The organism is Mucilaginibacter sp. Mucisp86, from assembly GCF_047324315.1.
Lineage (GTDB): Bacteria > Bacteroidota > Bacteroidia > Sphingobacteriales > Sphingobacteriaceae > Mucilaginibacter.
The window spans coordinates 2591869-2649539 of the sequence record NZ_CP168503.1; the positions used below are offsets into that span (position 1 = coordinate 2591869).

Annotated in this window: 52 protein-coding genes (1 of these 52 running past the window's edge); 35 read left to right on the forward strand and 17 right to left on the reverse strand. The window is 44.4% G+C overall.

Translation table 11 applies throughout. The features are described 5' to 3' along the window. Positions 1-31, forward strand: the 3' portion of a protein-coding gene (locus tag ACEN9X_RS10955; protein WP_413670405.1) for a glucose-1-phosphate adenylyltransferase. Its footprint begins 1232 nt before the window's first position; only the last 31 of its 1263 coding nucleotides appear in the window; the start codon falls outside the window, past its left edge; its stop codon occupies positions 29-31. 73 nt (positions 32-104) lie between these two features. Beyond that, positions 105-293, forward strand: coding sequence for a hypothetical protein (locus ACEN9X_RS10960; RefSeq protein WP_413670406.1), 189 nt, complete (start codon positions 105-107; stop codon positions 291-293). A gap of 192 nt (positions 294-485) precedes the next feature. Here ACEN9X_RS10960 and ACEN9X_RS10965 read toward each other — a convergent pair whose 3' ends face one another. The 3 genes from ACEN9X_RS10965 to ACEN9X_RS10975 all read right to left on the reverse strand — a co-directional run bounded on the left by ACEN9X_RS10965 (position 486) and on the right by ACEN9X_RS10975 (position 3207). Then, complete coding sequence (locus ACEN9X_RS10965) at positions 486-1163, reverse strand: metal-dependent hydrolase (RefSeq protein WP_110586282.1); 678 nt, start codon at positions 1161-1163, stop codon at positions 486-488. Positions 1164-1512: 349 nt separating this feature from the next. Further along, positions 1513-1827, reverse strand: a complete 315-nt coding sequence (locus ACEN9X_RS10970) for a YbaB/EbfC family nucleoid-associated protein (RefSeq protein ID WP_413670407.1) — start codon at positions 1825-1827, stop codon at positions 1513-1515. 168 nt (positions 1828-1995) lie between these two features. Next, positions 1996-3207: a serine hydrolase domain-containing protein gene (locus ACEN9X_RS10975; protein ID WP_413670408.1), complete on the reverse strand. Its 1212-nt coding sequence runs from the start codon at positions 3205-3207 to the stop codon at positions 1996-1998. A 110-nt stretch (positions 3208-3317) separates the two neighbouring features. Between ACEN9X_RS10975 and ACEN9X_RS10980 the strand changes: the two genes are divergently transcribed. From ACEN9X_RS10980 to ACEN9X_RS11045, 14 genes are all read left to right on the forward strand, one after another. Then, positions 3318-4295 (forward strand): tetratricopeptide repeat protein, encoded by a 978-nt coding sequence (locus ACEN9X_RS10980; protein ID WP_413670409.1) that lies wholly within the window; start codon positions 3318-3320, stop codon positions 4293-4295. A gap of 199 nt (positions 4296-4494) precedes the next feature. Then, positions 4495-4875 carry a glycine cleavage system protein GcvH gene (gene gcvH, locus ACEN9X_RS10985; protein WP_413670410.1) on the forward strand — a complete coding sequence of 127 codons (381 nt, stop codon included), beginning with the start codon at positions 4495-4497 and terminating at the stop codon, positions 4873-4875. Continuing rightward, positions 4876-5274: a VanZ family protein gene (locus ACEN9X_RS10990; protein WP_413670411.1), complete on the forward strand. Its 399-nt coding sequence runs from the start codon at positions 4876-4878 to the stop codon at positions 5272-5274. Beyond that, positions 5261-5404 carry a hypothetical protein gene (locus ACEN9X_RS10995; protein WP_413670412.1) on the forward strand — a complete coding sequence of 48 codons (144 nt, stop codon included), beginning with the start codon at positions 5261-5263 and terminating at the stop codon, positions 5402-5404. The genes ACEN9X_RS10990 and ACEN9X_RS10995 overlap by 14 nt, the downstream gene beginning before the upstream one ends. 532 nt (positions 5405-5936) lie before the next feature. Continuing rightward, positions 5937-6152, forward strand: a complete 216-nt coding sequence (locus ACEN9X_RS11000; protein WP_413671130.1) for a FeoA family protein — start codon at positions 5937-5939, stop codon at positions 6150-6152. A gap of 10 nt (positions 6153-6162) precedes the next feature. After that, complete coding sequence (gene feoB / locus ACEN9X_RS11005; RefSeq protein WP_413670413.1) at positions 6163-8277, forward strand: ferrous iron transport protein B; 2115 nt, start codon at positions 6163-6165, stop codon at positions 8275-8277. A 159-nt stretch (positions 8278-8436) separates the two neighbouring features. Then, on the forward strand, positions 8437-9066 hold the full coding sequence (locus tag ACEN9X_RS11010; RefSeq protein ID WP_413670414.1) for a SprT-like domain-containing protein: 630 nt from the start codon (positions 8437-8439) through the stop codon (positions 9064-9066). A 393-nt stretch (positions 9067-9459) separates the two neighbouring features. Then, the gene (locus ACEN9X_RS11015) at positions 9460-10098 is read left to right on the forward strand and encodes an MBL fold metallo-hydrolase (protein ID WP_413670415.1); all 639 of its coding nucleotides are present in this window, start codon (positions 9460-9462) and stop codon (positions 10096-10098) included. Positions 10099-10162: 64 nt separating this feature from the next. Beyond that, positions 10163-11389, forward strand: a complete 1227-nt coding sequence (locus ACEN9X_RS11020; protein ID WP_413670416.1) for an FtsX-like permease family protein — start codon at positions 10163-10165, stop codon at positions 11387-11389. Positions 11390-11404: 15 nt separating this feature from the next. Continuing rightward, a complete protein-coding gene (locus ACEN9X_RS11025) occupies positions 11405-11770 on the forward strand; it encodes a hypothetical protein (RefSeq protein ID WP_413670417.1) in 366 nt (121 codons plus the stop codon). 100 nt (positions 11771-11870) lie between these two features. Further along, positions 11871-12248 (forward strand): 30S ribosome-binding factor RbfA, encoded by a 378-nt coding sequence (gene rbfA, locus ACEN9X_RS11030; protein ID WP_090532309.1) that lies wholly within the window; start codon positions 11871-11873, stop codon positions 12246-12248. Positions 12249-12258: 10 nt separating this feature from the next. Further along, entirely contained in the window at positions 12259-12960 is a 702-nt protein-coding gene (locus ACEN9X_RS11035; protein WP_413670418.1) for a peptidoglycan DD-metalloendopeptidase family protein, read from the forward strand. Between the two features lie 250 nt (positions 12961-13210). Beyond that, entirely contained in the window at positions 13211-13885 is a 675-nt protein-coding gene (locus ACEN9X_RS11040) for a TonB family protein (protein WP_413670419.1), read from the forward strand. 543 nt (positions 13886-14428) lie between these two features. Continuing rightward, positions 14429-14911: a hypothetical protein gene (locus ACEN9X_RS11045; protein ID WP_413670420.1), complete on the forward strand. Its 483-nt coding sequence runs from the start codon at positions 14429-14431 to the stop codon at positions 14909-14911. 9 nt (positions 14912-14920) lie between these two features. Here ACEN9X_RS11045 and ACEN9X_RS11050 read toward each other — a convergent pair whose 3' ends face one another. After that, entirely contained in the window at positions 14921-15787 is an 867-nt protein-coding gene (locus tag ACEN9X_RS11050) for a hypothetical protein (protein WP_413670421.1), read from the reverse strand. A gap of 330 nt (positions 15788-16117) precedes the next feature. Between ACEN9X_RS11050 and ACEN9X_RS11055 the strand changes: the two genes are divergently transcribed. From ACEN9X_RS11055 to ACEN9X_RS11070, 4 genes are all read left to right on the forward strand, one after another. Then, positions 16118-18436, forward strand: coding sequence for a PSD1 and planctomycete cytochrome C domain-containing protein (locus tag ACEN9X_RS11055; RefSeq protein WP_413670422.1), 2319 nt, complete (start codon positions 16118-16120; stop codon positions 18434-18436). Positions 18437-18440: 4 nt separating this feature from the next. Then, entirely contained in the window at positions 18441-19898 is a 1458-nt protein-coding gene (locus ACEN9X_RS11060) for a DUF1501 domain-containing protein (protein WP_091167486.1), read from the forward strand. A 488-nt stretch (positions 19899-20386) separates the two neighbouring features. Next, complete coding sequence (locus ACEN9X_RS11065; protein ID WP_413670423.1) at positions 20387-21412, forward strand: hypothetical protein; 1026 nt, start codon at positions 20387-20389, stop codon at positions 21410-21412. Positions 21413-21436: 24 nt separating this feature from the next. After that, entirely contained in the window at positions 21437-23593 is a 2157-nt protein-coding gene (locus tag ACEN9X_RS11070; RefSeq protein WP_413670424.1) for a c-type cytochrome domain-containing protein, read from the forward strand. Between the two features lie 389 nt (positions 23594-23982). Here ACEN9X_RS11070 and ACEN9X_RS11075 read toward each other — a convergent pair whose 3' ends face one another. Further along, the gene (locus ACEN9X_RS11075; RefSeq protein ID WP_413670425.1) at positions 23983-24543 is read right to left on the reverse strand and encodes an RNA polymerase sigma-70 factor; all 561 of its coding nucleotides are present in this window, start codon (positions 24541-24543) and stop codon (positions 23983-23985) included. A 232-nt stretch (positions 24544-24775) separates the two neighbouring features. Then, positions 24776-26056 (reverse strand): amidohydrolase family protein, encoded by a 1281-nt coding sequence (locus ACEN9X_RS11080; RefSeq protein ID WP_413670426.1) that lies wholly within the window; start codon positions 26054-26056, stop codon positions 24776-24778. A gap of 126 nt (positions 26057-26182) precedes the next feature. Between ACEN9X_RS11080 and ACEN9X_RS11085 the strand changes: the two genes are divergently transcribed. The 5 genes from ACEN9X_RS11085 to ACEN9X_RS11105 all read left to right on the forward strand — a co-directional run bounded on the left by ACEN9X_RS11085 (position 26183) and on the right by ACEN9X_RS11105 (position 36166). Then, positions 26183-27256: a FecR family protein gene (locus ACEN9X_RS11085; protein ID WP_413670427.1), complete on the forward strand. Its 1074-nt coding sequence runs from the start codon at positions 26183-26185 to the stop codon at positions 27254-27256. Positions 27257-27465: 209 nt separating this feature from the next. Then, positions 27466-30966, forward strand: a complete 3501-nt coding sequence (locus ACEN9X_RS11090; RefSeq protein WP_413670428.1) for a TonB-dependent receptor — start codon at positions 27466-27468, stop codon at positions 30964-30966. Positions 30967-30989: 23 nt separating this feature from the next. Then, positions 30990-32771: a RagB/SusD family nutrient uptake outer membrane protein gene (locus ACEN9X_RS11095; protein WP_413670429.1), complete on the forward strand. Its 1782-nt coding sequence runs from the start codon at positions 30990-30992 to the stop codon at positions 32769-32771. Positions 32772-32885: 114 nt separating this feature from the next. Continuing rightward, positions 32886-34013, forward strand: coding sequence for an acyltransferase family protein (locus ACEN9X_RS11100; protein ID WP_413670430.1), 1128 nt, complete (start codon positions 32886-32888; stop codon positions 34011-34013). A 245-nt stretch (positions 34014-34258) separates the two neighbouring features. Beyond that, positions 34259-36166 (forward strand): beta-N-acetylhexosaminidase, encoded by a 1908-nt coding sequence (locus ACEN9X_RS11105; protein ID WP_413670431.1) that lies wholly within the window; start codon positions 34259-34261, stop codon positions 36164-36166. Between the two features lie 467 nt (positions 36167-36633). On the opposite strand, the gene ACEN9X_RS11110 is transcribed toward ACEN9X_RS11105, so the two are convergent. From ACEN9X_RS11110 to ACEN9X_RS11120, 3 genes are all read right to left on the reverse strand, one after another. Beyond that, on the reverse strand, positions 36634-38250 hold the full coding sequence (locus ACEN9X_RS11110) for an aminopeptidase P N-terminal domain-containing protein (protein ID WP_413670432.1): 1617 nt from the start codon (positions 38248-38250) through the stop codon (positions 36634-36636). Between the two features lie 242 nt (positions 38251-38492). Beyond that, positions 38493-39488, reverse strand: coding sequence for a glycoside hydrolase family 43 protein (locus ACEN9X_RS11115; RefSeq protein WP_413670433.1), 996 nt, complete (start codon positions 39486-39488; stop codon positions 38493-38495). 364 nt (positions 39489-39852) lie between these two features. After that, positions 39853-41082 carry a DEAD/DEAH box helicase gene (locus ACEN9X_RS11120; protein ID WP_413670434.1) on the reverse strand — a complete coding sequence of 410 codons (1230 nt, stop codon included), beginning with the start codon at positions 41080-41082 and terminating at the stop codon, positions 39853-39855. A 378-nt stretch (positions 41083-41460) separates the two neighbouring features. On the opposite strand from ACEN9X_RS11120, the gene ACEN9X_RS11125 reads away from it, so the two are divergent. Then, positions 41461-41991: a GNAT family N-acetyltransferase gene (locus ACEN9X_RS11125; RefSeq protein WP_413670435.1), complete on the forward strand. Its 531-nt coding sequence runs from the start codon at positions 41461-41463 to the stop codon at positions 41989-41991. Between the two features lie 36 nt (positions 41992-42027). On the opposite strand, the gene ACEN9X_RS11130 is transcribed toward ACEN9X_RS11125, so the two are convergent. The 6 genes from ACEN9X_RS11130 to ACEN9X_RS11155 all read right to left on the reverse strand — a co-directional run bounded on the left by ACEN9X_RS11130 (position 42028) and on the right by ACEN9X_RS11155 (position 46888). After that, positions 42028-42468, reverse strand: coding sequence for a low molecular weight protein-tyrosine-phosphatase (locus tag ACEN9X_RS11130; protein ID WP_413670436.1), 441 nt, complete (start codon positions 42466-42468; stop codon positions 42028-42030). A gap of 88 nt (positions 42469-42556) precedes the next feature. Continuing rightward, positions 42557-43351, reverse strand: coding sequence for a S1/P1 nuclease (locus ACEN9X_RS11135; protein WP_413670437.1), 795 nt, complete (start codon positions 43349-43351; stop codon positions 42557-42559). After that, positions 43351-43779, reverse strand: a complete 429-nt coding sequence (locus ACEN9X_RS11140) for a fumarate hydratase (protein WP_413670438.1) — start codon at positions 43777-43779, stop codon at positions 43351-43353. The genes ACEN9X_RS11135 and ACEN9X_RS11140 overlap by 1 nt, the downstream gene beginning before the upstream one ends. Positions 43780-44008: 229 nt before the next feature. Continuing rightward, on the reverse strand, positions 44009-45406 hold the full coding sequence (fumC, locus tag ACEN9X_RS11145) for a class II fumarate hydratase (protein WP_413670439.1): 1398 nt from the start codon (positions 45404-45406) through the stop codon (positions 44009-44011). A gap of 177 nt (positions 45407-45583) precedes the next feature. Then, positions 45584-46243, reverse strand: coding sequence for a DUF6624 domain-containing protein (locus ACEN9X_RS11150; RefSeq protein ID WP_413670440.1), 660 nt, complete (start codon positions 46241-46243; stop codon positions 45584-45586). 39 nt (positions 46244-46282) lie between these two features. Beyond that, positions 46283-46888, reverse strand: coding sequence for a hypothetical protein (locus ACEN9X_RS11155; RefSeq protein WP_413670441.1), 606 nt, complete (start codon positions 46886-46888; stop codon positions 46283-46285). 253 nt (positions 46889-47141) lie between these two features. On the opposite strand from ACEN9X_RS11155, the gene ACEN9X_RS11160 reads away from it, so the two are divergent. From ACEN9X_RS11160 to ACEN9X_RS11180, 5 genes are all read left to right on the forward strand, one after another. Further along, a complete protein-coding gene (locus ACEN9X_RS11160) occupies positions 47142-47747 on the forward strand; it encodes a DUF4142 domain-containing protein (RefSeq protein WP_413670442.1) in 606 nt (201 codons plus the stop codon). A 119-nt stretch (positions 47748-47866) separates the two neighbouring features. Next, positions 47867-48883: a Gfo/Idh/MocA family oxidoreductase gene (locus ACEN9X_RS11165; RefSeq protein ID WP_413670443.1), complete on the forward strand. Its 1017-nt coding sequence runs from the start codon at positions 47867-47869 to the stop codon at positions 48881-48883. Between the two features lie 39 nt (positions 48884-48922). Beyond that, entirely contained in the window at positions 48923-49411 is a 489-nt protein-coding gene (locus tag ACEN9X_RS11170) for a TlpA family protein disulfide reductase (protein WP_091210093.1), read from the forward strand. Positions 49412-49815: 404 nt separating this feature from the next. Then, positions 49816-50901: a glycine cleavage system aminomethyltransferase GcvT gene (gene gcvT / locus ACEN9X_RS11175; protein WP_413670444.1), complete on the forward strand. Its 1086-nt coding sequence runs from the start codon at positions 49816-49818 to the stop codon at positions 50899-50901. A 50-nt stretch (positions 50902-50951) separates the two neighbouring features. After that, positions 50952-51707 (forward strand): 2-phosphosulfolactate phosphatase, encoded by a 756-nt coding sequence (locus tag ACEN9X_RS11180; RefSeq protein ID WP_413670445.1) that lies wholly within the window; start codon positions 50952-50954, stop codon positions 51705-51707. 112 nt (positions 51708-51819) lie between these two features. Here ACEN9X_RS11180 and gltX read toward each other — a convergent pair whose 3' ends face one another. Continuing rightward, entirely contained in the window at positions 51820-53340 is a 1521-nt protein-coding gene (gene gltX / locus ACEN9X_RS11185) for a glutamate--tRNA ligase (protein ID WP_413670446.1), read from the reverse strand. A gap of 221 nt (positions 53341-53561) precedes the next feature. Here gltX and ACEN9X_RS11190 point away from each other — a divergent pair, with 221 nt between their 5' ends. Continuing rightward, positions 53562-54779 (forward strand): sensor histidine kinase, encoded by a 1218-nt coding sequence (locus ACEN9X_RS11190; RefSeq protein ID WP_413670447.1) that lies wholly within the window; start codon positions 53562-53564, stop codon positions 54777-54779. Further along, positions 54754-55269, forward strand: coding sequence for a DinB family protein (locus ACEN9X_RS11195; RefSeq protein WP_413670448.1), 516 nt, complete (start codon positions 54754-54756; stop codon positions 55267-55269). Before ACEN9X_RS11190 ends, ACEN9X_RS11195 begins: the two co-directional genes overlap by 26 nt. A gap of 182 nt (positions 55270-55451) precedes the next feature. Here ACEN9X_RS11195 and ACEN9X_RS11200 read toward each other — a convergent pair whose 3' ends face one another. Further along, a complete protein-coding gene (locus tag ACEN9X_RS11200) occupies positions 55452-55829 on the reverse strand; it encodes a DUF6249 domain-containing protein (RefSeq protein ID WP_413670449.1) in 378 nt (125 codons plus the stop codon). 111 nt (positions 55830-55940) lie between these two features. On the opposite strand from ACEN9X_RS11200, the gene pdeM reads away from it, so the two are divergent. Further along, positions 55941-56657: a ligase-associated DNA damage response endonuclease PdeM gene (gene pdeM, locus ACEN9X_RS11205; protein ID WP_413670450.1), complete on the forward strand. Its 717-nt coding sequence runs from the start codon at positions 55941-55943 to the stop codon at positions 56655-56657. A 182-nt stretch (positions 56658-56839) separates the two neighbouring features. Next, positions 56840-57631, forward strand: coding sequence for a succinate dehydrogenase cytochrome b subunit (locus ACEN9X_RS11210; protein WP_413670451.1), 792 nt, complete (start codon positions 56840-56842; stop codon positions 57629-57631). Positions 57632-57671: the final 40 nt, after the last annotated feature.

The following is a 57671-nucleotide window of genomic DNA, read 5'->3' on the forward strand; positions in this document are numbered from 1 at the left end:
CGCCATAATACCAAGCGGCACAGTTATTTAATTAAAAAATAAAAAAAAACAAACCATAGTTAATTTGTTATAGATAATACTAACCATCTAAAACATAATCAACTATGAAAAAGGCACTATGTATGATCGCTTTAGCAGCGATCTCTTTCAGCAGCGTTTTCGCTCATGGCACATTAGTTCGCCCATCAAAAGGCATTATGCAAACTGATACTACCAAGAAGAAAACCAAGCCTAAAAAAATGAAAAAAGATACCATCATGAAAAAAGACACCATGAAGATGAAGAAGAAATAAGTCTTTTTTCTGAAACCGGGAGTTGATTTCGGTGGTATTAAACGCAAACAGCCCAAGCGAATGCTTGGGCTGTTTGCGTTATCCAAATCGTCATGCTGAACTTGTTTCAGCACCCCACATGCTAAGTTTACGCCTTGCAAATGCGCTCCTGTCAATGGGTTCCCGAAACAAGTTCGGGATGACGTAAAGGTTTTACAACTCTATAGTCTCTCCAATAGCAGGCAACTTCAAATTCAATCCGGCTTTAATAAACTTCTCAGCTACTTCATCCTTATCAATTTCAATAACCGGAAATGAATCATAGTGAACACCGATAATGTTTTTACAGTTGATGAATGCAGCTGCTTTAATGGCATCATCAGCCCCCATGGTGTAGTTATCTCCGATAGGCAGGAATGCCCAATCGAGGTTATCATCTTCCAGCAACTTCATATCATAAGTAAGTGCAGTATCACCGGCAAAGTAAACCGCTTTTCCTTCAGCGTAAATAACGAAGCCGGCAGGGTTACCACCTGGCGAACCATCAGGCAAAGTGCTTGAATGTACAGCATTCACCATTTTAACCCGGCCAAAATCAAAGTTAAAGCCGCCGCCAATATTCATTCCGTGTACATTTTCAATACCTTTGGTACCAAGCCATCCGGCAATTTCGGCAATGCAAATTACTTTAGCACCGCTGCTCTTAGCAATTTCCAACAGATCGGCCACATGGTCGCCATGGCCATGCGATACCAGGATATAATCGGGTTTTAAGCTGTGAATGTCAATATCCTTTGCCAACGGGTTAGGGCTTATAAACGGATCGAAAAGTAATTTTTTTCCGCCAGTTACAATCTCAAGTGCCGATTGGCCATAATAAGTAGTTTTCATAGAATGTTATTTTATGATCTGATCAAAAGTAAAACACTTATACCAGCGATTTGATTTAGTGGCAGAAAAGTTACAAATAGATGTTTGAACAAATTGTTGGGAGGGGGGGGATGGAGCAGAATCTCAGAGTTCCGGTTTAGATTGCGACATTTAGCCTTTCATAAAAAAATGTCATTTCGAACCCTTGGCGGGGAGACCAAATGTAGGTCAAGGGTGAGAAATCTTATACGCCCTGCATGACAAACTATGCAAGTTGGCTTTTTATGACGTATAAGGTTTCTCTTTCGCCCCAATGCGCAACCCGCCCAAGTTCTATCGAAATGACACTTTTTGTGGTAGGAAATATATTTTACTTACCAAACATATTACCAAGCCCGCCCAAGCCGCCAAACATACTTTGGGTCATGGCGGCCATTTCGCTCTGGTTAATGTTTTCGGCTTGTTCAATCGCTTTATTTATAGCTACTACAAGCAGTTCTTCCAGTTCCTCTTTATCGGCATCAGCTAAAAAATCAGGATCAATTACTACCGACTGGACTACTTTATTGGCGTTAGCATTAACAACAATTTTGCCGCCCTCGGCCGAACCTGATACACTGATAGCATCAAGACGTTTTTTCATTTCGCCAGCCTTTTGCTGGGCTTCCATTAATTTATCAAACATGATTTTTTGATTTCAAATTTCAGATGTGCAAATATGCAGATCAGATTTCAAATTATAGATGTGCAAATATGCAGATGCCTTTTAGATCACCGTTTTAGTTAACTACAATTTTCATTCCATCTATTTTAATCTGCACATTTGAAATTTGCACATCTGCACATCAAAAAGTTAATCATCACTGGTATCACCATTTCCGTTATACGCACTTTTACGTACAACCGGCATGCCAACTGTGTTAAACAGGTCATCGAGTTTAAGCAGACTACCATTGGCCAGGTTGGTGAGCAATACCACAGTAATATCATTCTTCATATCGCGCAGGTAAATATGCCTGAAACCATGCCACCAGCCGGTGTGATAGATCACTTCCTGCCCGGGCGCGGTAAATGTGCGCCAGCCATAGCCATAACTAAAGTGCCCGTGAACCATCGGGTTGCGCGGCACATAGGCCGAATCAAGCGTGGCCGGCTTCAGCAACAATCCGGCGCGTAAGGCACGGTCAAATAAGAATAAGTCGCCAACGGTGCTGTAAATACCCTTATCGCCCACGGGGCCGTCCAAAAAGTTCTGCACTACCGAATAGCGCCACTGGCCGCGGTCGTGCCCAACAACATCAACAGGAATTTTATCATATACCGCTTTTGAATAAACATGGGTATGCGCCATACTGGCTGGCTTAAACACATTTTCCTGCATAAACTGGGCATAGCTCATTCCGCTCACTTTTTCAATGATGGAACCCAACACCATAAAGTTGGAGTTATTATACAGGAAGCGCTTATTCGGTTCATTGAAACGTGTCGGCTTATTATCGGCAATCATTTTCATGGCCTCGGCATTGGTAAGGCCTTTGCGCTGGTTAAGGTGATTTTTGCGATAGATATCGTCGATGAAATATACATAATTCATCATCCCCGAACGGTGAGTGAGCAGCAAGCGAATGGTTACGCCATCGTACGGAAAATCAGGAAAAAACTTTTTAACATCATCATCAAGCTTGAGTTTGCCTCGCTCCATCAGCTGCAAAATAGCAGTTGAGGTCATGGTTTTGGTAACCGATGCCAATTCAAACTGCGAGCCTATCTTCAGGCTGTCGCGGTGCAGGTAATCGGCCCAGCCAATGGCTTTTTCGTAAACTATCTTACCTTTTTTTGCCACCAGTACATTGCCGTTAAAGCCACGGGTGCGGTGCAGCTCCTGCATTACGGCATCTATCTTTTTATCGGCGTTTTTAGGATTATAGGCAAGCAGCGTTGCGGTATCAAGCGGCTTCGCCGCAATCTGCGACTGCGATTGGTCTTTATTTTTATTTTTGGATGAACAGGCTAACAGTAACAGGGGGGCAGTAAACACTACCAGGCTTTTGTACACTAATCTCATAAAGCAATTTATCTCACACTAAACGAATGCGAAAATTAGAAATTATACATCAGGTATTAATTAAAGTTTTAAAATTTTCTGTTAGTTAGCACTCTTTAGTATGTTTAAGTATGATTTTGTTGAAAAAAGGCTTGCTCATTGTAGCTTTAGTGCTAACTACGGGACTGGCACACGCTCAAAATGTTGATGTTAGCAGCACTATAAAAGAAGGTATCAGGCTTAACAGTGAAAAAAATTATGCTGCGGCTATTGAAAAATACAAAGAGGCACTGGCTGCCGAGCCCGATAACACACAGGCCAGCTACCAGCTGGCTTTCAGCCTCAATGCTTCGGGCAAGGGAACTGAAGCGATACCCTATCTTAACAAAGTAATTAAAGCAGGCGGCGATCTTACCGGGCCGGCTTATGAACTCATGGGCAGTATTTATGATACCGCACATCAGCCGCAACAAGCTATTGATGCTTATAAAGAAGGCATCAAATTAAAGCCCGATTATCAGCCATTGTATTTTAATCTGGGGATAGCTTATTTCCGTGCACAAAAATATGCAGAGGCTGAGCTGGCGGCCATTGAAGCCATTAAGCTTGATCCGAAACATGCCAACAGCCAGCGGCTTTATGGCCTGGTAACCTTCCACCAAAACAAGAGGGTGCCGGCATTGATGGGCCTGTGCAGCTTCCTGCTGCTCGACCCGGAAGGCCCTCGTGCCGACGAAGCTTACACCAACCTGCAAAGCCTGCTGAAAGGTGGCGATCTGAAAGCGGCTAAAGCAGACCCCGAAACTCTGCTGCTCAATAAAACTTTAGGTACCGCTGTCGCTGCATCAGGCGGTCAGCTGGAAATACAATTGAAAACTATTTTTGCTGCTGTTGGCAAACTTGGCGAAAAAGCAGGCAAGCAATCCTTCTTTTGGAATTATTATGCAGCTTTCTTTTATAAGCTGGCCCAAACACCGCATTTTTCAACCGCGGTTAAAATGATTGGTTTAAGTGCGGATAAAACCGGAGGTGCTGCCTGGCTACAAAGCAATGCAGATAAGCGCCAAGCACTGGATGAGTGGATAGCATCTGCAGAAAGGAAATTTTAACTTCGTTGATGTGCAAATATGCAGATTACAGATGTGCAGATGAATGATCATCTCAGCTTGAAAAGCAATCAGTAAGCTAAAAAACTAATTTGCATATCTGCACATCTGAAATCTGCACATCAATAAATTTATTTGCACATCTGAAATTTGCACATTGAAACATATTTACACTATTTTTGGGCACACAAAATTTAACGACATGAATTTTCCGGCTGAATTAAAATACACCAAAGATCACGAGTGGATTAAGGTTGAAGGCAATGTAGCTACCGTAGGCATCACCGAATTTGCTCAAAGCGAGCTGGGCGATATTGTTTATGTTGATGTTACTTCATTAGGTAAAGAAGTTGCTAAAGACGAAGTTTTTGGCACTGTTGAAGCAGTTAAAACTGTATCTGACCTGTTTATGCCTGTTACTGGCACTGTAACTGAAGTTAACCCGGCCTTAAACAGCGAACCTGAGTTGGTTAACACTGATCCATATGGCGAAGGCTGGATGGTAAAGATCACCGTAGCCAATGCTGCTGATGTTGACTCGCTTTTATCTGCCGACGATTACAAAACGGTTATCGGCGTATAAATGAAGCTGTTTTTAAAATATCACGGGCCCGCTATTTTGTGGGCCTTATTTGTTTTAGTGATTTGCTCCATACACCTTGATGATGTTGATAAATCGCCCCTGTTTTTTGAAGGCTTTGATAAGTTAACCCATTGCGGTTTGTTTTTTACGCTGATTGTGCTGGTTTCTTTTGGCGTTATCAGGCAACAAAAACCCCGGCGGCTTACGTATACAGGCATGTTTATCATATGGGCTGCCAGCATAGTTTTTGGTGGACTGATTGAAATACTACAGATATTTGTTTTCACCTGGCGAACCGGCGACTGGAACGATCTTTTTTGCGATGTGCTTGGGGCTTGTATGGGTGTTTTTAGTGTTATGCTGACTATTGAGGCGATTGGAAAAAATGAAAAAGAATAAACTGGTTATTTTATTGGGTGCGCTACTATTAACCCTGGCCTCGTCATGCGGCATTTTCCATAAAGGCTGCGGCTGCCCGCATTTTGGAAAAATCAAATCTGCAGGGGCAAATGTGCAAATGATGAGTTAGGTGTGCAGATTTCAAATGTGCAGATGATGATAGATGTGCGGATTCCAAATGTGCAGATGTGCAAATGATGGTTTAGCGCGTAAGATTATTTCAGGCAAAGCACAATTTACTAATCAATTTGTGGGTGTTCAACTTTTTAAAGTGTAAACACTTGCAATTTTTTCCAAAATAAACACCATTGATAATCAACTTATTAAGTTTTACAACTATCGGCATTTTATCAAACATGAACAAAACATTATTGATAATCAAAGACTTGCATTTTTCAGAAATTAAAAGTTGAACACCCGTTTTTTAAAAAATTGAACACTGACAGAATCGTGTCAGTAAAAAGCAGGAAAAGCAAAATCAATGGCATCAAAAAATCATCTGCACGTTTGAAATCTGTACATCCGGAATCCCTCATATTTGCCTCTAAACTTCACACTAAAGTCATTTGCACATCTGCACATTTAAAATCTGCATAACATCGCACATCTTATTTGGATTTAATATAAATAAGCTTACATTTGCTACGTTTTATATATAAATGATGAAGCTATCACAACTGGAAGTAGGCGAAATAGGTATCGTAAAGGAATTTACCGACCTTGAAATGTCGGTAAAACTGATGGAGATGGGTTGTTTACCCGGCGAAGAGGTCCGCATTTCTCGTATCGCACCCCTCGGCGATCCTATTGCTATCAGCGTATCCGGCTACCAGCTTAGCTTACGCAGGTTTGAAGCATCTACCATCATTTTGCAGTAGTTTGTAAGCATTGAAAACCAATATAAGAGTTGCACTTGTAGGAAATCCAAATACCGGTAAATCAACTCTCTTTAATATATTAACCGGGCTAAATCAAAAAATCGGAAACTTTCCGGGGGTTACTGTTGATAAAAAAACAGGCTTTTGTGCCCTGCCCGATGGCCGCACGGCCGAAATAATTGACCTTCCGGGCACTTATAGCATCTACCCAAAAAGTAAAGACGAATCTATTGTATTTTCGGTACTGGCCGATAAATCAAAAGGCATGGTGCCTGATCTGGTTGTGGTGATTCTTGATGCATCCAACTTAAAACGCAACCTGCTGCTCTACACCCAAATTGCCGACCTAAAGATCCCCGTGGTGGTTGCGCTCAACATGATAGATGTGTCGGAAAAAGCGGGTATCAAAATCAATATCGATCTCTTCGCCAAAAAGCTGGGCGTGCCGGTGATGCCTATCTCCGCCAGGAAAAATACGGGTATTGATAAGCTTAAAAGCACCATTGCCTTTGCCAACAGCATACCGCTGCAGCAGGATACCATTGATATTGAAAGCATAGCCCCGGGCATCATAGCCCGGATAAAAGAGGAAATGCAGGTTGAAAATCCGTATGTGGCCCTGCAACTCGCCCATCAGCACGAAACGCTCAGTTATCTTTCATCAACCGAAAGCGACCGTATTGAGCAGTTAGAACAGGAATATTCCTTCCATTCGCAAAAAGTACAGGCTACAGAAACTGTTGCCCGCTATAACTTTATCAACGATCTCCTTTACGATACCGTTACCAAGCCCGAAATGGCACATGACGAAACCGTAAGCAACAAGATAGATAAGATCCTTACCCACAAAGTATTTGGCTTCGTAATCTTCTTCGCTATTTTATTGTTCATATTCCAGGCCATTTTTTCATGGTCGGCATACCCGATGTCGCTCATCGAAGACCTGTTTATCTGGCTGCAGGCTGGCGCTGCTAAAGTATTGCCTGCCGGTCCGCTGAGTAGTTTGATCATTGATGGTGTACTCGCCGGCCTGAGCGGGGTGTTGGTATTTATACCTCAGATAGCTATTCTTTTTGCGCTCATCTCCATCCTGGAAGATACAGGCTACATGTCGCGCGTTACATTTATGATGGATAAGGTGATGCGTAAAGTAGGGCTCAACGGTAAATCGGTAGTGCCGCTTATAGGCGGTTTTGCATGCGCAGTGCCGTCTATCATGAGTACCCGCACTATCGAAAACTGGAAAGACAGGATGATCACCATTATGGTAACACCACTGGTAGCCTGCTCGGCCCGTTTACCCGTTTATACTTTATTGATTGCATTGGTTGTTCCTAACCGAAACGTGTGGTGGGTCTTTAACTTGCAAGGCCTCGCGCTTACGGCCATGTATGTGCTTAGCATTTTTTCGGCCATTATTGTGGCATTTGTGATGAAGTTTATCCTCAAAGCCCGCGAACGTGGTTACTTTATCATGGAGCTACCCGTTTACCGAATGCCAAGGTGGAAGAACGTGATCTTTACCATGTATGACCGTTCAAAAACCTTCGTGCTGCAGGCCGGCAAGGTAATCATCGCGGTATCGGTAATATTATGGGTATTGAAATCATACGGTCCGGGCGACAGGTTTGCACAAATAGATAAACAATACGCCCAGCCGCAATACACCAAAACCATGACACCGGATAGCCTGACCAAAGTTATCGCTTCCGAAAAATTGGAAAACTCTTATGCCGGCGTATTCGGCCATGTTATTGAGCCCGTTATTAAACCGCTTGGCTTCGACTGGAAGATAGGCATAGCGCTCATCAGTTCATTTGCTGCCCGCGAAGTATTTGTGGGCACCATGGCCACCATTTACAGCGTGGAGGGCGATGCCGACAAGCTGCAATCGGTACAGGAAAAAATGCATGAAGCTAAAAATCCAGAAACCGGCCAGCCGGTGTTTACCCTTGCGGTGGCTTTCTCGCTCATGATGTTTTATGCCTTCGCCATGCAATGCGCCAGTACAGTAGCGGTTGTTTACCGCGAAACCAAAGACTGGCGATGGCCTGCTGCCCAGTTTGCTTATATGACTATGCTGGCGTATACGGCATCATTTATTGTATATCACTGGCTGAAGTAGCTTTTGGTTCATGGATCATAGTTGATGGTTCATGGTAAAAGCTTTTTGGTATCCCCACTTAATTTTTTGCTTAAGTCATAGAACAATAACAAAAAAGCTATGAACCATGATCTATGAACTATGCGCCACAAAAACCTTATATTTGTATTGAGGTAAAAATTGGATAAAGTAAAAGTTTTAGAGAAATATTTACCGGCAGAAGCAGCCCCGCTTATTGCCCGGTGGATCGACTACTTCAAATGCGAATTGAAAATTTCGCGCAACCGCAACAGCAAATTTGGAGATTATCGTTCGCCCTACGGCGGCAAAGGCCACCGGATCTCGGTTAATTATGATCTTAACCCCTATGCTTTTTTGGTAACCACAGTACATGAGTTTGCGCACCTGCATACCTGGAACGAGCATAAACAAAAAGCCAAACCCCACGGCACAGAGTGGAAAAACAATTTCAAAAAAATGATGCAGCCATTTTTTGAAAAAGAAATTTTTCCGGATGATGTTAAAAAGGCTATCGTAAACTATCTGGATAATCCGGCAGCCTCAAGCTGCTCTGATCTGAACTTATACCGCTCATTACGCAAGTATGATCCGCCAAAAGCATCGGAAGCAATTTTGACGGTGGAAAAGATCCCCCTTAAGGCATTATTCAAGCTGAAGGATGGCCGGGTATTCCGCAAGGATGAAAAACTGCGTAAGCGGTTTAAATGTACCGAGGTGGCAACCCGGAGGATCTACCTGTTTAGTCCGGTGGCCGAGGTGGAATTGATTGAGGGCGCTACGGCAGCGTAGTTAGCTTTATTGGAGCATAAACAAAAAACGTCATTGCGAGGAACGAAGCAATCGCGAACTATACAGGGCGGGCATGCTTATAGGGGATTGCCGCGCTACGCTTATAATGACGTGATTGTATGTTATTGATTATTAAGCGTGTTTTTTATCAGTTTTGTGAATATGGGCGTTGCCTGCAGCCCGTGCTATCTGCTCATACTGCACAGGCATTAGCCACATGGCCGGTATCCGCTACTATCACTAACGCGGCCCCCGCACAGTATCGCTGGAATATATTTTTTACGTCATCACGATTTTTTCAGGATTTCCCTGATGGTTCCTCGCAATGACGCTCGTTTAATCTTCAATTCTCGATCCCCAACACCCAATCAATTTATTCCGTACTTTTACCGCATGGCAAAAGTTATATCATTTGTAAATAACCCTTACCAGGAAAATACCTATATTTTGTACGATGAAACCGGCGAATGCGTGATCATTGACCCGGGTATGTATACCGCGCCCGAGCAAAACACGGTTGTTAGCTTTATCAAAAACAATAACCTGAAGCCTGTTATGCTGCTTAACACTCATTGCCATATCGATCATGTGCTGGGCAATAAATTTGTGTTTGATCAATACGGCCTTAAGCCCCGTTTCCACATAGGTGAGTCGGAAGTATTGGCTGCAGTTGTAGCCTACGCGCCATCTATGGGTTTCCGTTACGATGTATCGCCGATGCCCGATGAATTTTTGCCCGAAACAGGTACCATCCATTTTGGCAACACCACCCTGCATTTGATCTTTGCGCCGGGACATTCGCCTGCACATTTGTGTTTTTATGATAAAGAGGCAAAAATCCTGATAGGGGGAGATGTACTGTTCAGAAATAGTATCGGTCGTACGGATTTACCGGGTGGTAACTTTACCCAGCTGATCGATAATATCGAAACCAAACTGTTTACCCTGCCCGATGATGTTACCGTTTATCCCGGCCACGGCCCCGAAACAACCATCGGTTACGAAAAACAAAACAATCCGTTTTTAACTTAGTTAAAGCCTTAGCAACGTTTTATCAAAGCATAAATAAAACCTGAACGCATAACCCCCAACACAATTGAACACGTCCATTTACATAGCAAAGCGTTACCTGTTTTCGGGTAAAAAAATGCATGCTATCAATATCATTTCGGGCATTTCTATGCTGGGGGTGCTTATTGGCAGCGCGGCTTTACTAATCATATTGTCGGTGTTCAATGGCTTTGAAAAGGTTATCCTGTCGTTATACAGCAATTTTACGCCCGAAATAAAGATAGAAGCCAAACTGGGCAAAACTTTTAATCCCAACACACCTTACTTTGCTTCCCTGCATAAAGATGCCCGTGTGTTTTCTTTTACCGAGGTACTTCAGGAAAAAGCCCTAATCAAATATGGCGACAATCCCTTTTTAGGCACGGTAATGGGTGTGAGCGATGATTTTTTGAAAAACAGCCAGCTTGATAGTACTATAGCCATAGGCTCGTTCACGCTTAAAAGCGGCGATCAAAATTTTGCGGTGATTGGCTCTACAATACAACGCACTTTGGGCATTAACGTACATGATCAGCTTTCGCCAATACAGGTTTTTTCGCCGCGGCGCGATGCGGAAAACTCGGCCAACCCCTTAAACGAATTTGTTGTTCGTAGTATCAATCCGTCGGGGGTGTTTGCCATACAGCAGGAGTTTGATGATATAACTGTAACCCCAATTGAGTTTGCCCGCGATCTGCTTGATCAGCCGGTGAATGTATCTTCGCTTCAGCTCAATTTTAAACGCGGCACCAATCTCGATGCCGCACAAAAAGATATTCAGGATAAAATAGGGAAAGATTTTACCGTAAAAAACCGCAAGGAACAAAACAGTGAGCTGTATAAAACGCTCAATTACGAAAGTTGGGCGGTTTATATGATCCTTACCTTTGTGCTTATTATTGCAATATTTAATATCATTGGCTCGTTAACCATGCTGGTTATCGACAAACGTAAGGATATAGCCATTTTAAGCGGATTGGGTGCCAACAAAAACATGATTCAGGGGATCTTCTTTTTTGAGGGAATGATGATCACTGCCGTTGGCTGTATTATCGGTATGGTGCTCGGCACCATTTTTTGCCTGCTGCAGCAACATTACGGCTGGATAAAAATGGGGGCTAAAATGACGGTACTGGATGCTTACCCTATCGATCTTAAATTTAAGGATTTTGGCCTGGTGCTGTTAACTGTTGGAGGTATTTCGGTAATTGCGGCCGGCATCAGTGCCCGTTTAAGTATTAAAGGATTGGATGAAATCAAACAGGATTTGTAAATTTGTTAAATGGGTATGAGGTATATCAGAGTTTTTATTTTGCTGCTTGTTGTTACTGCTGTTTACGCATGTAATAATGATACCCATAAAAAGGATGAGGTGACGCTTTACAAAGGCTTGTATAGTGCGGGCCCCGAAATAAAATCATTTAAAGATTGCGATAGCGGCCAGGAGTTTTGGGCGGTAGATAGTTCGGCCCAGCTTGAGTTGCAGTACTCGCAGCTCAACTTCGAAAAACCTTACGAGCCCGTTTATGTAGAGGTTGAAGGCATCAAATCAAAATCGGGCAAGGCGGGGATGGGGTCGGAATATGACAGCACCCTTGTTGTAAAAAAAGTAGTAAAAATAACCAAAGAGATCCCGCAGGACGTATGTAATTAACACCCTGCCGTGATTGTTAATAAAAGCCTAAAACAATAACTTAGGCTTTTGCATTAAGCATTAAATACTCATCTGCCTTATCGGCGTTAACTAATAACCAATGGAATCAAAACGTCAGCAAAAATTTGCCGGAGTAATACAGGAAGACCTTGCAGCCATTTTTCAGCGCGAGGGCATGAATTATTTACCTAATACCCTGGTAACCATAACCAAGGTACGCGTAACACCCGATTTGGCCATAGCCCGTATATTTTTAAGCTTTTTAGGCAATCCTAACGTGCAAACCGCTTTGCATACCATCAAATCGCACGCTTCAGAGATCAGGTATAAATTGGGCGCGCGCATTAAAGACCAGGTAAGGATCATCCCGCAACTGGAGTTTTTTGTTGACGATACCAGCGAATACGTTGAACGCATGGACAAGATCTTCGATAAGATCAGCAAAGAAGAGCGCCAACCGGATACCGAAGAAAACTAACAGCTTTTTAATGGACCGGCACACGCTGATTGCTGATTACATCAACAATCACCCTGAAGCCATTGGCAAAGTGGTTGATTTTGATGCAGATCATGACCGCCTTTATCATTTTGACCTTACTGCCGCCAACAAAGAGCTGACGGCAGAGGTTATTAACAAACCCTGGCTGTTTAGTCAGCTGGTTAGCGATAAACTGCATGATAATAATTGCCGTTACGGTATTGGCGGCTATATGGAGCACCGCACCATCTATGCCTTCAGCAGCCATTTTGATACTGATGACGAGCCCCGCCGCTTACACCTGGGTGTTGATATCTGGAGCGATGCCGGAACGCCTGTATACGCTCCGCTCGATGGCATTGTACACAGCTTCCAGGATAACAACAACATTGGCGACTACGGCCCGACGATTGTTTTACAGCATGACCTTGATGGGCTACCCCTTTACAGCCTGTACGGGCATTTAAGCCGTAAAAGCCTGGAGGGCTTATCAGCCGGCATGCCGGTTTCTAAGAACCAGCAAATAGCAACTTTTGGCAATGCCGATGAAAACGGCCAATGGCCGCCGCACCTGCATTTCCAGCTGATGTTTGATATGGAAGGCAGGCAAGGCGACTATCCCGGCGTAAGTAAGTTTTCTGAAAAAGAAACCTGGCAAAAGAATATCCCCGATCCGGGATTGATATTGAAATTTCCGGATGCGGTGAATTAGTTGCTCTAAGCCGTTATTGGACAATTTTATAATTCCCTCCCTTGGGAGGGGTGAGGTGGGGATGTGCATTGGCAGGGAGGGGTTTATGCGTCATTAAAGCAGATAAGTCTGCAGGCGAAACCCCTCCCTACACCCTCCCAGGGGAGGGAATCGCACAATCCCACACTTTTAATTTCTTCCGAACGCCTATAGGATGTCCCCCAATAAAATTCCCAAACATAATCCCCAATTTATTATCGATATTTATACTATGCTTAAAGCGTTGTACATCCATATCGCATTGATAATTATCACGACAGGACATTCATTTGCCCAGCAGCCTGCATTTAAAGGTGGCACACAAGCGTTAAATGATTTCCTGAAGGCTAAGATCATCTATCCTGAATACTCGCGGCAAAACTGTATTTCGGGCATCATCAATGTTTCGTTTATGATAGCTAAAGATGGCACTGTACACGATGCCAAAGTGCAGGATGGCCCTGGCATTGACCTTGACGACGAGGCGTTGCGGGTTATTAAACTTACCTCGGGCCAATGGACGGTCCCGGCAGGGTATAACCTTAAAACCAACATTGTTCAGCCTATCCGCTTTGATCCTGATCCGGCGCGTTGCGGCCCTGCCAATATCCGCGATATGCAAAGCGCCATAGCCAGTTACAAAGCCCAGCAGGAACTGGAGAATGCAGTTACCAACTATTACAGCAACAAATACCAAGGCAAGGCTGATACCACCAAAGAGGCCATCATCATCAACCTCAAAAAACAACTTGGCTATGATGACGATTTTATAAACGATGTACTAAGCCAGGCCAGTGAAAAATTTAAGCAGGGCGATAAAGAAGGCGCCTGCCGCGATTGGACTTTTATCCGCAACATAGGTAGTGATAAAGCCGATAATTTTATCAGGAAATATTGTGCCCCCTAACCCCCTAAAGGGGGAATAATTTAACTCGTTTGCAATGAACGCGAGTTTTTTAAGCATGGGTTGTGCGATTCCCCTCTTGAGAGGGGCGGAGGGGTGTGTTCTGCTTCAATCCAATCGCATAACACACCCCTGCTACCGCTCTTTCCCACCGCGCGCCCTCTTGAGAGCAGGGCTGTTGCGTTCTTAATCAATGTGCTTTAAAAATCGCACGGTAGGGCGTCCACGCTCGCGTAACAACATCAAAAAGGTAAGCGTGGACGCTTACCGGAGCCATAATTCAAGCGAAAGACGCTTGAACTTGCGACTAAACATTAGAATGCAACAGCCCTGCTCTCAAGAGGGGAATTTAGCGCCTTTTAACCTTGCGCTCGTTTGCAACGAGCGCTTAATATGGATTGGCGATTGCATCGCCTTTGCGTTACAAACGCAAACCCAGGTTACATGCTCCTTGCAAACGAGCGCGAGTCAAAAATGCAATTTCTTTGCGTCTTAACACCTTTGCGAGACACTCACAACCCATAAATTCCTTACCTTGCCACAGTTATGAAAACCGAACCTGAACTTCGCAAAAAAATAAAAACCTGGGTAATTGTATTTATCATAGGGCTGGTATTAAGTGGTGTAACCGCATTTCCTATTGAAACCGAATTGGCCTGGCTTGCCGACCACACGTCTGTATTTCCGGGCTTTATGCAGGACTGGATAACCAATGTTTATCACGCCGTAAAAATTACCAATCAAAACTATCCTTACCTGGCCTACGGAACCGACTGGCTGGCTTTCGGTCACCTGGTTATCGCAATGGCATTTGTTGGCCCGCTGAAAGACCCGGTTAAAAACATTTGGATAATTGAGTTTGGTATGATTGCTTGTGTAATGGTATTTCCGCTGGCCTTTATAGCTGGGCCCATCCGCGGCATCCCTGTTTATTGGAGACTTATTGATTGCTGCTTCGGCATTTTCGGGATCATGCCGCTATATATCGTTTACCGGGATATCAAAAAGCTGGAAAAGATAGCTGCTTAACCCTAATGTTCAAGCCCTTTTAGTTTTCTTTGCGCGTTCCGTTTCAACCATATTGGTATTAGGTTGCTGCTTTTCGGTTGCCTTTTCTTTATTAAGATTATACTTATTGAGAATATACTCTGCAATTAAACGTCCCAGCTTTTGCTTTCCCAAGGTTGAAAGGTGGCCGGAATTACGGTACAATATTTTATGCTTTTGGTAATCGTCACACACAAGGTTAAAAGGTACTACAATAGCCGAATCTTTCAGACGTGTATCTTTCAGCATTTCATTGGCCTGTTTACGGTATTCATCAAGGCTATGGGTGCTGCCATTATCAATAAGCAATGACGCAAGTTCATTACGCATCTTTTTTAAAATACCAAGGCTGTCGGTCTCTTCTTTAAAACCAAACTCAGGCATGGTCACAAAAACGGGCTCGATATGGCTTCGGGCCAGATCGCTGATGATGAGCGAACAATAGTAAGCGTAAAACTTAGCCCCCATCGCGCCCTCGGCATCGCTGGTACCGGCCAAAATAATACAGTAATCCAGGTTATGGTGTAATATATTGTAACTGGAATAAGGCTGATCCAGGTTGGCGTATAAATTATCGTAGATCTGTTTGGTTTTTGCTTCGGGCTGACCGAACGACGTAACCTCGGCCCTGATGCCATGTTTCAAAAACTCATTTTTAATAATCGTATCAATGGTCATACCCATAGCCCAGCTATCCCCAATAATACCAATTCTCAGAACTTCATCCTTATATCTTTTTTCTGGCACAAGGATATGCCGCTCTTTTAGTGCATAACGCTGATGAAAATAAAAACCCAAACCAGTTGCACCTATCAAAATCAATAGCAGTGCAAGCTTTAATTTTAATTTAAGTTTCATATAGATTTCGGTTTGGTTGGGTTTTTTGCCTGTTAGTTACCAAAAGTAAAGCAAACCGACATGCCCGTTAGAGCTTTTACGAATATTCCAACTAAAGGTTAAGTTTTTTTGAACATCCGCTGCGCTATTTTTTTTGAGGATTTTGTGCGCAGAATCATCATGAAGAAAAGCGCCGAAGTCAGCATGTTAAAACATTTGTACAAAATGTATGAACATATCATTTTTCATGCTATATTGCCCCCGCTAAATCAATTTGGAGCACAAATATGTATTTGCAAATTGTAATGTAAATTATCTAACTTTAATCTCTGTTTAACCAATTATAAACCCATGTTACGGAAGTTGTATTATGTGTGGCTCACTATAGCCGTCTGCATGATGTACACATTGTATTCCTGCCATTCATCCGGCGGGAATACCAATGAGCAAATGCCCGATACTATTAGTTACAACTTTAATATCCGGCCTATACTTTCAGACAAATGTTTTAAATGTCATGGCCCCGATGCCTCCCATCGCGAAGCAGACTTACGACTGGATATTGCCGAAAGCGCCTATAAAGCCTTAAAGGATAATCCATCGTCACATGCCCTTGTTCCCGGCGAACCGATGCAATCTGAGGTTTATCGACGCATCTCCACTAAAGATACTACCGAGCAGATGCCACCTGCGTCATCCAATCTGAAAAGGTTATCGCCTTATGAGGTTGAGCTCATTCACAAATGGATAAAACAGGGGGCCAAATATGAGAAGCACTGGGCTTTTGTTGCCCCGCGCAATTACCCGGTTCCGCAGGTTAAAAACACGGCATGGCCTAAAAACGCTATCGATAATTTTGTGCTGCAAAAAATGGAGCAGGCAAACCTGGAGCCAAATCCTGAAGCCGATAAAGAACGCCTGTTAAAACGCATTTCGCTCGATTTGACCGGACTGCCGCCATCCATAGCATTAATGGACGAGTTTTCGGCCGATAAAAGCGCCAACGCCTACGAAAAAATGGTAGATAAGCTGATGGCAACCCCTCAATACGGCGAAAAAATGGCGCTGCACTGGCTGGATGTTGCCCGCTATGCAGATTCGCACGGTTATCAGGATGATAACTACCGCACGCAGTGGCCATGGCGCGACTGGGTAATCCATGCCTATAATGAAAACTTGCCTTACGATAAATTCATCACCTGGCAATTAGCCGGCGACCAGCTACCCAATGCCACTAAAGAGCAACTGCTTGCAACCGGCTTTAATCGCAATCATAAAATAACCGAAGAAGGCGGTGTAATTGACGAGGAATACCGCGTAAGCTATGTAACCGACCGTACCAATACCTTCGGCAAGGCCATGTTGGGTGTCACATTGGAATGTGCCCATTGCCATGATCATAAATACGATCCTTTTTCGCAGAAGGAATACTACCAGGTTTATGCCTTTTTTAACAATGTGAAGGAAGTAGGGCTTCAATCAACCGTTGGCGGGCCCGAAACCTATGCCAAAAACCCTATGATGCAGATCAGCAATGAGGATGTTAAAAAGATTTTAACGTTTGTAAACAAGCGCGATACCGACAAGCTCATCGTATCCATCATGACCGATAGTGACAAGGTGCGGCCTACTTATATCCTAAAACGCGGCAATTATGATGCTCATGGCGATGAAGTGCAGGCCGGTACGCCAAAATCGATATTACCATTCACTAATAACTATCCTAAAAATCGTTTAGGTTTGGCCGAATGGCTGTTCAACAAAAACAACCCGCTCACCGCGCGCGTATTTGTAAACCAGATGTGGCAGGAGTTTTTTGGCAAGGGCATCGTAAAAAGCTCCGGCGATTTCGGTATGCAGGGCGATCTGCCATCGCACCCCGAACTGCTGGATTGGCTTGCCGTCGATTTTCGTGATCATGGTTGGAACATTAAACGGCTGGTGAAGCAGATAGTAATGACCGCTACGTACAGACAATCTGCCGCAGTAACACCCGAAAAACTAAAAGAAGATCCTGATAATACCTTATTAGCCCGCGGGCCGCGCGGACGTTTACCTGCAGAGTTTGTACGTGACCTGGTACTGGCCAGCAGCGGATTGCTTAACCCAACCATCGGCGGTCCAAGTGTTAACCCTTACCAGCCGCCGGGCCTTTGGGAAAATGCGACATCAGGACGAGGTATTTTAGCCAATTATAAACAGGTGCACGGCCCTAATTTATACCGCAGGGGCATGTATACACTGATCAAACGCACGGTTCCACCGGCATCACTAGGCATTTTTGACGCCAGCAACCGTGACCAGTGCGAGGTAAAACGCCTGCGCACCAATACGCCATTGCAGGCCTTAGTAATGCTCAACGACCCGACCGTATTGGAAAGTGCAAGGGTTTTGGCAGCAAAACTATTACAGGATAAAAGCACATCGACAGAAAAGATCACCAAAGCATTCCGGCTGATCCTGTGCCGGCATCCGCAGCAAAAAGAACTGGCTATTTTAACTTCATACTATGCTGATGAGTTAAAAAGCATGAAAAAGGCCGATGCCGAAAAACTGCTAACTGTAGGTGAATACCCGGTACCCACCAATTTGGATAAAGTAACACTGGCAGCCATGATGAAAGTGGTTGATACCATGTATAATTTGGAAGAAGCAATAACAAAAACCTGAGCACATGGAAAAAGATTTTTTAGAAAACAGGCTTAACATCAACCGGCGCAGGTTTCTTTCAAGGCTCAGCTTGGGCATTGGCAGCGTAGCGTTGGGTTCACTGCTCATTCCCGATCTTTTTAGTGGCAAGGGCGATGAGGCCGAGGCGGATTTTATTCCCGGCATACCTAACTTTGCGCCTAAAGCCAAACGGGTGATCTACCTGTTTCAGGATGGGGCACCCTCACAACTGGAATCGTTTGATTACAAACCCAAGCTGCGTGAAATGATGGGGCAGGAGCTGCCGGCATCTGTCCGCGGCAACCAGATCCTTACCGGTATGACGGCCAAGCAGGCTTCGTTTCCGCTGGTGGGTTCGTTTTATGATTTTAAGCAATATGGCGAGTCGCGCGCCTGGATCAGCGACATGTTCCCGCACATTGGCAAAATAGCCGATGATATCTGCATTATTAAATCGCTCAACACCGATGCCATTAACCACGATCCCGCACTTACCTTTTTTCAAACCGGGGCACAGCAGGGCAACCGCCCAAGCATGGGTTCGTGGGTAAGCTATGGCCTCGGAAGCGAGAACAAGAACCTGCCTGCCTTTACCGTATTGCTCTCTAAAGGTAAAGGAAACGGACAGGGTGTTTATTCCAAACTATGGAGCAATGGTTTCCTGGATTCCATTCACCAGGGTGTACAGTTCAGCAGCGGAGAAGACCCGATCCTGTACTTAAATGATCCCGAAGGCCTGAACCGCCACGAGCGCCGCAAGATGCTGGATAAACTCGCCGAGCTCAATGACATGAACTATAAAGAGTTCGGCGACCCGGAAATAAACACCAAAGTGCAGCAGTATGAAATGGCTTACCGCATGCAAACCGCCGTACCCGAAATTATGGACGTAAGCAAAGAGTCGGACGATATTGTGAAAATGTACGGGCCGGAGTGCCTTATTCCCGGTACGTATGCGGCTAATTGTTTACTGGCCCGAAAGCTTTCGGAAAACGGGGTACGTTTTGTACAGCTCTATCACCAGGGCTGGGACCAGCACAGCAACCTGCCCCAGGAAATGGCCGGCCAGGCCAAAGATGTCGACCAGGCATCGGCAGCATTGGTTACCGACCTCAAACAACGCGGCCTGCTGGATGAAACGCTGGTGATCTGGGGTGGGGAGTTCGGTCGCACCAATTACAGCCAGGGTAAATTGGAAAAAGCCAATTACGGCCGCGATCATCATCCGCGCTGTTTCAGTATCTGGATGGCCGGCGGCGGCATCAAACCCGGCATAGTTTACGGCGAAACCGATGAATTTGGCTATAACATTGTAAAAGATCCGGTACATGTGCATGATTTTCATGCAACCATTTTAAATCAATTAGGCATCGACCATAAAAAACTAACTTATAAAAGTCAGGGCCGCAGGTACAGGTTAACGGATGTTGCCGGCAATGTGGTGAAGGGGATAATAGCGTAAGCCCCACCCAAACCCTCCCCTAAAGGGAGAGGGCTTAAAAAAATAAAACTCTCGTCATTGCGAGGAACCACCAGGGACATCCCGGAAGAGATCATAATGACGTGTATATACAGCGGCTTGCGTGGGGGGCCGCGTTAGGGATAGCAGCGGAAAGCCCACAGCGCGCGTAGGACTGTGTGCAGGCAAAGCGAGGACTTGCAGCGGATAGCCCGGGCCGCAGGCAACGCACAAATTATTAAATTAATGAAAAGCATATTTGACAATCAATAACTTACAATCAAGTCATTATTAAGACACGAAGCAGCCCCCAAGAGAAAGAGCGGCTAAATAGATCCGCCCTGTAAAGTTCGCGGTCGCTTCGTGCCTCGCAATGACGGGATGGACAAGGAATCAAAAAAAATCCGTGTAATCGGTGTAATCACTCAGCAATCGGTGTAATCAAAATAAATAATATCAGCGAAATCAACGCAATCATAAAAATCAACGGTATGGAAAGAAGAGAATTTATCAAGCACACTTCAGTTTTATCAGCAGGCTTTTTCATAGCCAAAGACATGTTAGCGAAAGATAACGGGCCAATTTACGGCCATGGTAATATGCGCTATCGCATGGATAAAAACTGGAGCAAGGCCGATTCGCAGAAAAACCCGGTGAACGATTGCCACGAAATGGTACAGGATTCAAAAGGCCGGATTTTGCTGCTTACTAACGAAACCAAAAACAATGTGCTTATCTATAATAAATCGGGCAAGCTGCTAAGCACCTGGGGACATGAATTCCCTGGCGCACATGGCCTAACCCTGTTTAATGAAAACGGTACAGAAGTATTGTTCATAACCGATACTGTAAAACACCAGGTGTACAAAACCACATTAGATGGCCGCATTTTAATGACCATTGATGTGCCGCTGGAAACCGGCGTTTACAAAAAAGCTGAAGAGTTTGTCCCTACCGAAACTACCATCGACAGCAATGGCGATATTTTTATTGCTGATGGCTACGGTGCGCAATATGTTACTCATTATGATAAGGATGGCAAACTGAAAGGTTTCTTCGGCGGCAAGGGCGAGGGCGACGAACATCTGGATAATGCCCATGGCATCGTGATCGACAGAAGATACGACACACCTAACTTACTGGTTACCGACCGTACCCGCAACTGTTTCAAACGCTTCAGCATGGATGGCAAATTGCAGGAGGTGATCAAGCTGCCCGGCGCATGTGTTTGCCGCCCGGTAATAAAAGGCGATCATTTGTATGCCGCCGTACTTCGCTCTCCAGATTTAAGCAAAGAAAACACCGGCTTCACCACCATATTGGATAAGAACAATAAAGTAGTATCAAACCTCGGTGGCACCGAGCCTGTATACACCGATGGCGTACTGCAACCTATGGCCCAGGCCGAAAAGATTTTCCTGAACCCGCATGATGTGTGTGTGGATAACGATGAGAATTTGTACGTAGCGCAATGGGCATCGGGCAAAGTATATCCTTATAAATTCACAAGGGTTTAATTAATAACTCACAGCCCGGCGTATATGAAAAGCAGCCACAAAGGTTTTGCGGAAGGGACATTATTTGCCCTTAATATTTTTATTGTAGTGCTGTTGATAGCTGGCAACAGCCTGGTTGTGCCCCGCTGGCTGCAGCCTGTTGGCCGTATGCACCCGCTCATCCTGCATTTCCCCATCGTGATACTGATGCTGGCCATGGTGATGGAATTTTTTCGTTACCGGGAGGAATTTGTTAACGAAAAGCTGTATCAAACTTTCACAAGCTACCTGCTGCTGCTGGGTGCTTTGCTCTCGTCAATAACGGTGATTATGGGCTTGTTCCTGTCGAGGGAACCAGGTTATGAAGGCGATACTTTACAATGGCACAAATGGTTTGGCGTAAGCGTGGCCTTTACTGGCTACGGCGTATATCTCATCCGTCATACCTCAAAGTATACCGTAAGGCTGGCTAAAGCAGGAGCTGTGATAACCGTTTTCTGTTTGATTGTAGCCGGGCATCTGGGCGGCAACCTCACCCATGGGCAGGATTTTGTTTTAGGCCCGGTGATGGATCAAAGCAAAAATGCTGTGCCCATAGACCAGGCGCTGGTCTATAATGATGTGATCCGGCCTATATTTGAGGTAAAATGCCAGAGCTGTCACAATGCCGATAAAATGAAGGGAGGCCTCATGCTTACTGATTCGGCAGCAATAATGAAAGGCGGCAAAAACGGCAAGCTATTCGTAGCCGGTGACCCGGCCATGAGCCTGTTGCTGCAACGCGTACACTTGCCCGAAACCGAAAAGAAGCACATGCCCCCAACCGGTAAAACCCAACTTACCGATGATGAAAAAATGCTGCTTTACCTGTGGATAAAAAGCAAAGCCGGTTTCAACAAAAAAGTGACAGACCTGCCTGCCAACGATTCATTACGGATGATAGCCGCCACCCATCTAAAACCAGCAGAAAGTGCGGAAGAGGTTTATGATTTTTCGGCTGCTAATGAAAAGGATATCCAAAAGCTAAATAATAATTACCGTGCGGTGTATCCGCTGGCTAATGAGTCGCCGGCGCTCGCGGTTAATATCTACAATAAAAGCACCTATAATGTTAAGGTACTTGACGAATTAAGCGCTATCAGGAAACAAGTCGTTTCATTGGATCTGAACAAGATGCCTGTAAAGGATGCCGACCTAAAAACCATTGCCAAATTTGAAAACCTGCGCAGGCTAAACCTCAACTTCAGCGATGTTACCGGGAAAGGATTAAAAGAATTAGCAGGTTTAAAATATCTTAAAAGTATTTCGCTGGCGGGGGTCAAACTAACTACAGCGGATGTAAAGCAACTCATTGCCATAAAAAGTATTAATGAACTTGCGGTATGGGACAGTGGACTGAACCCTGCCGATCTTCAATCGCTTCAAAAACAAAATCCTAAGCTAAGTCTGTTAACCGGCTTTAAAGATGATGGTAAAGTAATGAAGCTTACCAGTCCGCAGTTAAAGAACACTTCGGTTATATTTAATCAGAGCTATGCCTTGCAACTTAGCAATCCTATCAAAGGGGCTGATATCCGATATACCACCGATGGTTCGGCCCCCGACAGCATTAAAGCAACTTCGTTTAAACCGGGTATTGTATTTACCCAAAGTACTGTGATTAAAGCAAGGGCATTTAAAGCCGGCTGGCTGGGCAGCGATACCGTACAGTTTAATGTTTACAAATGCGCCTACACGCCCGACAGCATCAGCTTTATTACATATCCGGATAATAAATACAAAGGCGACGGTGCAAAAACAATCATCGATAAAGAATTAGGTGGCGGCAATTTCGGTAACGGCAAATGGATCGCATCACAAAAAGATCTGTCGGTTATCATGTGGTTCAATAAACCAATTGATCTGCATTCGGTTAGCCTTAATGTGATGCGCAATATAGGCTCGCAAATCTTTTTACCCGCCGGGGTTGAGATTTGGGGAGGGGCTGATCAAAATCATCTGAAGCTGCTGAGCACCGTCAAAACAGGCACACCAAACCAGGCCGATCCGTTTGCACTGATGCCGCTGGAATGTAAGTTAAGATCTGCACAACAGGTGTCCTGTATAAAATTGGTTGCCCAGCCGCTTAAAAGTGTCCCGGCATGGCATCCGGCCAAAGGCAAACCGGGTTGGGTGTTTTTGGATGAGGTGTTTTTGAATTAAGTGATTACTGGTTGAAGTTTAGCGATAGCTTTCTTCTTTTATGTCATTGCGAGGCACGAAGCAATCGCACGGAAGCATGGCGGTCCTGTATAGCATGCTATTGCCACGTCGCCCCTTGGCTTATTCCCAGTCCCGCTCCTCGCAATGACATGGTTTTATAAAATCGCAACTTACACTTATTGAAACATCTTGCGCTCATCTGTGATGAGTGCTTAACATGGGCTTACGTTTGTAACGTTAGCGCCGGGAAATGGCGTTACAAACGCCAAACCATGTTAAGCACTCGTTAAAAACGAGCGCAAGTCAAGCGGCTATGCAGTTCTCTCTGTACTATTCGCGGTTGCTTCGTTCCTCGCAATGACGCGTAAGGGGGGACGTTAACCACTACTCTAAAAAAACATATACGTCACGTGCTTCAACACCTGGCGTAGTTTTTCAAGGGCGATGCCCATCTGGCGCTCCACGGTTTTGGGGGAGATATTTAACTGCACGGCAATTTCGCGATATTTCATATCGCTGAAACGGCTTAGTACAAAAATCTCGCGGCATTTTTCCGGGAGGGTGGCAATGGCTACTTCTATCTGCAGGGCAAGTTCCTTTTCTTCAAGACCATTTTCAAGCGTATTACGCAGCTCATCAAACAGGTTGTTCTTTTCGAGATAATTAACGTAAAGGTTTTCTATTTTCTGGCGCTTGAGGTAATTGAGGCTCCGGTTCTGCACCATTTTAAAAAGATAGGAACTTACCGACGCACAAAAGTTAACTTCATGCCCGCGCTCCCACAGGTGGGTAAACACATCAGCTGTAATTTCTTCGGCAATGGTTAAATCATTTACAAATCGGTTGGAAAACAAAGTTAAACGGGTATAGTATAGCCTGAACAGGGTTTCGAACGCTTTCGCATCACCCTGTATAAATGAGGTTATAGGTAGTTTGTTTTCCTGGATCATTAATCCTGCCTTTAATTAATCCGAATACTTTTTAAAAAACTTTAACAAGTTACAAAATTTTTAGCTCCGTATCAAATTTAATATGGAAATAATAAAAAGCTAACCCCAAACATTCTGTAAAAAAAAGGTTACGCGTAATATGAAGGGAGCATTTCAAAGAAAAGCCGAATAAATCGCACCGTTAAAACAATCACTTAAGCTGCAATAAAACCTGGAAAAGAATATAAAGCTGTTACTTTTTGAATAAAAGGCCACCCTTAAAAACCATATATACAGACGTAAGGTTACCAATATCCTCGAGGGGGTTTTTGTTCAGTACCAAAAGGTCGGCTGCTTTACCGGGCAATATAGTCCCCTTTGTGCTGTCGATGTGCAATGCCTTTGCGCCATTTAATGTAGCTGATATAATGGCATCTATCGGGGTGAAACCGGCATCGCTTACCAGTAATTTTATTTCATTCTGCACAAATTCCTCCTGGTCATCATCGGTACCGGCACATATCTCCACTCCGGCTTTATAAGCATTGGCTGTTATTCGTTTTCCTATTTCATAATTGTACCGCATGGCAGTGTCTGTTTCAGCCCATTTTTTATAGGTAAGCAACGTTGCATCCAGCATAGTGCCATTCTGTTTCATCAGGTTAAACAAATCGGTCATCTGAGGTACAGCATCATCCCAAAATTCCTCGGTGTGTCGTTGTTTTTTCCACAGGTCCGGAATTTTATCAAATTTTTCATGTATCAGTAAGGGCGCATGCGAAATTGAGCCTATGCCTGCCTTCACCAGATCGGAGGGTTTGGCCATCTGCAGCCAGGCATGCCCCCATACAATCATTCCCTGCCTGGTTGCTTCACTTATGATCTTAGCAGCCAGTCCCGGAGATAAATCAGCGTACAATTTTATTCCGGCGGCACCGGTGCCTTTTGCTGCGGCAACGGCCAAAGGCATATTTGTACTATCTGTAACAGCCAGCATATAAGGCATTTTACCGGCAATAGCCCCTTTGGTAGAGGTTCCCGTCCTCGGGTCGCTAAAAAAAGTTGGCCCGGCCATCAATGCAGAATAATATATATAAGGCGACACAATATCCCCGGTAAGTGCATCACGCGATAAGCCGGCAAGCGTGCGTGCATCGCCGGCCATATCTCTTACGGTTGTAATACCACTATACAACATCTGCTGCAGCACACTGAGTGTATGCGCCCGGTTATCGGTTCCTGACGGATCTGTAGCAAAGTGTACATGGGTATCAATCAAACCAGGGAGCAGGTATTTTCCCTTTAACGAAAGGATGTGATAAGAAGCCGGAATAGGCTGGGTTCCGTCCTTAAAAACTTCCCGGATAACAGTGCTGTCGATAATTACCGTTTGCCCAGCGAGGGACATCCGGTGATTGGCATCAATAATTGTAAGCCCGGTCAAAGCCACACGAGCAAGCGAAACCTGCGCATGTGAAAAATTACAAAGCAGCAGGGAAGGAACAAATAAAAGGAGCAGCCGGATCCATCTCATAACCATAAAGATAATTAATGGAATATAACGGAGCGCGATAATTTACGGTAAATATAAAATTGAAAAATATTTCACACGGCTTTGAGGGTATCCGTTTTTTCGATTGTCTTAACGATAATATTACAAATGGATAACGAAGAAGTAAAACTACTGTTGGTAAAATATATAACAGGCGAAGCTACCGCACAGGAGCTTGAGCAGGTTAAACAGTGGATAAGTGCGCACCCCGAAAACGAGCAGTATTTTGCACAATTGTATGAAACCTGGCATAATATGCTTTACCTGCAGCCAGCGGTTGTAAATAAAGAGAATGCCTATAATAAGCTTTCGGCTGAGATAGAGCCAAAACAACCGTTACGCTATGCAAGGCTGATCACCTGGGGCAAAGCGGCTGCCGCTATTGCTTTGCTGGCGGCAGTTACTGTTACCTTATATAACAGGTACTCAAAAAATGTAGAAAGTGTAAGGCAGATTGCCGCTAACCCCGGTGCCATTAAAAAAATTGTTTTGAGCGATGGTACGCAAGTTTGGCTTAACGCGGGAAGCAAGCTTAATTATACCGCCGATTTTGGCAAAACAACCCGCACCGTTTACCTGGAAGGCGAAGCCTTTTTTGATATCGCCCCCGGCAAAAAGGAGGTCCCTTTTATTGTTAATACAAAAAACTATACTATCAGGGATATCGGCACAAAGTTTAACCTGAAAGCATATGCTTCCGACCCGTTCTTTGAAACTACTGTGGTAAAAGGGGAGGTATCGGTTGAAGGGAATGTAGATAACAATGCGCATGAAATGAGCCGTATTTATGTAAAGCCACGGCAGGTGCTCCGGATCTACTACCATCCCAAAAAAGAAAACTATAGCTACACCACACCCGACCCTAAAAGCCTGAACGAGATCCAGGTATCGGAGATCGACTCGGCCAAGCTCGACCGTTATGACGGCTGGAAAGAAAACCTGCTGGTATTTGATGGCACTACCCTCAGTGAAATAGCAAAAGTATTGCAGCGCAGATATAACGTAATCATCATAATTACCGACAACGAGATTGGTAACATCCGTTATTCAGGAAGCTTCAAAAATGTATCTGATATTGAGAAGGTGCTGGCAATTATAAAAGGGAATACCCCCATAAGTTACCTTAAAAACGGAAATGTAATCAACATAACTAAAACCAACAATAATGAATCATCTAACTAAAACAAAAAGGAAACTATGATTAAAAACTAACATTCTCTTTTACATAAAAAACCCGGATGTGCTACCAACACGCCCGGGCTAAAGCAATCAAAGCTAATACCCTACGCTTGGGGAAGCATCGTATTAACTGATTAACAAACAAATTTATGATTAATTTTTACAGAAAGTCCGCTCTGGCCGCCGGCCCGTGGCAAAAAACGATCAAAATTATGAAGCTGGTAACCGTTCTGCTCTTAACGGGCATTATGCAAATACACGCTGCCGCTTATTCACAAAACGTTTACAACTTTAGTGTAAACAATATTTCTGTTAAGCAAATGTTTAAGCAAATTGAAAAAAGCAGTAAATACACTGTTTTTTACAGGCTTGACCAGGTTGACGTTGACAAGAAAATAAATGTGGACGTGCAGGACGCGCCTATTGAAACCGTAATGCAGAAGGTGCTGCAAAAACAGCCTTTAACCTTCCAGGTGGTTGATGATATCATCATTATAAAACCCGCAGATGAAAAACCAATTGTTACTTTAACCGTAACGGGGGTGGTTAAAGATGTTAGCGGTCAGCCCTTACCAGGGGTAAGCGTAAAGCTGAGGGGCAGTAATTTAGGCACAGTTACCGACATCAACGGTAAATATACCCTCACTATGCCCGACGGCAAAGGGACGCTTGAATTCGGCTTTTTAGGTTTTACCGCACAAGCCGTGCCGGTAAACGGACAAACAACCATCAACGTAACCTTGCTTGAAGAGTCAAAAGCGCTGAACGAGGTTGTTGTGGTTGGTTATACCACCCAAAAAAAGAAGGACCTTACCGGCGCTGTTGCTGTAGTTAACGTTAAAGATCTTAACAAACAGGCTTCGTCGTCCGTAAACTCGCAATTGCAAGGCCAGGCATCGGGCGTTACCGTTACCGGATCGGGCCAGCCCGGCGAAGAGCCACAGGTACACATCAGGGGTTTTAATACTTTCGGGAATAATACTCCCCTATACGTAGTTGACGGCGTGGAAACATATGATGTAAGCACGCTGAACCCTAACGATGTTGAGACCTTCCAGGTGTTAAAGGATGCGAGTTCGGCATCAATATATGGTGCAAGGGCTGCAAACGGCGTTATCATCATCACTACAAAAAGGGGTAAAGGCAAGGTAAACATCCAATACGACGCCTACTACGGTACGCAAAGACCCAAAGGCGGCAATGTCTGGAATACCATAACGCCGCAACAAATGGCCGATCTGAAACTTACCGCCAAGAAAAATTCGGGCGATAACAGTATTAAAGATGCCTTGTACAACCCAACCGGTACAGGCTCGACTTTTACACTGCCCGATTACATTACCCCGGCAGGTGCTAAAGAAGGCGACCCATCTGTCGATCCATCAAAATACTATGTAAACCCCAATTATACCTCAGCGACAGACCTTGGCAATTTTTACAGGATAACAAGGGCCAACAAAGCCGGTACCGACTGGTATCATGAGTTGTTTAAATCGGCCCCGATGAACAGCCACAATATATCATTGAGCGGCAGTACCGATAACGCCAGCTATTTATTCTCGTTAAATTATTTTAACCAGCAAGGTACACTAATTGATACTTATCTTAAACGATACACGCTTCGCTCAAACACCACCTACAATGTAACTAAACACATCAGAGTGGGCGAAAACCTGGCTTATTCTATAACCAGGCAGCCCCAGGTAAATGATGGAACATCACATTCGCAGGTTAGCACCAATGACCCGGATGGCGTTATTGCACATGCCCTGCGCGAGCAACCAATCATTCCGGTTTACGACATTAAAGGTAACTATGCAGGCAGTTACGGTACGGGCCTCGGTGATGCCAATAACCCGGTTGCCATACAGGAGCGTACAAAAAACAACCAGTCAACAAGCTATCGTTTGCTTGGTAACGTATTTGCCGAAGCCGACATTATTCCCGGCCTTACTTTACGCACCAGCTTTGGCGGCGATATCATTAACAGCAACAACCATTCGTTTTCGTTCCCTACATATGAAAACGTTGAAAACTCTTCAACAAATACTTATAGCGAAGGATCGGACAACAGCTATACTTATAACTGGACCAACACCCTTAGCTATCAAAAAGCATTTGGCAAACACAATGTTAACATAGTGGTAGGTACAGAGGCGGTTGAAGATCATGACCGGTATGTAGGTGGCAGCATCCAGGGATTTTACACTTTTGATCCCAATTATGTAAACCTGTCTACCGGTACCACCAATAAAAACACCTACAGCGGAAAATCTAACAACTCGTTATTTTCGGAGTTTGCCCGTTTAGATTATACTTATAACGACCGCTACCTGTTTAACGCCACTATCCGTCGCGATGGTTCATCAAAATTCCCGGTTGACCAACGTTACGGTTATTTCCCTGCATTCAGCGCAGGCTGGCGTATCTCGCAGGAAAACTTCATGAAAAATATCACCTGGCTTACCGACCTGAAGCTAAGAGGCGGCTGGGGCATTATGGGTAACCAGATCAATATGGGCAGTAAAGACGCTTACGTTACGTTCAGCAATGATATTGGCCAGTCGTATTATCCTATCGATGGTTCACTTAACCTAACACCTGGCTTCTACCAGGATCAAACTGCCAACCCTCATGCGCTTTGGGAAAAGGATATTAACTCCAACTTTGGCTTTGATGCAACCTTATTTGGCGGCAAAATAGCCGTAACTGCCGATTACTATCGCAAAGACATTAAGGACCTGTTATTTAACGCTACCCAGTTAGGTACTGCAGGTAACGGTGCTTTCCCGGCGCAAAACGTTGGTAAAATGAAAACCGATGGTCTTGACCTTTCTGTTACCGGCAACTTCAGGGCCAGCAGCGACCTGAGCTTTAATGCAACCGGTACTTTAACCACTTATAATAACAAAGTATTAAAAGTATCTGATGACAGGGATTACTTCCCCGGCTCAGCAACAAGCAGGTTTGATAACCCGATCACCCGCAGCCAGGTAGGTCATTCTTTAGGCGAGTTTTATGGCTACCAGATCGTAGGTTTCTGGAACTCACAAGCCGAAATTGATGCAGCCGACAAAGCTGTACAAACCCGCACCGGCGACCCGAATGCTTACTACCAATCGGATGTAAAGGTTGGCCGTTTCAGGTATAAAGACGTGAACGGTGATGGTGTCATTACCGATGCCGACCGTACTTTTATCGGCAATCCAAACCCGAAAGTTACTGCCGGTTTAAACCTGGGTGTAAACTATAAAAACTTTGATGCCAGCGTATTCCTTTACGGCTCATTCGGCAATAAACTATGGAACAGCGTTAAATACTGGCGGGATTTCTATGCTTCATTCGGTACAGCAAAAAGCTATACCGCGCTTAATGATTCATGGACGCCAACTCATCAAAATGCGAAGGCCCCTATCCAGGAACTTGACGCATCAACCAGCAGCGGCGCTACACCAAACTCATATTTTGTTGAAAACGGCACCTATGTACGTATGCGTAACGCGCAGGTTGGCTACACTTTTAACCTTGCAGGCCTTAAAAAGGCAGGGATCCAAAAGTTAAGGATCTATGTATCGGCAACCAACCTGTTTACATTAACTGGTTACAGCGGTGTTGATCCCGAACTAAGCGGCAACACCAAAGATTTTGGTATTGACGAGGGTAGCTACGCCAGCCCCCGCACCTTCATATTCGGAGTTAATTTTTCATTATAACAGCAATATTTAAACGGATTACAATGAAAGCTAAAAAACTTATTTCCATAGCGCTTTTAAGCATCCTATCGCTTGGCGCATGTAAAAAATCATATCTCGATAAGCCTATTAACGGCGCCCTCGAACCTCAATTTCTCGAAACAGAATCAGGAGCTAATGAACTGCTTGTAGGTGCTTATGCAGTGTTGGATGGCCAGCAGGGCGGCGACGCCTCGGTAGGCGGCGGCGGCGCATGGGAAGCCTCGCCGGATAACTGGGTATACGGCGGTGTAGTAGGCGGTGATGCATCTAAGGGCAGTATCGCCGGCGATCAGCAACCGATAGAACCGATGATGAAATACAACGCCGATGCCAGCAATGGCTTTTTTGACAGTAAATGGCGGGCCGATTATGAGGGTGTATCGCGCACAAACAACACCATCAAAATAACCAATAAGGTTACTTCCATATCAGCCTCAAACAAAACCAATATACTGGCACAGGCCCGGTTTTTAAGGGCGCATTATTACTTCGATCTAAAAAAGATGTTCAATAATGTACCTTATCTGGATGAAACAACTACCGATGTCAATCAGCCTAACAATACGGATATCTGGCCAAAAATTGAGGCCGATTTTAAATATGCTTACGACAATCTGCCTAATACCCAACCCGAAGTTGGCCGTGCCAATAAATGGGCCGCAGGTGCATACTTGGGTAAAACTTACCTGTACGAGCATAAATATGCTGAAGCAAAGGTTGTATTTGATGCCGTTATTGCGCAGGGTGTAACTTCAGATGGTAAAAAGTACGCCCTTAACGCTAAATTCAACGACAATTTCAGAACGGCTACCAATAACAGCGCCGAATCTGTTTTCGCGGTACAGGCGGCAGCCAATACAGACCCCAACGGCCCTTCACAGGCAAATAACGGCGATATGCTTAACTTTCCGTATGGCAATAGCAGTCCGTTTAGTTGCTGCGGCTTTTACCAGCCCTCAATTGACCTCGTAAATCATTTCCGCACCAATCCAACTACGGGCTTACCATATCTTGACGATTATAACAGCCATGCTATAAAAACAGATATGGGCCTGGCATCGGCAGACGATTATACTCCGGATGCAGGTACTATTGATCCACGCCTTGACTGGACTGCCGGTCGCCGCGGGATCCCTTATCTTGACTGGGGCTTACACCCCGGAGCCGACTGGATCCGCGATCAGCAGTATGGTGGCCCTTATTCGCCTATCAAAAATGTTTATGGCCAGGCCGAACAGGATGTAAACGGCGATAACACCTCATGGGCCCCGGGTTCAGGCATCAATTACAACATTATTCGTTATGCCGATGTACTGTTAATGGCCGCTGAGGTTGAAGCACAGGTTGGGAGCCTGGATAAAGCCGAAAGTTATGTAAACATGGTGCGTAACCGCGCAGCTAATCCCGAAGGTTTTGTACATAAATACAAAGACAATGATGACCCAACGGCTGGGTTCACCACTCAGGCTGCTGCTAACTACAAAGTGAGCCCATATCCCGGCGGTGCATTTGCCAGCAAGGATTTTGCGCTTAAAGCCATCTATTTTGAGCGTAAAATTGAGCTCGCAATGGAAGGGCACCGCTTTTTTGACCTTGTACGCTGGGGCATTGCCGATACCGAGCTTAATGCTTACATAGCATATCAAAGTACGTTAACCAATGATGTAAAAGGCGGTAAATTCATTAAAGGGAAAAGCGAATATTTCCCGATACCGCTGGTAGAGATTGACCTAAGCGCCAAAGGCGGCACACCGCAATTGAAACAAAATCCGGGTTATCATTAATTAAAATCCACCTTAATAAACTTACCGGGATTGTACAATTCCCGGTAAGTTTATATCTTGCCCTATCCCCCTGCCTTTTTGTAAAGCTGATTATAAACATTTTTAAACCCATTTATGGACAAATCATCATCGCGGTTTTTATCGCTGGATGTATTTCGTGGCATGACTTTATGCTTCATGATCATTGTAAATACGCCGGGCAGCGGAGCAGCCCCATTTTCACCGCTTGAGCATGCTGCATGGCATGGCTTCACCCCAACCGATCTTGTATTCCCTTCCTTTTTGTTTGCCGTAGGCAATGCTATGAGCTTTTCAATGAAACGCTACCAGGAGATGGGCAACGCGGCCGTACTTAGCAAAATTTTCAGGCGTACGCTGCTTATATTTTTAATAGGTTACCTTATGTACTGGTTCCCTTTCTTTTCAACCAACGGCGGATTTCACTTAAAGCCTATTACACATACCCGCATTATGGGGGTTTTGCAGCGTATTGCCCTGTGCTATTGCTTTGCTTCGCTGATGATCCATTTCCTGTCCAAACAAACGGTTTTTATTTTGTCAGGCTTATTTTTAGTGATGTACTGGATCATCCTGCTGGTGTACGGCAATCCTGCCGATCCGCTGAGCATGACCGGTAATGCGGGCATTTATCTTGATAAGTTTTTGTTTGGTGTCGATCACCTGTATCACGGCGAAGGTATCCCGTTCGAACCCGAAGGTGTATTAAGCACGTTACCTGCTATTGTTAATGTGGTAGTGGGTTATTACGCAGGTAAGTTCATTCAGCAAAAAGGAAAGGGATACGATACCACTACCAAACTACTGTTAACCGGCTGCCTGTTCATCTTTTTGGCCCTGTGCTGGAACATGGTTTTCCCGATCAATAAAAAGCTGTGGACAAGCTCTTTTGTGCTGGTTACCACCGGGCTCGATCTGGTGATCCTGTCGGCATTAATCTATACGCTGGAGATCAATAACTGGAACAAGGGCAACTGGGCTCGTTTTTTCACCACCATGGGTAAAAATCCGCTGCCAATTTACGTGCTTTCCGAAATATTGCTGATCCCGGTAAGCATGATCATTATAGGCGGCGCAAATGCTGTAGACTGGATAAATACGGCTTTTTACCAGGCCATAGCGCCCGGGCCAATAGGCTCGTTGCTTTTTGCCATCAGCTTTATGCTGATCTGTTGGCTGGTGGCTTACATCCTTGACAAGCGGAATATTTATATCAGGGTGTAATTTGGAATGTCGGACTTCGAATATTCGATTTCGGATTTAGGTTTTCTTTATCGCCCGGCGGCTGATGTTTTGTCTGAACCCGAATTTATAGAATTAAGTAATTACCAGAATGCTCAGCAAATTCAAAAAATTCCAATAATTCCTTAAAATTCGAGTTCAGACAAAAAAACCATGGTTCAGAAAACACTTCTTAATATTATTTAAAAAGTTTAATTTGCGTACATCCAATTAAATAACAATTCTTTATGAAGAGATTATCCTTATTGCTTTGCGGCTGTATGGCACACCTGCTTTCTGCAGCCCAAACAAGCAAACCGGCACTCGCGCTTATCCCGCAGCCGGTAAAAGTTACCCAAACAACAGGCGAGTTTGTGCTGCCCAAAACAGTCGTTGTTGAGGCCGGTTCATCTGCCGATGTGGCAAATGTAACTGCCTACCTTAAACGAAAACTATCTACATCCACAGGAGCATTCATTACTGTAAAAAGTACCGCCCCCACAGCACCCATCAGGCTAATCTTAAATAAAACTGCTGATACAGTGCTCAAAACCGAGGGATATAAATTATCTGTAACGCCTAAAAAAGTAGTGATCCGTGCCAATGATGCTGCCGGGCTATTTTATGGTGTACAAACGTTTTTCCAGCTGCTGCCTAAAGAGGTTGAGGGTTGGGAAATAGCCAAAGGTGTAAAGTGGACTGCACCCGCAGTTGAAATTACCGACTATCCAAGGTTTGCCTGGAGAGGATTGATGTTTGATGTAGCCCGTCACTTTTTTACCAAAGCCGAGGTTAAGCAATACATCGACGCTATGGTTAAGTACAAATTCAACCTGCTGCATTTACACCTTACCGATGATGAAGGTTGGCGCGTGGAGATCAAAAGCCTGCCAAGGTTAACCGAAGTAGGAGCTCACAATGTTAAAAAAGTTGGTCAGTTTGGAACATTCACCCCGCCAACAGCTGATGAACCACGCACCTACGGCGGTTTTTACACCCAGGAAGATATCAAAGAGCTGGTACAATACGCGAAAGACCGGTTTGTTGATATCCTGCCCGAAATTGATGTTCCCGGCCATAGTCTTGCCGCAGTAGTTGCCTATCCAGAGCTTTCATGCACTCCCGGTGCCGATAAATACGTGGTAAACTCCGGCGAGCCTTTTATGGACTGGAGCGGCCCGCATAACCGCGCTATTGTTGACAACACCCTTTGCCCGGCCAACGAGAACGTTTATACTTTTATGGATAAAGTAGTTACTGAAATCGCCCAGCTGTTCCCCTTCGGTTATATCCATTTAGGGGGTGACGAGTGCGCCAAAAATTTCTGGGAACAAAGCGATGCCATAAAAGCATTAATGGCTAAAGAAAACCTGAAGACCATGAGCGAAGTACAGGCTTATTTTGAAAAGCGCCTTGAAAAGATCGTTGAATCAAAAGGCAAAAAATTCATGGGCTGGGATGAGATCATTGAAGGCGGCCTGGGGCCCAATGCAGCTGTTATGAGCTGGCGCGGTATCCAGGGTGGCATTACCGCTGCCAAAGCCGGCCACGAAGTGGTAATGAGCCCAACTACGTTCGCGTATCTTGATTATATGCAAAGCGACCGTGTAAACGAAACCAAAATCTACGCCACACTTCGTTTAAACAAAACCTATTCATGGGAGCCTGTACCCGATAGCGTTGATGCACGCCTCATTAAAGGCGGACAGGCCAACTTGTGGACAGAGCAGGTGTACAACATCCGCCAGGCCGAATATATGACCTGGCCACGCGGAATGGCTATTGCCGAGGATGTATGGTCGCCAAAAGGCACTAAAAACTGGGATGGTTTTTTCAGCAGGGTAGAGAAACACTTCCCACGCTTTGATGAAGCTGAAACCAAGATAGCCCCAAGCGCTTATGATCCGTCATTTGACGCTACCTTGAATGCCGACAGCACGTTAAAAATCACGCTGACTAACGAGGTTAACGGACTGGATACTTATTACAGTTTTGACAACTCGTTCCCCGACAGGTTTTATCCTAAATATACAACACCGATAGATGCTCCTAAGGATGCAACTACGCTCCGGGTGATCACCTATCGCGGTAAAAAGCCAATAGGCCGTATGGTTACCATGCCATTGGCTGAGCTGAAAAGCAGGATTAAGAAGTAATGATTACATTAAAGACGAAAGCCCTTCGGAATTTAATCCGAAGGGCTTTTTGTTTTACTACCCCTATGTCATTGCGAGCGATAGCGCGGCAATCTCGTAACTATACAGGGCCGCTATGCACCGTGGCGATGCAAAGCTACGAGATTGCCACGTCGCCCAATTGCACAGCCCCCGCTGCTCCTCGCAATGACATAAAGTGCATTTTTTACTTCAGCTCCGGGAATTTAGCGGCTTCAAAAATGCTTTTTTTCTTGCGCTCGTTTGCAACGAGCGCTTAAACTGGGATAGCGTTTGTAACGCGATACCGGCGATGAAATCGCCAAACCATATTAAGCGCTCGTTGCAAACGAGCGCAAGTTCGGTTACAAACGGGCACAGGTATTTTCGCTTCGGCGGCCAGAGGCCGCTTGATAGCTGCCACTCGGCGGGAGCCGAGCGGTGGCTTTTTATCTTATCTTACTTTAATTTTACTTCAGCTCCGGGAATTTAGCGGCTTCAAAAATACTTTTCTCGGTTGCTGCTTTTTCAACGTCCTGCCATTTGCGCGGCGCATCTATTGAAAGGATCATGCCCTTGTCTTTTCCTATCTGTACATCATCTTCAATACGTACACCAATGTTCCACCATTTTTTATCACATGGACTACCCGCTGGGATATAAATTCCCGGCTCAACAGTGATCACCCAATTCTCTTCCAAATTACCGCGACCGCCTTTGTCATGCACATCAAGCCCTAAATGGTGCGAGCAACCATGCGGATAGTACTTACGCACTTCCGAAGCATTTTTAATAATACCCAGTTTGATCAACCCCGCTGCTAAAACTTCCGCCGATTTCTGCTCGAGGCTTGCATACGGAACGCCTGCTTTGCATAACTTAAAAATCTCTTCCTGGGCATCATACACCAATTGGTAAATAGCCTTTTGCTCTTCGGTAAATTTGCCATTGGCTGGTACGGTACGGGTAACATCGGCAGAGTAGCCATGATACTCGGCACCAACATCCATCAGCAGCAATTGGTTGCTAAGTTTTGTAGCCGAATTTTCTTCATAGTGCAGGATACAGCCATTTGCCCCGGCACCTACAATTGGCGGGTAACCCTCGTCTTCTGCTCCATATCTTTTGTGCACATAGGTCATGATCCCTTCCACCTCGCGCTCGCTCATAGTTGGTTTTACCGATTTCATTACTTCCAGATGGGCGAGGCTTGATATTTCAACAGCTTTTTTCAATACAGCTATTTCTTCCGGAGTTTTTATACCGCGAAGTTTGGAAGTAAATTCAGCATATCCGGTGTTACCGCCGTAAGTTGCGGCAATCTTTGCCTTAACATCGGCAAGTGTTGCAGAATCGGGCTTGGCCAACAATTGTTGTATAAGCGGATTATTCTTGTGATCATCATCTGCAAACTTATCTTTAAAATAAGTCATGAAACGGTCCAAATTTTGAGGGGTAACCATTCTTGCTATCAAATTAAGGTCACTCATAACCTGCCTGTTTGTTTCCGTTATGCCAGCCTTACTTTTAAAAGCAGCTATCAGCTTCTTTAACTCGCCTGTCGAGCCATCGCCCGTAACGTCCTCTGGCAGCGCGTCATAATATACATTGGCAAACTTTTTAAAATCAACAGGGAATTTCGCAAAATCCTCACTGTTATAAGCCCGCTTAAAGCCCAGCCGCGATTTAGCACCTTCAACGCCCAAACGCCTGCCTGTCCACTGCTCGCGACCGGCATCGCGGTGGCGTACAAACAGCACCTCATTATAGCTACTGTCGCCATCGGCCTGCAGATCTTTAAATACTAACAATACTGAGTTGGGTTCTTTATATCCCGAAAAATAATACAGGTCGGGGTTAGGATGATAAACGTAGTTAACGTCATTCGAAAACACCTGCTCGGGGTACGAGAAGATCACCGTTACCGAATTGGCGGGCATCAGCTCACGCAGCGCCTGGCGTCTTCCGGCGTGAAATTCTTTGCTTAAATAATCGGTAGGTAAGTTTTCGGCGGCTTGCCCGAAACAGCGGTTGCTGCCAATAAGGGCAAGTAAAACTACTAATGCCCGAAAAAATGATCGCGTCATAATGATAAAGGAATAATGTCAGTCAAAAAAACGGTTTAAGATACTAAATATCAGGGATTATCAACTTCACCCTTTTAGGGGGAAAGATTGATTTGCAAATGATGAAATTTCAGATGTGCAAATTAAAGGGCATATTACCTCAATGCCTCAAATGGTTAAGGAAACTTACGAAGTTTTAAAAACTTCGTAAGTTTTGCAACGTGCTATGTTCTCCGCAAGCTCCCCTTTCAGAGGCCAGGGGGCTATTTAATCTTCCTTGCCGTTACACCTTCATTGGTGATCTTAACCGGCAGGATCTTGCCATCCTTATCAAAATACATTTTATCAATGCAGGTAACACGATGATTGCCATCTGTTTCGGTTAACGGGCGGCGGTGATAAACTATATACCATTCATCTTTACCCGGCACCTGGATCACCGAATGGTGACCTGCACCTGTAGCTATGCTGGCATCCTGCTTTAATATGGTTCCGATACGGTTAAACGGACCGAAAGGCGAATCGCCAATAGCGTAAGCAACGCGGTAATCCGGACCAGTCCAACCGCCTTCGCTCCACATAAAGTAGTATTTGCCTTTGCGTTTAAACATCACAGGGCCTTCAACATAATCTTTTGGGGTGATCAGTTTATAGGTTTCACCATTATCAAATGGTTCAACGCCTGTAAAATCGTTTTTTAGTTTTACAATGTTACACTGGCCCCAGCCACCATAGATCATGTAGTACTGGCCATTATCGTCTTTAAAAACAAACTGGTCGATAGGTTGCGCTTTATTGATGATCTGCCCGATGAGTGGTTTACCCAAAAGGTCTTTGAACGGACCTTCGGGTTTATCGCCAACAGCAACGCCAATGCCACCAATTTCGTTATTGTTCTGGATATCATTAGCGCCAAAAAAGATATAATATTTCCCATCCTTCTCGGTCACCGCAGGTGCCCACATAGCGCGCTTTGCCCATTTTACAGCAGCGGTATCTATGATATGCGGATACTTTGTCCAGTTAACCAGGTCGGGCGATGAAAAGGCATCCATAAACACCTGGTCGTTATATTTAGCCGAGTAGGTAGGGTACACCCAGTATTGCTTGTTAAAGATCTTAGCCTCCGGATCGGCATACCAACCTTCAACAATAGGGTTACCTGATGTTTTTTTCTCCTGTGCTAATGCTTTGTCTGCAGATATGATAATTGCTGCACCAAACGTTGCCAGCAAAACCAATTTTTTAGGAATGATCATTGGGAAATAGATTTTGGGTCTAAGATATCAAAATAGATAAAACGTTTTAGTAACGATGCACTAATTTATTCGAATTGAAGCGAATTACACGAATTTAAGATTATCGGGATTAAACAGAGAGAACTCTTATCAAATTCATTGCCGTTGACTAAAGTCAAAGGGATGCGATTGCAAACTCCCAGGCTTTAGCCAAATTCCGCTCGAACAGTTTGGGCTAAAGCCTGGGAGTTCGTTTCTTTTTTAACCGTTGACTAAAGTCAACGGCAATGAAATAATGCTTGTAGATCCTGAGCTTCTATTAACCTATTTAATTCGTGTAATTCGTGTAAATTGTGTTCAACTTAAAAGTATTCGTGAAAATTTTTTAATTACCGGTGTTCTGTTGTTTCGGTTTCTTTTTTCCCCAGCGGCGGTTAGGTTTCCTTTTGGCGTCACCTTGCGCAGGTTCAGGCTTAAGGGGTTGTATTGAGGCTAACTCATCAGGCAGCGCCATTAGCTTGATAGGCTTTTCTATCAGTTTTTCAATGTTTTTTAACTTTCGCTCATCGCGGTGGTTTACGAAGGTAATAGCAGTACCGGTGGTAGCAGCGCGGGCCGTACGACCGATACGGTGAATATAATCTTCCGGGTCGCCGGGAACATCGTAATTGATCACGAGGTCGATACCTTCCACATCAATACCACGCGAAAGCGCATCGGTACCAATGATAACCGGAAGTAATTTGTTTTTGAACTTAAGCAGGATCTCCTCACGTTCCTTCTGCTCCAGATCGGAGTGGAACGACATGGCGTTGATCTTGATCGCCTTCAATTCTTTGTACAATGCTTTAACAATTTCTTTGCGCGAAGCAAAGATGATAATACTTGTAAACGCCGAATCTTTGAGGATGTGCTGCACCAGCGGCGTTTTTTGCTGATCGTGCACCCGGTAAACCTGCTGATCGATACCCACAGCCGGCTGCGAAATGGCTATGTTAATTTGCTCGGGATCTTTCAAAATAGCTTTCGCCAATGATCGGATACGGCCCGGCATGGTGGCCGAAAAAAGCAGCGTTTGCCGTTCTTTAGGCAGGTAGCTGATGATCTTCATGATATCATCCGAAAAACCCATGTCCAGCATACGGTCGGCCTCATCAAGTACCAGGTGGGTAAGATGATTGAGCTTCAGCACACCCGATGTAAGGTGGGCGATAAGCCTGCCCGGAGTAGCCACAATGATGTTTACATTATTTTGGATGCCGCGGCGCTGCTGTTCATAAACCACACCATCGCCGCCACCAAAAACGGCAATAGAGCTGATGCCTGTAAAATAAGCAAGGCCTTCAACCTGCTGATCTATTTGCTGGGCAAGCTCGCGGGTTGGGGCAAGTATAAGGGCACTGGTATGGTGTTTATTTGTTTTACTGATGCTGTTTAAAACAGGCAGCAGGTAGGCGCCGGTTTTACCGGTACCGGTTTGAGCGCATGCAATCAGGTCGCGCCCCTCCATAATGGTTGGGATAGCCATGGCCTGTATGGGCGTAGGGTTCAGGAAACCCATACTCTCTACACCTTCAAATAATTGCTCGTTAAAATTAAAATCCTGGAAAGTCACTATATCTTATAAGTAAATTATGCAAGGTATAAAAAATTTAACGGGAAATGAGGGTTTTAGCATAATTGAGCTACCGTTAAGGATCAGAATAATTACATCGGTTCACTATCATGTAAATACAGGAGGCTCCTCCGGAGCCAAAAGGTTTGTTTCATTTTCTATAAACATGGTACTCCTACGGAGTTCTATGCATGCGTGCCTTTTAAATTCTATAGGAGTACCATGTTTATAGTTAAAAAACAAGACAGATATCAAGGCTACGGAGGTGCCTCCTATTGCATTTCAAGGCACGTATCCTGCAAAATTTGCCTATAGCAACTCTATAATGACACTCATCTTACCTTCACAATCAATTCAAAAATTTATTTTTGAAAACCTATGAATATTATCACCCAAACACCCCGCCTGCTGATCCGCGAATTTACGGCCGAAGACGAAGTACTTTCAACTGTGATTGATGCAGATGACCGTCTTACCCAGTATGTAAAGAAACGCACTCCACAGGAGAGTAAACAGGTTTTTAAGGATACCTTGAAAGAATACCAAAATGGATCGGGCCTGGGCAGATGGGGCGTCTTTAATATCGCCGATAACGATTTTATAGGCGTTTGCGCACTAAAACCAAGTGATTATGACAAGAGCCGAATTGAGTTGGGCTACCGCCTGCACCTCAAATACTGGGGGCAAGGCGTTGCAACCGAATTGGCAGAGGCATTAGTTAGCTATGGATTAAATAAAATTGGCCTGAAAGAAATTTGTGCCGTTACCCATCCGCAAAACGCGGCATCACAAAGGGTACTGATCAAAGCCGGGTTTGCAAGGGAAGGGATTGTGTTTTGGTATGGTGAAGATGTGCCGTTTTTTAGGGTGGAAACCCCTCCCAAACCCTCCCCGGAAGGGAGGGCTTAAAAATATTTATTAAAAGTCTCCCCAACCGGGGGAGATTTAGAGGGGGTGTAACCCTTTAATAATATCCTTACAACCGTTTTCAATCAATTCAAAAACCGGTTCAAATTGGTTGTCATCATAGTACGGATCGGGCACAACTTTATCGCCCAAAAGAAGTTTTACTTTGGCGGCTTGTTCTTCGTTGCGGGCCATATCAAGCACATCGCTCAAATTATTGCGGTCCATTACAAAGATGTGGTCAAAATCGTCAAAGTCGCTTCGTTTAAACTGGCGGCAAACCTGTTTGCTGATATCAATTCCATGGTTGCGTGCGGCGCGGATCGAACGCCTGTCGGGAGCTTCGCCTATATGCCATCTACCCGTACCTGCCGAATCAACATCCCAGCCCAGACCATTTTCATCTGCCAGGTGCTGCATGATCCCTTCGGCCAGTGGCGAACGGCAGATATTGCCGAGGCATACCATTAGTATTTTCATTTTGTTGGAGGTAAAAGGAGAAAGGTTAAAGGCGAAAGGTTAAAGCAGAGAGGCAACCTTTCAGCTTTAACCTTTCGCCTTAAAAAAATCAGCCAAAAATCTGATTCAAAACACCGGCCAAACGAACGCCGGCTTTTACCATTTGGTCGTTTAGTAAACCAATGTATTTAAAGTTGTATTTGTAGCTCAGGTTTTCACCGGGTTTAACATCTACATACAGTTTTTCGGCAAGCTGGTTGCTTTCATACAACCACTGGCTTATCGGGGCTTTTTGCAGCCTGGTGCGCTGGGCAGCTGTAGTATGGTTAATCATGGTTGCATACTCGGTATAACTTAACTGCTGAAAATCAATTAACTGGCTATCCCAAACCGAGTGCAGGTTGCTGTCTTTTCCAAACCACTGCACTTTTACATCGTTACCACCTTTATCACTGGTGTGGCCGGTGTGCAGCGGCTGGTGTACATCCTCAACAATATGGATCAGCATGCGCAGATAAAGCAGCTTGTTGGCTTTTGTTGTAGCTGGCTTTTTAAGCTCCGCAATCAAAAAGTTCATTTTAGTGTAGGCGTCAACGGCTGTATCCGCTTTTAAGTAGCCTTGTAGTTCGGGATAAGTATAGGCTTTATCCAGATCGATAAAATGCCAGTTATACAGGTAACCATAAGCCGGGTCGGATTTAATGAAATCGGCCCAGTTACTGGTAATTGCTATTGATTCATTGCCTAAAATGGCTTCTATGGCTTTACGGGCTTTAGGTGTAAGGTAGCTATCGGCAACCTGGCCACAAATACGGTGACCGTTAGTGCCCCAGGCCATACTTTGCAGTGGGATATAAAATATAGCCACCAGCAGTAAAAGTTTCTTTAAAATTTGTGTTTTCATTACAATGGTTTTGGAATACAGCTTGTTCTTTTTATCAAGTGCACGTTAATAGGTATTACGTTTGATGTGCTTATAAACCTGATGAGCGAATCGCCGGTGCGGTGAACCTTAAAGTATTCTTCATAATCGCCAAACCTGAAACAACCCTGCTCGTTTTTATATGAGCCATCGGCATTACAAAACTGGCCTTTAATATGCAGCGTATCCTGCCTTTGCGAGTACGTTCCGCGCACATATTCGGCCCAATGTCCTTTACTCATGCAAGTATCGGCACCATAATTTACCTTGCTAACGGTACTAATCTTCAAAAGAAATGAATCACAGCTGAATTTAATGTCGTATAGCGAATATGTTACCAGGCTTTTTTGAGCGGGTACCGAGTCCTGCCGCCACTCACCCTGTAGCTTGCTATCTCCCGGCTCCTGCATGTCGGGGTTCCTGCTACAAGAAGCTACGATTAGGCAAAAGGCGATCCCTGTTAGGTGAAAGGCGAAAGGTAAAAGGCGAAAGGCTTTCTTTGAGCGGAAAGCGGGAAGCGGAAGGCTTAAAGCGAAAAGCCGAAAGCTGAAGGAAAAAAAGAGAAAGCTATAGCGTTTTTGCATAAGCGAAAATTAAAAAGCCCCTCTCTTTTGGAGAGGGGTTGGGGTGAGGTGGCTCTTATTTTAAGCTGCCTATCATATTTTCCGGGCGTACCCACTCGTCAAACTGCTCGTTGGTTAGTAAGCCTAAGCCAATAGCTGCTTCGCGTAATGAACTCCCGTTTTTAAGTGCTGTTTTAGCAATTTTTGCTGCGTTTTCGTAACCGATGTGCGGGTTAAGTGCAGTTACCAGCATTAACGAGTTTTCAAGGTGTTTTTTGATGCCTTCGTAGTTCGGCTCAATACCTATAGCGCAATGGTCATTGAATGATACACAAGCATCGCCAATTAACCTTGCCGATTGAAGAAAGTTAGCAGCCATAACCGGTTTAAATACGTTCAGTTCGTAATGGCCGTTTGAACCACCGATAGAGATAGCCACATCATTACCCATAACTTGTGCAGCTACCATAGTAACGGCCTCATTTTGGGTTGGGTTAACTTTACCTGGCATAATTGATGAACCAGGCTCGTTATCCGGAATATGGATTTCGCCAATACCCGAACGCGGACCAGAAGCCAGCATCCTGATATCGTTAGCAATTTTCATTAATGAAACTGCAATTTGTTTCAATGCGCCATGGCTTTCCACAATAGCATCATGAGCTGCAAGTGCTTCAAATTTATTCTCGGCAGTGATGAACGGCAAACCGGTGAATTGGGCGATGTACTCAGCAACTTTTACGTCATAACCTTTAGGGGTGTTGATACCTGTACCTACGGCAGTACCACCAAGGGCAAGTTCTGAAAGGTGATCAAGCGTGTTACGCAGTGCTTTTAAACCATGGTTTAACTGAGAAACATAACCTGAAAACTCCTGGCCTAAGGTAAGCGGGGTTGCATCCATCAAATGGGTACGACCAATTTTAACTACCGATTTAAAGGCTTCTGATTTAGCCTGTAAAGTATCACGAAGTTTTTCAACACCCGGAATAGTCACGTCGATCAGCATTTTGTATGCCGCAATATGCATGGCAGTAGGGTAAGTATCATTTGATGATTGTGATTTGTTTACGTCATCATTCGGGTGGATAAAGGTTTTGCCTTCGCCCAGTTTATTGCCTTGTAATACGTGCGCGCGGTTGGCAACCACTTCGTTCACGTTCATGTTTGATTGCGTGCCCGAACCTGTTTGCCAGATCACCAGCGGAAACTCTGAAGCCAGCTGGCCGGCAAGGATCTCATCGCAAACCTGTGCTATCAGATCGCGTTTTTCTGCTGATAATACACCTAAATCGGTATTAGTAAAAGCTGCAGCCTTCTTCAGGTAAGCGAAAGCGTCGATAATTTCCTTTGGCATTGACGCCTCCGGACCAATTTTAAAATTATTGCGTGAGCGTTCGGTTTGCGCTCCCCAGTATTTGTCGGCAGGTACCTGTACCTCGCCCATGGTATCGTGTTCGGTTCTGAAACTCATGGTATTAAATTTTGCAGGGGCAAAGTTATGTTTTTATATGATGCGGGGGAACGCAGGGTGTAAACTTTTTGATGGGGAATTAGATTGTTCTGAATAGCGATTTATCTCTATTGTTCTCGCCGTTGTTGGTGTTGTCACCAACAACGGCAGAGACCTTTTTATTCGTATGTCTCCATACTACCACTTCACATCTTCTATTTTGACAACTTTATAATCAATCCCCAACCGTTTTGCATTTTGTTCAACAGTTTGGTCAAAGCCGGCTTGTTTACGGCGCTCATTCACCGTAGCGGCTTCTTTAATAGGCCAAATGTAATAACCAATGTTTTGACCGTTGCGCAATGGCTTTGATGTAGCCTGCGAGCCATAGATCTGTTCCTTGCCATCATACATCAGCTGCCTGTCGAGCATCATGGCGTACAGCCTGAAGGGCAGCTCCTTATTTTCGGCCGCGGTTTTAATTGCAGGAAGATATTTATCAATTTTGGGAGAATGCTGCACCACCGACCAGGCAGCCTCGTTGGTTGGTTCACCAACGAGCGATTTGCCGGGGTAACCATATTTTGCAAATATGTTTTCAATGAAAATCAAATTACTTGAGTCCGCCCGGGTTTGCAATTTCCAGTAATAGCCCGTTGCTTGTTCCGGCTTAACAGGCAAGGTCTTTAGTACCGAATCCTTTTTGTTCGGGTCCATCAGATAAGTTAATATTTCGCGGTATTTTTGATCAAGCGCTAATACGCTGTCAAGCTGCTTCTTTAAAACAGGATCAAACTTTTGCTGTGCAGAGGCGTTGCCTGCCGCTATTATTAACAAAGCGACGATCAGGTTCTTCATGATAAATAAGGTTTAGGCAAATAAACGCAAAAACCTGTGTTACAAGTATAAACTATCTGCCTTTTCAAACAATTTCCTGTTGCATTCGGTAGCCCTTAACGAATAATTAAACCTCGATAGTGCATACAACAGCGGCAATTTGGCCGGCGCTATTTCGTTTTGTCGCAGATCGGTAAGCCAGTTGGCACCATCAAACTCGGTGCGGTATTTTTTTTCGAGACGTTCGTAGATTTTATAGGCATCATCATGATCAAGCCACTCGGGTTTGATATAAAGGCCGGTAAGGTCGCCCATTTTTTTGCGTTCTTCAGCTTCTGCGGTATCGGCGCTGCCAAAAACAAAGTAAAAATAAAGCCACAGCAACAAACCTGCTCCGCCTATTACAGAAGCAGTTGAATCGCGTTCAATAAAAAATAATATAAAGGCTATAAAAGCAATAATAAGCGAAAACATGCGTGCATAACCCGCAATAATGCTTTGATAATTCAGCGGGATATTAAACCCGTTGCGGCTTCGCCAGGCGGCACGGGTTACCAGCATGGAGCTGGTAGGAAACAGCGGAATGCCAATAACCACAAATTTGGTCTCTATCCACTGCCCGTTAACCTCATGCACCTTGCCCAAAAACAATGATCCTATTAACATATCAGGTATAATTTAGTCGTATTATTATAATACACAACTTATAAAAGTCCTTTTAAACAAATGTTAAATATTTATTAAAATGTGAATAAGTGTATTTAATATTTTCGGCACCCGAAGGCAATCAAAAGGGCGGGAAAGAATTAATACCTATTAAGCTTGCTCCCGGCACAGACCATTAAATTTTACAAATAAGAAAATCAAACTTAATTAACTATAAAATGTTAACTGTAAAACAAATACATAAAACACTACTATGAAAAAGTTAAGTTTAATTGCAATGATGGCCCTGGCGGCATTATCATTCCAGGCCTGTAACGGCGGCGCTAAAAGCGGAGCCACCGATAGTTCGGCAGCTGTAAAAGATACTGCCGACAGCGCCAACAAAGTAAAAGACACCACCACTACAGGTGCAACAGGCATTGCTGTTACTGCCGATGATGCCAAATTTGCCACAGGCGCAGCCAACGCCGGCTTAGCCGAAGTTGCTATCGGTCAACTGGCCAGCGAAAAAGCTACCAATGCCAAAGTGAAAGACTTTGCCAAAATGATGGTTACCGACCATACCAAAGCCAATGATGAGCTGATGGCGCTTGCTAAAACTAAAAACATCAGCTTACCAACCGAACCGGATGCCGATCATCAGAAAAAGAAAACCGAACTGGCAGCAAAATCAGGGGCCGACTTTGATAAAGCTTATGTTGACGCCATGGTTGACGGCCATAAAAAAGTAGCTTCGATGTTTGAAGATGCTTCAAAAAATTGCAAGGACGCTGATCTTAAAGCGTGGGCAGCCAAAACATTGCCCACAATTCAACACCACTTAGCCGAAATTGAGGCTATCCAAAAGGGCATGAAATAATCAACTATTGATTACTTCAGAAAGAAAAAGGGAGATGTAACAATCTCCCTTTTTCTTTTATATAACTTGTGTGGGTGTAGCTAAAACGATACTTTTAACACAGCAAAATCTACTTTAATATGTCGAAACCAATAGTAACCGGCCTCATGGCCTACGGAATGTCGGGCAGGATTTTTCATGCCCCGTTTTTAACTACCAATCCGGGCTTTACCTTTAAAGCAGTGGTTGAACGCCATGAAAAAAAAGCCGGTAAAAAATATCCTGATGTTATTAGCTACGATACCATCGATGAGCTGCTTAACGACAATGAAATAGAGTTAATCATCGTTAACACGCCCAACAACACCCATTTTGATTATGCTGTACAAGCCCTTAATGCCGGCAAGCACGTGTTGATAGAAAAGCCCGCAGCTGTAACTTCTCATGAGGTAAAAGCTCTGTACGATTTGGGCAAAAAGCTTGATTTGAAAGTGATGATCTACCAAAACCGCCGTTATGACAGTGGCTTCCTTTCGGTAAAGGAAGTAATTGAAAGCGGCAGGTTAGGGGAACTGATCGAGGTTCACTTCAGGCTCGACAGGTACCGCATGGCTATCGGCGTTAAAAAATTCAAGGAAACAGCCGGTGTTCCTGGTGGCGGCCTTACTTATGATCTTGGGGCGCATTTGGTTGATAATGCCATCAGCATCTTCGGCAGGCCGTTGAGCTATGAAAAAACTACCGCTGCATTCAGACCAGATTCGCAGGTTGATGATTATTTCAATATCCACCTTAAATACCCTAACCAGTTGAATGTTTACCTAACCTCGGGATTACTCATTGCCGAACACACCTACGGCTTTGTGGTACATGGCACATTAGGCAGCTTTGTTAAAATGCGTACCGACGTACAGGAAGCACAGCTTGATGCCGATATGATGCCCACCGATGAAGGTTTTGGCATTGAACCCGAAGGCAGCGACGGCAAACTGGTGCTGATGGGAGCCGACGGGCAAAAAACTGTAGAGTGGATACCGTCACCCAAAGGTAATTATAACGGGATATTTGAGGCCGTATATCATACGGTACGTGAAAATGCGTTATTCCCCGTAACTGAAGAGCATGTTGCCTGGCAAATTGAATTGCTTGAAAGCTAAAAATGTTGTAACTATGCTTATTAAACGCTAATTAAAATAATGAAGAAACTGTATTTACTGCTTTGTCTGATTATTGCCGCCGGGTGCAGCCAGGCACAAACGCCACCTGCTAATTCCGGTTTGCCGCCATATCACATCCTCACTACAGACAGTGTTTACGTTACTCCTGCCAACCTGAAAAAAAACAAGCCGGTAATGGTGATCTATTTTTCGCCTGATTGCAGCCATTGCCAGCACCTGATGTACGATCTGAAACCCGAGCTGCCCAAGTTAAAAGATGTGCAGATTGTGATGATCACCTTTATGCCTATGCTTAAAGGCATCCAAACTTTTCAGCGCGATTTTGACCTGGCCAAATACCATAACATCACCATTGGTACCGAGGGTTATACCTACGTTGTGCAAAAGTTTTACAGCGTACAAACCACCCCATACATAGCCATTTATGATAAGTATGGTAAATTATTCCAGTCGTACCCAAAAGTGCCCAAAATTCCGGTGCTGATGGAAACGCTAAAAAAGGTATAAAGTATTTTAGTGCTGATATAAATCCGGTTAAACTTCACAAAGTTTAACCAGATTTATCGTTTAACGTCCCATCGGAGTTCCTCAGACATTTAAGTTTTGCCCCTCTGGGGCAAAGGAACATTACCGAAAATATAAACTACAAACCTTTTGCACCTCTGGTGCAGCTGTCCTCAAGCACATCTCAGTTAATACTGTTTATTAAAATTGTAAAAATCCCCCAGAGGGGGAAAAGGTTTGTAGAAAATAATGTCCCACCCCTTATCCGAACCACAGAGGGGTTCAACTTACTTAAACCCGCAGAGGCCGGTGAGAAAATCATAAAGCAATCAACATAATCAAAACCAATGAGGGGTACTGATTACGATTTGTAATAGTTACCTTTGCGGCCAATATTTAAGTTGACGATGAAGAATACCGCATTAACCGATATCCACGTAAAAACCGGCGCTAAAATGGTTCCATTTGCCGGTTACAACATGCCCGTTCAATACGCAGGAATCAACGCCGAGCACGAAACCGTGCGCAAAGCTGTTGGCGTTTTTGACGTGAGCCACATGGGCGAATTCATTTTAAAAGGCGAGAACGCGCTTGATTTAATTCAGCGTATAACCAGCAACGATGCCTCAAAATTATACGATGGCAAGGTGCAGTACTCATGCCTGCCAAATGAAAATGGCGGCATTGTTGATGATCTGCTGGTTTACCGTATCGACGAAAAGACCTATATGCTGGTGGTTAATGCCTCAAACATTGAAAAAGACTGGGACTGGATCTCCAAATACAACACCAACGGCGTAGATATGAAAAATATCTCCGACCGTACTTCACTGCTGGCTATCCAGGGCCCCAAAGCTGCTGAAGCTTTGCAAAGCCTTACCGAGGTGGATTTGGTATCGATGGAATACTACACCTTTAAAAAAGGAACGTTTGCCGGCGTTGATAACGTGGTGATATCTGCTACAGGTTACACCGGAGCCGGCGGGTTTGAAATCTATTTTGAAAACCAATACGCGGAGCAGATCTGGGATGCCATATTCAAAGCAGGCGAACCCTTCGGCATTAAGCCAATTGGTTTAGGCGCGCGTGATACTTTACGTTTGGAAATGGGTTTCTGCCTTTACGGCAATGATATCGATGATAACACCTCGCCTCTTGAAGCCGGCCTGGGCTGGGTAACCAAATTCAATAAAGAGTTTACCAATGCCGAAGCCCTGCAAGCCCAAAAACAAGCTGGTGTAAGCCGCAAGCTGGTAGGCTTTGAAATGATTGACCGCGGCATTCCGCGCCATGACTATGTTATTGTTGATGTGGATGGCAATACCATTGGCAAAGTAACTTCAGGCACACAATCGCCATCGTTACAAAAAGCTATTGGTATGGGTTATGTAGATACCGCTTTCGCCAAAGAAGGCACCGAAATCTATATCAGCATCAGGGATAATAAAATCAAGGCACAGATTGTAAAACCGCCGTTTTATAAAGCCCCCTAACCCCCTGAAGGGGGAACTACCTGTAAAGCTTTAAATAAACTACACAACAAATGTCCGAAACTACAACTACCCAAACTCCCCCTTCAGGGGGCCGGGGGGCACACGTTTGCCTAACCCCTGCATTACTGCCGCTTTTTAATGTGGAAGATTATATTGTAGTGGTTATTGATATTTTCAGGGCAACATCATCTATATGTTATGGTATTGAAAACGGTGCTGAGGCTATTATACCGGTATCACAAGTTGAGGAGTGTGCCGCGTATAGAGAGAAAGGGCTGGATTACCTTCTTGCCGCCGAACGCGACGGATCGGTAGTGGAGGGTTTTGATTTTGGCAATTCGCCATTTTCTTACACAAAAGAAAAAGTAGCGGGCAAAACCGTAGTATTAACCACTACAAACGGCACACACGCTCTGCATTTATCGCGCAGCGCTAAAAAAATTGTAATTGGTTCGTTCCTGAACCTTACCGCACTAAGCAACTGGCTTAACACGCAAAATGAAAATATTCTGCTGGTTTGTGCCGGATGGAAAAACAATTTCAACCTGGAAGATACCCTGTTTGCAGGAGCTGTGGTTGACCAGTTAAAAGACAAAGGATTTGTATTGGATGATGCCGCTATAGCCGCCAATGATCTTTTCCAGGTTGGTAAAAGCGATATCAATACTTACCTCAAAAAAACATCACACGGCGAACGCCTGAAGAAATTAGGTATCGAAAAAGATATTGAATTTTGCTTACAGATTGACCTGACTACCGCTATTCCGATTCTGGAAGGGGAGAAGTTGGTGAAATTGGTGGTGTAAAATAAGTTATGTCATTGCGAGCGCAGCGTGGCAATCTCGTCGCCATGCATATTCGATGTGCATAGCTACGGGATTGCTTCGTCGTTCCTCCTCGCAATGACATATTTATATATCAGGCGGTAAACTCTACCAAAGCCTTTTCAATCCTGCTGATGGTTTCTTCTTTACCAAGCAGCGCAACAATATCAAATACATGCGGGCCAAACTTACCACCAACCAGCATAATGCGGAATGGTAGCATCACATCACCAACTTTTAAACCTTTTTCTTCGGCAAGGGCTTTAAATTTAGCTTCCAGGCCATGCGCTTCAATAGCAGCCTCATTATTTAGCAAAGCGATGAATGCATGATAAAACTCCGTTTTGGTATCATTCCATTTAGGCTTTACCGCGTTAAGGTCATACTCTTTAGGCTGTTCAAAAAAGAAGCCTGCCTGCTGGTAAAAATCTGGCAACAGCACGCAACGGTCTTTGATCAAACCAATAACTTTAGCCAAATAATCGTCATCGTTAACAGTAACGCCCTTATCAGCAAATACTTTTATAACATCCGGCTTCAGACTTTCGGCTTCAGACTTCTTAATCCACTCGGCATTGAACCATTTGGCTTTTTCAAAATCAAACTTAGCGCCTGATTTACTAACACGCTCTATCGAGAATTTTTCAATCAGTTCATCCAGGGTAAAAATCTCCTGCTCGGTACCATCGTTCCACCCTAAAGTAGCCAACAGGTTCAAAAATGCCTCTGGTAAAAAACCAAGCTCACGGAAACCCTGTGTTAATTCGCCCGATTTTGCATCGAACCAATTCATAGCATAAACCGGGAAACCCAAACGGGCACCATCGCGCTTACTCAGCTTACCATGGCCATCCGGTTTCAATATCAACGGCAAGTGTGCCCATTGTGGCATATCGGCTTTCCAGCCCAGGTATTCCCAAAGCAGTAAATGCACAGGGGCCGATGGCAGCCACTCTTCTCCGCGGAAAGCGTGGGTAATTTTCATCAGGTAATCATCAACTACCACAGCCAAATGGTACGTAGGCATACCATCAGCCTTTAACAATACCTTATCATCAACCTGGCTGGTTTCAAAGCTCACATACCCGCGGATCATGTCGTTAAAAGTAACGGTTTCACCTTCGGGCATTTTGATACGGATAACGTGCGGCGTACCGGCAGCAAGCAATGCGTCAACCTCATGCTGTGGCAACGAAAGCGAGTTTCTTAATGTATGGCGATAAGCTAATCCGTATTGAAAATTAGGGATCTCTTTACGATTTTTATCTAATTCTTCGGCAGTATCAAAGGCATAATAAGCATGGCCTTCCATCACCAGGCGTTCGGCATACTCACGATAAAGCGGTTTACGTTCGCTTTGGCGATAAGGGGCATAATGCCCTCCTGCAACCGGGCTTTCATCAGGGTGAAGGCCGCACCATTTCAGGCAATCTAAAATATATTCTTCGGCACCTTCCACATAACGGGTTTGATCGGTATCCTCAATTCGCAAAACAAAATCGCCGCCATGTTTTTTGGCGTATAAATAGTTGAACAACACGGTGCGCACGCCACCAAGGTGTAAACCACCGGTAGGGCTTGGCGCAAAACGGACTCTTACTTTTTTATCGGTCATGATGGGGCAAAGATAGGTTTTAAGTCGGAAAGTCCGGAAGTCCGCTGTCCGAAAGTCGAAAGGACGGTACAGGTCGAAAAGCCTGTAATCTGAAAGTTTGACCACGTACAAATTCGAACTTTTCAACTTACGGACTTGCGGACTCTCCGACTTACGGACTTCCTCCCCAACAAAAATTATATTTTACAAAGCAATTTTACGTTATTTGGACTGTGCCTAGCATGAACCCATATCAACAGAAAAAACGTTGGAAATATTTACTCCTTGCATTTGCCGTGGTAATTGCAATTGGCTCATTACTTTATACCCGTTACCTGGTAAAAAACATTGAGCGTTCGGAACGTACCCGCGCCCAGGTTTGGGCCATAAGTATGCGCCAGATCCTTGCCTCAGATGATAATGATTTTTTAAACTACGTAATAGCTGTGCGCGATAGCCTCACCGTGCCCGCTATTGTAACTGATGGGAAAGGTGAAATAGTTTTACAGCGTGGCTTAGACACAACAAAAACCTTCATTAAGCTGGAAGCAGAAAGCAACAAAAAGAAAAAATACGATCCAGTTTATTTTAAAGAAGAGCTTGAATATATGAAGGGGCAGCATGCTCCTATTAAACTCCAGGTTTTGGGCGAAGAAAATTTTGTTTATTATAAAGACTCACCGCTGCTTACACAATTGCGCTTATTCCCTTATATCCAACTTACCGTAATTGCTATATTTTTATTGATGGCCTATACCGCCTTCAGCTCGTCCCGAAAATCGGAGCAGGACCAGGTTTGGGTTGGTTTAGCTAAAGAAACAGCACATCAGCTGGGCACGCCTATATCGTCGCTCATTGCCTGGATTGAGCTAATGAAAGAGAAGTTTAATGCCGAAGACGATGTGCTGATTGCCGAAATGGAAAACGATGTAAAGCGCCTGGAAATAGTAGCCGATCGTTTTTCGAAAATCGGCTCCAAATCCGTGTTGGAAGAACATGGCGTGTATGCCGTAGTGAAGGATTTTGTTGATTACTTTAAAGTCCGTGTAAGCAAAAACATCAGTTTTGAGCTTACCGGCAACCCTCATCTAAAGGCCGGCCTTAACATTCCGCTGTTTGATTGGGTGATAGAGAACATATTAAAAAATGCTGTTAATGCCATTGAGGGCAAAGGCAGTATTAAAGTTGAAATCAGCGGCAACAAGGTAAAAAACCAAATTTTTATCGATATTACCGATACCGGCAAAGGCATCCCCCGCTCTAAATTTGATACTGTCTTTCAACCCGGTTATACTACGCGCAAGCGGGGCTGGGGGCTGGGCCTGTCGCTCACCAAACGTATTGTGGAAAATTACCACAACGGGCAGATCTTTGTAAAAGACTCGGAAATAGGCAAGGGAACAACATTCAGGATAATACTAAAAAACACGCGCAATGATAACAAAACCAAAACCAGGTGATTATTCGCCGTTTGCTGCGGGATATGTAGGGCTTGTTGGCGACAATGATGTAATTAACATGCTTGAACAGCAAATGAATATCAGCTACCAGCTGCTCAGCAATTTAACCGACGAAGAAGCTTTGCACGCCTATGCCCCCGGTAAATGGACAGTTAAGCAGGCTTTGGGACACATGATTGATACCGAACGTACTTTTGCTTACCGGGCGCTCGTATTTTCGCGCAACCACATTGAGCTACCCGGTTTTGACCAGGATGTTTACGTTAACAATACCGATTTTAACAGTCAAAATATAAAAGATCTGGCCGAAGAGTTCAGGGCTTTACGCCAGGGCAATCTTTATATGGTTAAAGCTTTCAGCGATGAGCAATTAGCCCGTACTGGCATAGCCAGCAGCCATTTGTTTACTGTAGCGGCATTTGTATTTATGCTCGCCGGGCATGAGCGCCATCATTTAAACTTATTTAAAGAGCGGTATGGTATAGGGTAAGCCTGCCGCTTATTTTAACCGATTAGCCTCCTGCAGATTATCGGATGCAAAAGGTCAAATCAAACAGAATATCATACACCAAAACAATCTCTCCGACATACCCGGCTTTTTGTACAACCGGCTTGGCTGCAAAAAAAGCCCCGCCAAAATGCCGGAGCTTTAAATGATATTGAATAAATCGCTTATAATTTTTCGATATGCTGATCTTCCTTATCCAGCACTTCCCTTTTTTCGATGCGGTATGATAAAAACAAACCCGCTCCTCCAAAAATAGCGATCAATGCTACGTACAAAAAGAAAACATCGTCGTCAAAACTATTGAATATGCCACGATTTAAAACATAGGCTAAAAACAACCCGATACCTGAACCAATGAGCAGCAAGCCCCATTTTAAATTTTGGTAAGGAGCCGATTGTGGTTTGTAACTCCTTGGATCCATGTTTCTTTCGATCATAGCTAATTTCTCCCGTTTGTTTAAGTAAACGATCCCGAAGATCATTGCGAATAAGCTGAGGGGTATTATAATTCCTGCTAATACACCCAATTCACCTGCGCCCATAATATTTGTTTTTTTAATTAAGTTAATATTGTTTTTTCTCTCTCTGTAATACGCCGTTGCGGTGTATTTGTAAGCTATGACCACATGTTTTTTAAACAGGTTACACCCTGATTGAAAAAATATTTTCACACCCCCTTTAGGGGGCCGGGGGGCTTGTGTACCTTTGCCTTAATGATAAGTGCGGCTACTCCATTTAACCTGCTGGGGCAGGATCTTTTATTATTACCACAAAAAGCCATTTACTGGCAGCAACAAAAGGCGCTGATAGTTGCCGATGTGCATTTGGGTAAGGTTGGGCATTTCCGTAAAGCGGGGATAGCCATACCTCGCGATATGGAACAAAGCGACCTGGCTGTACTTTCTGATCTTATTTATGAACATAAGCCAGAGAAAGTAATTTTTTTAGGCGATCTGTTCCATAGCGATATGAATAACGACTGGGATTGGTTCATCCTTTGGCGTAGCCAGTTCCCAGCATTGCAGGTCATCCTCGTCCGCGGCAACCATGATGTAATCGATGATAAACATTATCACAACCTAAATATCGAGTTGCATGACGATTTATTGATAGGCCCATTTCTGATGATGCACCATCCGCTTGCTGATGATAAACCGGCGGTAGGCTATGTTTTTTGCGGGCACATCCACCCCGGCGTAAATCTGAGCGGCAGAGGGCGGCAAAGCATCACGCTGCCATGCTTTGCTTTCGGAAGCCGGCAGGTTATACTGCCGTCGTTTGGTAAATTTACGGGCCGGGTTGCTATCCGCAGCCTTCAAAACGACAGGATCTTTGCTGTATTGAAAGATAAAGTAGTTGCTATCGCCTGATTTTTCATACTGCACCAACCTTTATTACAGCGCATTAACTGTCATAGCAGTGTATTTACACCTTAACAGCCAGCCCATTGCTTTAGATTGATTCTAAATAGATTTTTGATCTTCAATAAGCCAAAACCTCTTCTATGTTTTGTTATTTAATAAATACTTTTGCCTAACAAATCCAATTCATAATGAGCGAATTCAAACAAACCTTAAACTCGTCGCTGGGCAAAAAGCTGATCATGGCTTTAACAGGCTTGTTTCTGTGTACCTTTTTAATTGTACACGTAGGCGGCAACCTGCTGTTGTTTAAACACGATGACGGTTTCAGTTTTAACGTGTATGCCAACTTCCTTACGCATTTTCCGCCTATCGAAGTAATTGCATACCTGTTGTACCTTTCCATTTTAGTGCATGCACTATACGGTTTGATCCTGACTGTCAAAAACCGTAAAGCCCGTCCTGTACGTTATGCAGTAGCGGCAAAATCTGATGCCTCATGGTCATCAAAAAACATGGGCCTTTTAGGTTCAATCATGTTCCTGTTCATCGTTATCCACATGGGCGATTTCTGGTTCCGTTACCACAACGACCAAACCATGGGCTTTAAAGAGTACCGTACCGATCTGGCTACCGGTGTTACCACTGCTGCCGAATACAAACCGGTTAACGCTGATTTCAGCCACTCTGTATCAACCGAAAACAATGTAGAGGTTGTAAGGGTAAAAGACCTGCATGCACGCGTTGTTTATAGCTTCAGCAACCTTATTTACGTTATATTTTACGTAATAGCCATGGGCGCTGTAGCATTTCACTTGCTGCATGGTTTCCAGAGCGCATTTCGTACGCTGGGCTGGGTACACCGCAAATACACCCCGGTAGTTTACTTTATTGGCACATGGCTGTTTGCGGTTATTATTCCGCTGCTTTTTGCCGCCATGCCGGTTTATTATTACTATTTATCAACCCAGGGAGCTCACTAAGTTAGCTGGCCAAAAGCCACAAACATAAACATATAGAAGA

Coding starts and splice junctions, on each gene's coding strand:
- ACEN9X_RS10960 (WP_413670406.1), top strand. CDS start 105: ATGAAAAAGGCACTATGTATGATCGCTTTAGCAGCGATCTCTTTCAGC.
- ACEN9X_RS10965 (WP_110586282.1), bottom strand. CDS start 1,163: ATGAAAACTACTTATTATGGCCAATCGGCACTTGAGATTGTAACTGGC.
- ACEN9X_RS10970 (WP_413670407.1), bottom strand. CDS start 1,827: ATGTTTGATAAATTAATGGAAGCCCAGCAAAAGGCTGGCGAAATGAAA.
- ACEN9X_RS10975 (WP_413670408.1), bottom strand. CDS start 3,207: ATGAGATTAGTGTACAAAAGCCTGGTAGTGTTTACTGCCCCCCTGTTA.
- ACEN9X_RS10980 (WP_413670409.1), top strand. CDS start 3,318: ATGATTTTGTTGAAAAAAGGCTTGCTCATTGTAGCTTTAGTGCTAACT.
- gcvH (WP_413670410.1), top strand. CDS start 4,495: ATGAATTTTCCGGCTGAATTAAAATACACCAAAGATCACGAGTGGATT.
- ACEN9X_RS10990 (WP_413670411.1), top strand. CDS start 4,876: ATGAAGCTGTTTTTAAAATATCACGGGCCCGCTATTTTGTGGGCCTTA.
- ACEN9X_RS10995 (WP_413670412.1), top strand. CDS start 5,261: ATGAAAAAGAATAAACTGGTTATTTTATTGGGTGCGCTACTATTAACC.
- ACEN9X_RS11000 (WP_413671130.1), top strand. CDS start 5,937: ATGAAGCTATCACAACTGGAAGTAGGCGAAATAGGTATCGTAAAGGAA.
- ACEN9X_RS11015 (WP_413670415.1), top strand. CDS start 9,460: ATGGCAAAAGTTATATCATTTGTAAATAACCCTTACCAGGAAAATACC.
- ACEN9X_RS11025 (WP_413670417.1), top strand. CDS start 11,405: ATGAGGTATATCAGAGTTTTTATTTTGCTGCTTGTTGTTACTGCTGTT.
- rbfA (WP_090532309.1), top strand. CDS start 11,871: ATGGAATCAAAACGTCAGCAAAAATTTGCCGGAGTAATACAGGAAGAC.
- ACEN9X_RS11035 (WP_413670418.1), top strand. CDS start 12,259: ATGGACCGGCACACGCTGATTGCTGATTACATCAACAATCACCCTGAA.
- ACEN9X_RS11040 (WP_413670419.1), top strand. CDS start 13,211: ATGCTTAAAGCGTTGTACATCCATATCGCATTGATAATTATCACGACA.
- ACEN9X_RS11045 (WP_413670420.1), top strand. CDS start 14,429: ATGAAAACCGAACCTGAACTTCGCAAAAAAATAAAAACCTGGGTAATT.
- ACEN9X_RS11050 (WP_413670421.1), bottom strand. CDS start 15,787: ATGAAACTTAAATTAAAATTAAAGCTTGCACTGCTATTGATTTTGATA.
- ACEN9X_RS11055 (WP_413670422.1), top strand. CDS start 16,118: ATGTTACGGAAGTTGTATTATGTGTGGCTCACTATAGCCGTCTGCATG.
- ACEN9X_RS11060 (WP_091167486.1), top strand. CDS start 18,441: ATGGAAAAAGATTTTTTAGAAAACAGGCTTAACATCAACCGGCGCAGG.
- ACEN9X_RS11065 (WP_413670423.1), top strand. CDS start 20,387: ATGGAAAGAAGAGAATTTATCAAGCACACTTCAGTTTTATCAGCAGGC.
- ACEN9X_RS11070 (WP_413670424.1), top strand. CDS start 21,437: ATGAAAAGCAGCCACAAAGGTTTTGCGGAAGGGACATTATTTGCCCTT.
- ACEN9X_RS11075 (WP_413670425.1), bottom strand. CDS start 24,543: ATGATCCAGGAAAACAAACTACCTATAACCTCATTTATACAGGGTGAT.
- ACEN9X_RS11080 (WP_413670426.1), bottom strand. CDS start 26,056: ATGAGATGGATCCGGCTGCTCCTTTTATTTGTTCCTTCCCTGCTGCTT.
- ACEN9X_RS11085 (WP_413670427.1), top strand. CDS start 26,183: ATGGATAACGAAGAAGTAAAACTACTGTTGGTAAAATATATAACAGGC.
- ACEN9X_RS11090 (WP_413670428.1), top strand. CDS start 27,466: ATGAAGCTGGTAACCGTTCTGCTCTTAACGGGCATTATGCAAATACAC.
- ACEN9X_RS11095 (WP_413670429.1), top strand. CDS start 30,990: ATGAAAGCTAAAAAACTTATTTCCATAGCGCTTTTAAGCATCCTATCG.
- ACEN9X_RS11100 (WP_413670430.1), top strand. CDS start 32,886: ATGGACAAATCATCATCGCGGTTTTTATCGCTGGATGTATTTCGTGGC.
- ACEN9X_RS11105 (WP_413670431.1), top strand. CDS start 34,259: ATGAAGAGATTATCCTTATTGCTTTGCGGCTGTATGGCACACCTGCTT.
- ACEN9X_RS11110 (WP_413670432.1), bottom strand. CDS start 38,250: ATGACGCGATCATTTTTTCGGGCATTAGTAGTTTTACTTGCCCTTATT.
- ACEN9X_RS11115 (WP_413670433.1), bottom strand. CDS start 39,488: ATGATCATTCCTAAAAAATTGGTTTTGCTGGCAACGTTTGGTGCAGCA.
- ACEN9X_RS11125 (WP_413670435.1), top strand. CDS start 41,461: ATGAATATTATCACCCAAACACCCCGCCTGCTGATCCGCGAATTTACG.
- ACEN9X_RS11130 (WP_413670436.1), bottom strand. CDS start 42,468: ATGAAAATACTAATGGTATGCCTCGGCAATATCTGCCGTTCGCCACTG.
- ACEN9X_RS11135 (WP_413670437.1), bottom strand. CDS start 43,351: ATGAAAACACAAATTTTAAAGAAACTTTTACTGCTGGTGGCTATATTT.
- ACEN9X_RS11140 (WP_413670438.1), bottom strand. CDS start 43,779: ATGCAGGAGCCGGGAGATAGCAAGCTACAGGGTGAGTGGCGGCAGGAC.
- fumC (WP_413670439.1), bottom strand. CDS start 45,406: ATGAGTTTCAGAACCGAACACGATACCATGGGCGAGGTACAGGTACCT.
- ACEN9X_RS11150 (WP_413670440.1), bottom strand. CDS start 46,243: ATGAAGAACCTGATCGTCGCTTTGTTAATAATAGCGGCAGGCAACGCC.
- ACEN9X_RS11155 (WP_413670441.1), bottom strand. CDS start 46,888: ATGTTAATAGGATCATTGTTTTTGGGCAAGGTGCATGAGGTTAACGGG.
- ACEN9X_RS11160 (WP_413670442.1), top strand. CDS start 47,142: ATGAAAAAGTTAAGTTTAATTGCAATGATGGCCCTGGCGGCATTATCA.
- ACEN9X_RS11165 (WP_413670443.1), top strand. CDS start 47,867: ATGTCGAAACCAATAGTAACCGGCCTCATGGCCTACGGAATGTCGGGC.
- ACEN9X_RS11170 (WP_091210093.1), top strand. CDS start 48,923: ATGAAGAAACTGTATTTACTGCTTTGTCTGATTATTGCCGCCGGGTGC.
- gcvT (WP_413670444.1), top strand. CDS start 49,816: ATGAAGAATACCGCATTAACCGATATCCACGTAAAAACCGGCGCTAAA.
- ACEN9X_RS11180 (WP_413670445.1), top strand. CDS start 50,952: ATGTCCGAAACTACAACTACCCAAACTCCCCCTTCAGGGGGCCGGGGG.
- gltX (WP_413670446.1), bottom strand. CDS start 53,340: ATGACCGATAAAAAAGTAAGAGTCCGTTTTGCGCCAAGCCCTACCGGT.
- ACEN9X_RS11190 (WP_413670447.1), top strand. CDS start 53,562: ATGAACCCATATCAACAGAAAAAACGTTGGAAATATTTACTCCTTGCA.
- ACEN9X_RS11195 (WP_413670448.1), top strand. CDS start 54,754: ATGATAACAAAACCAAAACCAGGTGATTATTCGCCGTTTGCTGCGGGA.
- ACEN9X_RS11200 (WP_413670449.1), bottom strand. CDS start 55,829: ATGGGCGCAGGTGAATTGGGTGTATTAGCAGGAATTATAATACCCCTC.
- ACEN9X_RS11210 (WP_413670451.1), top strand. CDS start 56,840: ATGAGCGAATTCAAACAAACCTTAAACTCGTCGCTGGGCAAAAAGCTG.